This is a genomic window from Thermostichus sp. MS-CIW-23, assembly GCF_054059455.1.
Genome location: NZ_JBSSCC010000022.1, coordinates 1 through 49,137 on the forward strand (window position 1 = coordinate 1; position 49,137 = coordinate 49,137).

Here is a 49,137-nt window from a genome sequence, read left to right on the forward strand (position 1 = left end):
GTTGGGCAGCAATTCGTACTTGAAGGCTTGAAGTCGTTGCACCGCTCAATCGTATTCTTGGCCTATGCGTGATGACAACGATATTCACATGGCCGGCACTGCGTTTTTAAAGGGCGTCGGCTACGGTCGGCGCTATCCTTCCCTGCCCTGAAGGACGGGGCTTGCCGCGCCTTTTGGTCAGGGGATCGCCTCAAAGCAGCTTGCAATAGCCATAACTCACCTCTAACCAAAGCTGATCCGGAGCAGGGAGAAATCATCCTCAAAGTCCGTCCGCCCCTGAAAGGATTGGGCCTGATGGATCACCTGATCCAAACTATTGCCAGCGCCCTTGCTCAGCAGGGCTATCAAATTGTCCAGCCCCCAGAGTTCTCTCTGGGGGTTTATGACTTCGTAAACTCCATCACTGAACAGGTAGAGATGGCTGTTCTCGGGGATCCGCACCTGATCCCTTTGAAAAGTGAGGTCGGGCAAAATGCCAATGGGCAAGTTGGCAGTCTTCAGCAGGAGCGAATCCTGACCCTGGATGAGCAGGGCAGGTGGGTGGCCGGCACTGGCAAAAGAGAGCAGACGGGATCCCGGCTGATAAACCCCATACCAAAGGGTGAAGTACATCTCATGGTGGGATCCCATTTGAAAAGAGTGGTTGAGGGCGCGCAAGACCGCGTCCGGCTGGCGGGGATCGGCATCGGCCAAGCCTTGAGTGCGCAACTGGTTCATCACCGACACCGACAACAGAGCGGATCCCACCCCATGCCCCGACACATCCAGCAGATAGATGGCCAGGTGTTCCTCATCCAGCCAATGATAGTTAAACGAATCTCCCCCCAATTCCTGGGAGGGTAAAAAGCGCCACTCGAGGGTCACTTTGCAGTCGGGAAAATAGGCCGGCTCCGGCAGGAGAGAACGCACATAGCTGGCCGCCTCGGCCAATTCTGCCCGTAACCTGGCCGTTTGCTGCTGCAGGTCATAGCTGAGCTGGTGCAAGCGTAATCCGGCTCGCACACGTGCCCGCAACTCATTGGGGTCGATGGGCTTGCTTAGAAACTCATCTGCTCCGGCATCCAGGCCCTGGATGCGGTCTTCGACCTCGGTGCGGGCGGTGAGCAAAATAAAAAACGTCGTGGAAAACTTGGGATCGGCTTTGATGCGTCGGCAAACCTCCAGCCCATCCATGTCCGGCATCATCCAGTCACAGATGATCAGCCCCGGCACCAGCAGGTGGGCTTGCTCCAGCCCCTCGGAACCGTTGCTGGCCATCTCCACGGTGTAGCCCTGTCGTTCCAGGGATCGCTTCAACACCAGCCGAATCGTCGGATCGTCGTCAACAATCAAAATGGTCGTCATGACCGCTGCACCCCAATCCTGAAGTCAAAACGCATTCAAGCCCAACTCCAGCCCGATATCCCATACCGATAGGCAGATCTTTCATCCTAGCTTAGGGGTTGCAGCAGGAAAACCGGCTCGGCAAGCAGTCCACGACAAAGGGGTGAAGCCTCAGCAGCCTCATCCATCAGAGCTGAAGGTACGTATCGATTTGTGGATCCTCAAAACCGTGGTTGCACGCTACCCAAAAGCTAACCGTTTCCAGATACTGGTGGCGGGAGACAATTCGAGGCAGATTCTGGGCAGATTCTTCTTGAGAGACTTTCATTGGATACAGAGATACAGATCACACTCATCCATCCTTCGCCGACTTAGAGTGAACGTTAAGATTCAATAGCCTTTACCGCATGAGCACATCTCCCCCATCCTTATCCCCTTCCGCCGTTCAGGATTCGCGGGCGAGCTTGCCTCCGGGACCTAGCGAAGCTCACAGGGGAGAAATTCGGCTGGAGGACTTGGACGAGAAGCAATTGTTGGCCTCCCTATCGTCGGTGGTGTTAAACCCGGCAGCTTGGAGTTGCTTCAGCGTCAGTGAAACCAGCCGCCTGCTACGCCCCCTGCAAATCTGCCCTGACTTGACGGGAACTCTTGTTCTCTCCCCAGGGGCCACTGCCGAAGTGGTCTATAAGTTCCTGCTGAGCGATGGTCGGATCGGAACCATGAAGGGGCTAATCTCCATCGAAGACTTCCGCAGCGAGCGGCTGCGCTCCGTTTACGATCAGCTTCACATCGAAAAGATTATACCGGTCTTCACCGAGTCGGTTGTGGTGCAAATCATCGACCATTTGAAACCGATTTTTGCCCGTGACTTGGATGAGCTGCTTTGGCAAGAAAGTTTTTACTTTACCCCTCAAGATCTGCGCCAGCAGGAGTTCTTGTTGCGCGGCCTACGGCCCGAGGCGATCCCACGCAGCTTTCGGCCTCACCTGCAAAGGGTCTACACCCAGATTACGAAGGTGTGTCGCAGCTTGCCCAACATCGCTTTCCAACTGTGTCTGCGGGCCTACTTAGAGTACAACGAGGTCAAGAACAGGCATCTGCTGGCGCTTCTACTCAGCAAGTATTTTTACACGCTCTACCGCATTGGTGGGTTGGACGGTTGGGAAAGTGGGGATCCGGTGGAGCTGGGATCCCTGCGCTCCTCCAATCGGCAGGCTCGACTCCAGGCTCTTGCTCGCCTTCTAACCCTGGACAACGACAGCGACGCTCCCCTGGTGGGCATTGGGGGCACCGGGCCGGGGGGCAGCTATTTCAGCGGGGAACGGGAGCCTGCCGGCGTTGAGATGGTGAGCTCGGAGGAGATTGAAAAGCTGCGGCAAGATGTGGAGGTGGCCCGCGGCCAGATCGCCGAGGCCCAGCAGTTGGTAACTCAATATCAGGAGGAGAAAAAACAGGAACTGCTCACCCGCCTTCAGGATCCGGAAAAGTTTCTTCTCTTCAGCATTCATCAGTTTTTTGACACCCTCTTCGGATCCCTGCCCGGGGAGGTGAAAAGCGAGTACGGGGCAGTTTGGGTGCCGCGCACCTCCTACTTGGATGAGAAGGAGCGAGACAAGCTGACAGAGCATTTGCGCCTGATCACCAGCGAAGCTTATTTGGTCAGCGTTCCCTCTGCCGAGGCCACCCTCATCGGCTATTGGCGAGTTTTGGCGGATTCCTTCTACAACCAATGGGTTTTGAATCAGTATAAGCAATTGCAGAGCTATGGGGTGGATTTGGAGCAACAGGGCATCCAGATTCTGGAACGAGAACGGTTTCTGGATGAGGTTCAGTTGCGCTTTGCCGCCCGCCACCGAGAAATCGTCACCCAAAATGTGGAGAAGATCACCCAAATTGTGGTGGATAGCCTGGCCAAGCGGGTGGCCCTCAACACCGGCCAGCAAAGTTTTCAGGCTATGCGGGCCAAGTTGACCACCGTTTTGGATATGGACATTTCCCGCAAAGACGTGGGGGAAGTCAAGCGGCTGATCGACTACTTTACGGATGTGTTTTTGGGCAAGCGGGAGGAGCTGCGCTCCCCCTATCCGGTGGGCACGATTTTGCAAGTCAAGGCGGCCATTGAGGCTCGCCCCCCCGATAGCCGCACCCGCATCGGTCTGGAAATTTTGGGTCAGCTCTACCGCGAGTACGTTCCTCTGCTGGGATCCGCACCGAAATAGGAACGGGGGCATAGCGGGGGATCCCGTAGGCCGACAGGTTTTGGGCAGAATGGGGACTGGCGTGCTGTCTAGATGGAGATTCCCCATGCGCTACCGCCAGCTTGGCCACAGCCCTTTGCAAGTTTCCGAGATCTGCCTGGGCACCATGACCTTTGGGCAGCAGAATACTTTGTCTGAGGCTTTCGAACAGCTCGACTACGCGGTGGAGCACGGGATCAACTTCATCGATACCGCCGAGATGTATCCGGTGCCGGCGCGGGCGGAAACCCAGGGATCCACCGAGCGCTACATCGGCGAGTGGCTACAACACCAACCGCGGCATCGCCTGATCCTGGCCACCAAGATCACCGGCCCCGGTCGGCCCTGGCATTGGATTCGCGGCGGATCCCTGTCCATTACCCGCGACAACCTCAGGCAGGCGGTGGCCGGTAGCCTCAAACGCCTGAAGACCGACTACATCGACCTCTACCAGATCCACTGGCCGGATCGCTATGTGCCTCTGTTTGGGGGCGTTGCCTACGATCCCAGCCAGGAGCGGCCCACCGTTCCCATTGCCGAGCAGTTGCAGGCTCTGGCGGAATTGGTGCAAGAGGGTCTCATTCGCTACATCGGCCTGAGCAACGAAACCCCTTGGGGGGTGAGCAAGTTCTGCCAGGTGGCCGAGCAACTGGGGTTGCCCAAGGTGGTCTCGATTCAGAATGCCTACAGCCTCATCAACCGCACGTTTGAAATGGGCCTGGCGGAAGTCTGCCGCCACGAGCAGGTGGGCTTGCTGGCCTACAGCCCGCTCGGATTTGGGCTGCTGACGGGCAAATATCTGGGGGGGGTGAAGCCGCCGGGATCCCGTTTGGCCTTGTTTGAAGGCTTTGGCCAGCGGTACCGCAAGCCGAATGTGGAAGAAGCGGTGGCCGCCTATGTGCAAATTGCCCGCCGGCACGGTCTGACACCGGCCCAGTTGGCTTTGGCCTTTGTGCGCAGCCGCTGGCTTGTCACCAGCACCATCATTGGGGCCACCAGCCTGACCCAACTCAAAGAGAACCTCAGTTGCCTGGATGTGGAGCTGTCCCCGCAGATCCTGGCGGAGATCGAAGCGGTTCACCAGCGCTACCCCAATCCTGCCCCCTGAAAGGTTGGCGAAACCGGTGGCCAGACAGAACTTTTCAGAAGGTTTCCTCGTCTGGGTGTGCGGTTTGGATATCCTCTCCTACACTTCTGTCCGGCCAACTTCCAGGGCCCCTCCCAACCGAGAGTGGGGATCCAAGACTGTAAATCCCGTACCCAGAACCTGAGGTGTGAACGATGCGTGAGCTTTCCCTTTGGCAGGGCTGGAAAACCGCCGCTCTGGTGATCAGTTGCAGCAGCTTGGCCTGGCTTGGGGATCCCGCTTGGGCCCAACTTTCTGATATCAGCACCTATTGGGGTGCCCAGTACATTGCCGGGTTGAATGAACGGCAGATCATCGGCGGCTTCCCGGATGGCACCTTTCGTCCCAATGAATCCATCACCCGTGCCCAATTTGCCGTCATTGTCACCAAAGCTTTTGGCCTAGATACCAACGTTCCTGTGCGCTCCTTTGCCGATCCGATTCCCAGTTGGGCGGCTCCCTCCATCGGCGCGGCGGCAGCGGCAGGGTTTGTTTCCGGCTTTCCGGACGGCACCTTTCGCCCCAACGATGTGCTCACCCGTGCGCAGGCCATCACTGTCCTGACCCGTGCAGCCACCAACGGCAGGCTCATCGAAGATGCCGGCCAAATTGACGCGATCCTATCCGCGTTCGGCGATGCCAATTTGGTTCCCAACTTTGCCCGCGCCCCCATCGCGACAGCAGTTCAGGAAGGGCTGTTGGTGCTCTACCCCAACCCCACCCAATTGAATGCCCAGGCGGTGGCCACGCGGGGGGAAGTGGCTGCTCTTACCTACCAAGCGCTGGCCAAGGTGGGTCGAGTACCCAATTTGGATCCGCCGGTGGGGGCTGCCATTCCCGGCCCTGGGATCCGTACCGAGCTCCTTGCCCAGGTCACCCCTACGCCCGAACCCCTGGCCACGCCGGACATTCCCATTGAGCCTCTGGTGGAAACGCTGCCCGCCGCCCCAGAAGTGAGAACCTTCTTTGCCCGCGAAGAGCTGGGATCCGTAAACCCAGGGGATACCGTTACCGTGTTTTTGCTGGGATCCCCAGGGGCGCAGGGATCGTTTTCCATCCCCGGCATTGCCTACAACCTGCCACTGCAGGAAACCCGCCCAGGGCAATACGAGGGCAGCTACACCTTCCGCAGCCAAGACCGAGCCTCAGAAGCGCCTGTTTTTGCCCGCTTGGAGCGGGATGGACTGGTAACCCTGGTGCAGCTGCCGGATAAGACCATCACCATCGGGCGGGTGACCGACACCACCTTCCCCACCATCAGCGAACTGGCCCCTCCCAACGGATCCCTAACAGACAACCCTCGCCCCTCCATCTCAGCCCGTTTCCAAGATGACCAAGGAATTGACCTGAATAGCTTTACCTTGCTGGTGAACAATGTGGATGTCACCGCCCAAGCCCAGCTCACCCGCACCGGCTTCGCCTACACCCCAGCCGAGCCGCTGCCCACCGATCGACCGACCTTGATCGCCGTCCAAATTGCCGATACCAGCGGCAACACCACCATCCAGCAGTGGTCTTTCCAGGTGCAGGCCGCCCAGCCCACTGCCACACCGACCCCAACACCCGCACCAACCCCAACCCCAACACCGACAGCCACGCCCACACCGACCCCAACGCCGACTCCAGCTCTGACCCCAACGCCAACCCCAACACCGGTAGCTACGCCTACTCCCACACCCACGCCGGAAGCTACACCCACTCCCACTCCACAGCCTGGCGGGGAGCATGACTCTAGTCAATAATAAGCTCAACTATACTGAAAATAATGTATAATATGTTCAGTACGGATTACTACCAGTTGATCTTTCTGTTTACTTTCGAGTCTGCCAACATGGTAGCCAAAGCAAAGCAGAAAATTGGTAGTAAGACGACACGGAAACTGCGCTTTGGGTATTCTACTCAAAGCTTTGCGGGATACCGCCATTCTGTTTGGAAACAAACAGAATGCTATCGCTGCATAGTTGAACAGTGATGTTCAGCAGTGTTCAGCGTAAATGTATCAGCCTTCACCTTCTCCTTCTCCAGAAGGACGGTCTCCTGCAGAACCCAAGCCGGAGTCCAGCCCCGAGGCTCAGGAGAGTGAGGCTACAGAGTCTCCTAAGCCAGAATCCCCAGCCCCCCAGCCAGGGGATCCCGGCGGACCGACTCCTTCTCCTTCCCCCAGCCCCTAGGGAAAACTCGATCCAGACCCCGAACAGGCTCAATAGTGTTTTAAGAGCTTCCGATCCCTTAATACCTACTAAATCTAGTGGGCACAAGCGGGGCAGGATGTTAAGCTACTGCCAGTTGTGACCGGATGGGATCCATGAGCTCAACCTTGCAGCCGTTCCTGCATTTGTTGCAGAGGAGTTCCTTTTGGGGGGTGTTGATAGCCGGTGCCGTTACCCCGGTTGCTGCTCAGCAGTTCGAGTTCACCCCTCAGCCGGTGCCCCCCAGGGGGGATCCCGTCCCTACCTTGCCCTTGCTGAGCCCTCCGCCCTCCCCCAGCTCTGCCGCCCCACCGGCCCTACCGCCTGTACCTCAGGTGCCGCAAATGCCGCTGGATCCCACGGCTCCGGTTTTGGATCCGATCCCGGTGGTGCCCGTTCAAGCGGCCCCAGGTGGACAACTCCCCCAAGGCGAGGCCTATTCCTATCAACGTCGGCCCGACCTCAGCCCAGGTGGGGATCTCTCCGGAGCCACGCGGGGCGAGCTGCCTGCCGGCACCCGTATTCTCCTCACGGTCTACCGCCCCATCACCTTCCAGCCCTACCAGGCCATCAACGGCCACCTGGAAGTCTCCGAGCCGGTGGTGGATCGCTTTGGCCAGGTGGTGATCCCGGCAGGGAGTGTGGTGTGGGGCACTTTTGAGCCGGTTTACCGAGAACAGAAGTTTCCTGGTCGGGAGTCGGAGAGCGCCGATCCCCAAGAGCGGGTCGTCGGCAGCCGCTTTGTGGCCAACCGCCTCACCATCGGCTCTTCCACCTACTTGGTGAGAGGCCAATCTGCGCCGCTACCAGTCGGGTTGGATCGCAACGCCGATGTCGGCACAACTGTAGCCCGCGGGGCAGGCTATGGGGCAGCAGGTGGGTTGGCCTTGGGAATTCTCACGGGGGGATGGGGCTTTTTGCCGATCTTGGCCGGCAGCTTGGCCGGCGCTGCGGCAGGCAGTACCAATATTGACCGGGTGGTGACGCTGCAGCCCAATACGTTGGTGGAGCTGGAACTGACCGATAGCCTGATCATCCAATAACTGGTCAACGCTCTCTTGCGCTGGGGCAGGTCAGTAGAGTAGAAGAGAGCACCCTCAATTGCTTCCATGGCCTTCTGGATCTACGTTGTGCCCCCGCTGGCCGGGCTGGTGATCGGCTATTTCACCAACGACATTGCCATCAAAATGCTGTTCCGGCCCTACCGCCCCTATCGGGTTTTCGGCTGGCGCATCCCCTTTACCCCCGGCCTGATCCCGCAGAACCAACCCCGTCTGGCCAAGCAGATCGCCAAGACCATCATGGGATCCCTGCTCACGCCGGAGGAACTGCACAATCTGGCCCGCAAGCTGCTGCAAACCGAGCGCATGCAAGCAGGGATCCGCTGGCTGCTGGGGGTAGCCCTGGATCGGCTGCAAAACCCTGAGCAACAGCAGCAAACTGCTCAGGTGTTGGCGCGCATTTTAGCCGACCTGTTTAACGAGTCGTTGCCCCGCCTGGTGAAGGTGCTTGCCCGCCAAGAAACCTTTTTGGAAGGGCCCATTAACCAACTGTTCGACCAAGTGTTGCTGGAGCTGCGCCTCAGCAGCGAGCAGGCCAAGCAGCTCTCGGAGTGGATCCTGAAGCAGGCGCTGCCCCCAAAGGTGTTGCGGCAGAACTTGGTGGACTTTCTCACCGATCGCAACATCGAATCCCTTGACGAGGAGTTTCGTGAACGAGCGACCGGCTCCTACTGGGTGGTGGCCAACTTGTTCGGCCTGAAAAATGCCCTGCTGCGCCTGCGCACCTATTGTCTAGAAGAGCCGGAAGGGGCAGAAGCCATCTTGGAAGATCTGCTCAAAGACATCAACGCCTCCCGCCGCCTGACCGAGATCCTGCAGAACCTCTCGCTGCAAAACCTGCCGGTTTCCGCCGTGCGTCAGTTGCGCCGTGCCCTCCGCGACGGGATCCAAGATTACCTGCGCAGCCAAGGGCCAGAGGTTATCAAAGGGCTGGGGGAGACCATCGATTGGGAAAAAGTGGCCAGCCTGGTGTTGGGACGCCTGCGCAACTCCAAGGCGTTGATCACCTCCATCGATCAGATCAGCGCCGACCTGGCTTTGGTCTTGGAGCGCTACCTAGAACGGGATCTCGAATCCCTGATGATGCAGGTGATCCCGGTGTTGAACCTGGATCAGGTCATTGCCGATAAAGTCAACGCCACCTCCCCTGCCGACCTGGAGCAGGCCATCCAGCAGATCGTGCGCCAAGAACTCCAGGCCATCGTCAACTTAGGCGGCCTCCTCGGCTTTTTGGTGGGCTGTGTGCAGGTGCTGTTCTTGCTGGGCTGACGAGTTTGGGTTGGGCTTTGACTTTGGCTATGATATGAGAATGCGATTAACAATTCTCCACACTTCGGATCTCCATGCCAATCTACATCCCTGGAACTACTTCACTGGGATCCCTGCGGAGCACGGTCTAGCCAAGCTGGCCACCCTCATCAAGCGCGTGCGAGCAGCCAGTGAGGATCCCGTCCTGCTCATCGACAGCGGCGACACCATTCAGGGATCCCCTTTAGGCAGCTACTATGCGCAAGTGGAGCGCGTCTCCCCTCACCCCTTGGCTCATGCTCTCAACGCCTTGGGCTACGACGCCTTTACCCCCGGCAACCACGACTTTAACTTTGGGCTGCAAGTTCTCCAGGATTTTATCGGCGATCTCCGCTGTCCGGTGCTCTGCGCCAACATCCTCCGCCAGAATGGGGATCCCCTCTTCCAGCCCTACCTGATCCGGGAATTGGCCGGGGTTCGCGTTGGCTTGCTAGGGCTGACCACCCCCCGCATCGACACCTGGGAGCGACCCGACTACATTGCGGGGCTGCGCTTTGCCCCCTTGTTGGAGACCGCCCGACACTACCTATCGCTGCTGCGACCTCAGGTGGATGTTTTGATCTTGATCCTGCACAGCGGCCCCAACCAATTGCCCCCCCTGCGCACCCCTGAGCATTGGCACAACCCGGATCGCTCCGGCTGGTGCAGCAACAAAAGCCTGGCAGGGGAAAACGAACTGTTGGCCCTGGCCGAACTGGACGGCATTGACGTCATCCTCTCCGGCCATACCCACCAGACCATCGCCGGTCTGGGGGGATCCCAAGCTCTAGTGGTGCAGCCCGGCTATTGGGGCAGCCACCTCTCCCAGGTATCCCTGGAGCTGGAGCGCCAGGGCAGCCGCTGGCAAATCATCAGCAAAAGCGCACAGCTCCTCTCCGCCGAAGGGATCCCTCCCGATCCCGAACTCTTGGCCTTGACAGAGCCCTATCATCAAGCCACCCTGCGCTACATCCGTCAGCCCATTGGCCAAGCCCGTTCTGCCTATAGCGGCGGTCTGGCAGCCCGTCTGGGGGCCAACCCTCTGGCAGAGCTGCTCCATCAGGCCCAATTGCAAGCAGTGCGGGAGGCAGGATTCCCCGCAGAGCTCTCCCTGGTCAACATCTGCAGCAGCGCCGGCCTGTCAGCAGGCCCTATCTCCCTGCAAGATGCCTACAGCCTCACCGTCTACGACAACACCCTCTGCGTTTTGGAGATCACTGGAGATATTCTGCGGCGCGCCCTGGAACAGACTGCCGGCTATTTTCGCCAGTTGGATCCCAATCACCTTCCCGCCGATCCTGCTGCCGTCGTGGCCCCCGAAGCCCGCGGCTACACCTTCGACCTCTACCACGGCATCGACTACTGCTTCGATCTCACCCGCCCCGTAGGAAAGCGCCTGGTGACCTTACAATTCCGCGGACAGCCGGTGGAACCAGCACAGACCTTTCGCCTGGCCATTAACCACTACCGAGCCGGCGGCGGCGGCGGTTACAGCATGTTCCAAGAAGCCCAAACCCTGTGGATCTCAGCCGATAGCATCCGCGACTTTCTGGTCTACTATATTCACACCCACTCCCCCATTCAACCCATCTACAGCCCCAACTGGCGCCTAATCCCCGACTTGGCCAAGATCTACTTCCCCGATTGCCTGGGCCGGCCACGGGAACATCTGCTGGTCGGCTAGGAAAGAAAAGATATTGACTTCAACTGGCTGAAAGAGAACCCGGTAGAATACGATCAACACAGAGCCTGGTTTGGCTGAGTGCAGCGGCGGTTTTGAAACTGCCAAACTGGGGATATCCGAGTCACTGCTCATTGCTAACACTTGCCGACATCGCCCATGACTGCCGAAGAGAAGCAACCGATGGCCCCAGAAGATACCTATCCTGAACTACAGGAAGAAGAGATCGACGTAGAGGCAGAGCTGGAGAAGCTGATTTTGGAAGATAGCGAAGCAGAAGCCGGTACCTCCTCCGGAGAAACCGCAGCTGAGCCTTCTCCAGATCCCGGTGAAGCTCTCAAGCAGCTCCAGCACGAGTTGGAAGTTGTCCGCCAGCAACTCAAAGAGAAAGAAGACGCCTACCTGCGCCTCTACGCCGATTTTGAAAACTACCGGCGGCGTACCCAGCGGGAAAAAGAAGAGTTCAGCCAAAAAGAACGGCAGAAATTTGTGCTGGAGATCTTGCCTGTTGTGGACAGCTTTGAGCGGGCTCAGCAGCAGCTGAAGCTGGAAACCGACCGCGAGCGGGAGTTGCACAACAGCTACCAGAGCGTCTACCGCCTGCTAGTGGAATGCCTGAAGAAGATGGGCGTCTCCCGCATGAAATCGGTGGGCCAGCCCTTCGACCCCAACCTGCACGAAGCCATAGCCCGTCAGCCCAGCCCAGACTATCCCGAGGATGTGGTAGCCATCGAATATCAGCCAGGTTACAAGCTGGGGGACTTGGTGATCCGTCATGCCATGGTGGCCGTCTCGGCAGGCAACCCCAGCGCTGAACCTTCCCCCTCTGCCCAGGCCACCAGCGAACCCGGCCCGGAGAGCACTCCTGCCTCTCCCCAAAACCCCCAACCTTCCTAGCCGAACTTGCTCACTTGAACCTTGACAAACAGAGCCAGAGCAGTCTCAGAAACGCTACAGTAAAGCTACGGAGACGAAAGCAACGTCTGAAGGTTTCTGCGGGATTCTGGGCAGAATGCTTTTAAGATCCGTGGAATCGCGTTCTTGGGTTGAGACTTGGCGCACGGGGAGAGGGGGCTATGGGTAAAGTCATCGGGATTGACCTGGGAACCACCAACAGTTGCGTGGCGGTTTTGGAAGGTGGTCAGCCCGTTGTGATCACCAACGCCGAGGGAGGGCGCACCACCCCCAGCATTGTCGGCTTTGCCAAGAACAACACCCGCTTGGTGGGCCAACTGGCCAAGCGCCAGGCGGTTACCAATGCCGAAAACACCATCTTCAGCATCAAACGCTTCATTGGCCGCACCTTTGCCGAGACCGAAGATGAGCGGAGGCGGGTTCCCTACAAAGTCATCCCCGGTCGAGACAACATGGTGGAAGTGGCGGTGCAAGATCGCGCCTACACTCCGCAGGAGATCTCCGCCATGATCCTGCAAAAGCTGAAGGCCGATGCGGAGGCCTATCTGGGGGAGCCGGTGACCCAAGCCGTGATCACCGTTCCCGCCTATTTTACCGATGCCCAGCGGCAGGCCACCAAAGATGCGGGCACCATTGCCGGCCTGGAGGTGCTGCGCATCATCAACGAGCCGACAGCAGCCGCCCTGGCCTATGGCCTAGACAAACAAGATCAAGACCTACGCATTCTGGTTTTCGACCTGGGTGGTGGCACCTTCGACGTCTCGGTGCTGCAACTGGGCAGCGGGGTGTTCGAGGTGCAGGCGACCGCCGGCAACAACCACCTAGGGGGGGATGACTTCGACCAAAGAATTGTCGATTGGCTCACCCGTCAGTTTTTGGAGACGGAAGGGATCGACCTCTCGCGGGATCGCATGGCCCTGCAGCGGATGCGGGAGGCTGCCGAGAAGGCCAAAATTGAGCTGTCCAGCACCCAGGTTACACTCATTAACCTGCCTTTTATCACCGCCGACGATTCGGGGCCCAAGCACCTGGAAGTGGAGCTGACCCGCGGCAAGTTTGAGGAGTTGGTGCGGGATCTGGTGGAGGCCACCGTGGAGCCTACAGAACAGGCGCTGCGGGATGCTGGCCTCTCCCCTGCAGACATCGACCGCGTGCTGCTGGTGGGCGGCTCTACTCGTATTCCCGCTGTCCAGGAGAAAATTCGGCAAATCTTCAAAAAAAACCCAGATCGCTCCGTCAATCCCGACGAGGCGGTGGCCCTTGGCGCTGCCATCCAGGCAGGCGTGGTGGGTGGAGAAGTGAAAGATCTACTGCTGCTGGACGTGATCCCTCTCTCGATTGGGGTGGAAACGCTGGGGGGAGTCTTCACCCGCATCATCGAGCGCAACACCACCATTCCCACCAGTAAAACCCAGATTTTCTCCACTGCCACCGATGGCCAGAGTGTGGTGGAGATTCACGTCCTGCAGGGAGAGCGGGCCATGGCCAAAGACAACAAGACCTTGGGCCGCTTTCAACTGACCGGGATCCCGCCGGCTCCCCGTGGGGTGCCCCAGATCGAGGTTTCTTTTGACATCGATGCCAACGGGATCTTGAAAGTCTCGGCTCGGGAAAAGGGGACAGGAATCGAGCAGAGCGTCAAGATCACCAATAACGGTGGCCTGAGCAGCAGCGAGATCGAGCGAATGCGTCGGGAAGCGGAGGCCTATGCCGAAGAAGATCAGCGCCGGCGGCAGTTGGTGGAAGCCCGCAACCAGTCAGATAGCCTGCTCTACAACTACGACAAAACCCTGCAGGAGCATGGCAATCGCCTCAGCGAAGCTCGAATCCAGCGGGGGGCTCAAGTGGCGGGCACATTGAGGGCATTGCTGGCAAATGATAACGTAGACTTAGCAACTTTACGGAACGCAATGGAAGAACTGCGGGCTGTCCTGCTGGAGATGGGTAGCGAGATCTATGGAGCTCGCTGAGGATTCTAGGCAACTGCTTGCTCTCCCCCAGCTCCGGTGCCTTGTAGGTCTGCTTCGGTTGTGCTGCCTGACAAGTTGCATCTCAAGTGTGTCTGATGTTTTGATCTTTAACCTCTTCTGAAGCGCTTCTATGGCTCGCGACTACTATGAAATCTTGGGGGTTAGCCGCGATAGCTCCAAAGAGGAGATCAAGCGCGCCTATCGACGGTTGGCTCGTAAGTACCACCCGGATGTCAACAAGGAGCCAGGCGCCGAGGAGCGCTTCAAAGAGATCAACCGTGCCTATGAGGTGCTCTCTGATAATGAGCTAAAAGCTCGCTACGATCGCTTTGGAGAGGCGGGTTTGAGTGGAGCTGCCGCGGCAGCAAGTGGATTCCAGGATTTTGCGGGGATGGGTGGCTTTGCCGACATTTTCGAGAGCTTTTTCACCAACTTTGCAGGGGCAGGAGCCAGCTATGCCCGCAGTCGCCAGGGGCCGGTACGGGGCGATGATCTGCGCTTTGACCTAAAACTGGAGTTTCTGGAAGCCATCTTCGGCGGCGAAAAGCAGATTCGCATCAGCCACTTGGAAGTCTGCAACGTCTGTGGAGGCAGCGGGGCTAAGCCCGGTACGGAGGTGAAAACTTGCCCCACCTGCGGGGGCAGTGGTCAGGTGCGGCGGGCAACCCGCACGCCGTTTGGCAACTTTACCCAGGTCTCGGTTTGTCCCACCTGTGGTGGCAGCGGTCAGGTGTTGGAAGAGCCCTGCTACAACTGCAACGGCGAGGGCTTGGCCCAAACCACGAAGAAACTGCGCATCAACATCCCAGCCGGTGTAGACAGTGGCACCCGTTTGCGGGTTTCTGGGGAAGGCGATGCCGGTCGACGCGGTGGCCCGCCCGGGGATCTCTACGTCTACCTATTCGTGGAGCCGGATCCCGACTTCCAGCGAGATGGCCTGACCATTCTCTCGGAGGTGCGGGTGAGCTATTTGCAGGCCATCTTGGGGGCCAAGGTCTCTGTGCCCACCGTGGACTCGAAAGCCGGCCTGGAGGAGGAGGTGGAGCTGACCATCCCAGCCGGATCCCAGCCGGGTACAGTGCTGACCTTGGAGGGCAAGGGGGTACCTCGCATTGGCAACCCGATGTCTCGGGGCGACCACCAAATCACCTTGGTGGTGGAGATCCCCACCCGCATCAGCTCAGAAGAGCGGGAATTGCTCATGCGCCTGGCTGAGCTGCACGGAGAACGCATCAACAAGCGGGATGGTTTCTTGGGCGGGTTGTTGCGGGGGCTGGCCCAGATGCCTGGCAACCGGGAGCGTGAGGAAGAATGACTGCAGAGGCTGTTTCGTCGGAAGAGGTCAAGTTTATCCTTGACCAGCGCGGGATCCCTTGCCCACTTAACTACGTGCGGGCGAAGCTGCGCCTGGAGCGCATGGCTCCTGGAGAACTGCTGGAGCTATGGCTGGATGCGGGAGAACCCCTGGAGCAGGTGCCCAACAGTCTAGCCATGGCCGGGCATCGGATTGAGGGACAGGCAGCTTCCCCCGAAGGCCATTACATTCTCTGGGTGCGTCGCGGCACGCCTGCGTCGCCATGAGCCCGGTGAAACCAGAAGGAAAGGGGGATCCGGGATCCAGTTGTACCGGCTGGGTGCGAGCAGCGCAGGCCAACTTTTATCGCGTGCGGATCGATCCGAGTTTGGCTGCCCTCTTTCCCGAGATCCCGGCTCGGTTTCCGGTTGAAAAGCCCACGCCGGCAGAGATTCTCTGTACCAGTCGGGCCAAGCTGAAAAAAATGGGTCAGCAGGTGATGGTGGGGGACTGGGTGGAGGTGCGCTTGCCGCCTGCTGCCGCCGACCTCTGGCCGGAGCGGGGGGTGATCGAGGCGATCCTGCCGCGGCGCACTCAGCTGCCTCGACCCGCTATTGCCAACGCGACCCAAGTTCTGGTGGTGGTGGCCCTGGCCGAGCCCGACCCTGAGCCCAACGCCCTCAGTCGTCTGCTGGTGCAAGCCGAGGCCAGCCAACTGCGGGTTCAGGTGGTGTTGAACAAATGCGACTGCGTGGATCCAGAAGTGGCGACAACTTGGGTGGAGCGTCTGCAGAGGTGGGGATATGAGCCTCTGTTGGTCAGTGCTCACACCCAAGCTGGGATCCCCCAGTTGCAACAGTGCTGTCGAGATCAGATCTCGGTGGTGATGGGCCCTTCCGGGGTGGGCAAATCCAGCTTGCTCAATCGGCTGCTGCCGGACGTTCGGCTGGCTACTCAGGCCGTCTCCAGACGTTTGGGCCATGGTCGGCACACCACCCGCCATGTGGAGCTGTTTCCTTTGCCGGAAGGCGGTTGGATCGCCGATTCGCCGGGATTCAATGCTGGCGAAGGGATCCCGCCGGTGCATCCTTTGCAGTTGATACGGTGCTTCCCCGAAGTAAGGGATCGCTTGGGCGCCTGTCAGTTTCGCGATTGCCTGCACCATCGAGAGCCGGGCTGCGGGCTCCGAGATCTGGATTGGGAACGACGGACTTTTTACTTGCAGCTTTTGCAAGAAGTCCAGCAGGTGCAAAAGGCATCGGTGGGCCTTATCCAGCCTGGCCAAGATCCCAGTCTCGCCAGAATTGCGCGAAAGACCCCAATCTGAGGACTATAGTCATTCCAAACTAGATTGAGACACTCCTCAAGCATTCCGTGCAGCTTCTGCAACCACTCCCAGCCCCTCTTCCTATGGGAGAGGGGAGTTAGGAACCAATACACAATACAACAGAAATGTTTCATTCCTGTCTAAAATGACTATAAAACGACCGTAGAATGTCAGCTAGAAATCGCAGGAGCCCCGCACTGTACCCGTAGGGTCAGTGCCGGGAGGAATGCGCTTTGATGAAGTACAATGAACTTATGAGCCAAGTCCTGACCATATCCTGCAAGCTCAAGGTAGCCCAGTCGCAAGCCGCCAAATTGGACGCGACTTTGGAGGCTTTTGGCCAAGCCTTGAATTGGGTCAACCAGAACACGCCGGAGAAGATCGTCAACGCGGTCAAGCTGCAATCCCTTTGCTACTACGAGATTCGAGCCCGGTTTGGCTTGTCCAGTAACTTGGCTCAACAGGTGTGCAGACGGGTAGCGGGTTCCCGCAAAGTGGCTAAGCAGAAAAAGCGTCCCGTCAAGGAGTTTAAGAGCGGCTTTGTTACCTACGACGCTCGCATCTTTTCGTTCCGTCAAAAAGACTGGACGGTGTCGCTGACCACGGTGGAAGGGAGAGAACGCTTTGAACTGGCCATTGGCAACTACCAGCGTGGGATGCTGGCTGGTTCCAACCCAAAAGCTGCCACGCTGGTCAAGCGCAAAGATGGCTCCTACTACATCCAGATTTGCGTAGAGGAAAAAACACCCAAACAACAAGATACCGACAAGGTGATCGGGGTGGACTTGGGAAGGACGGATATTGCCCATACGTCAGACGGGGACAATTGGAATGGACAGCAGTTGAACAGAGTCCGCGACCACTACTCCAAGCTGAGGGCGGCACTCCAACGTAAAGCCAGTAAGGGCATACGCAGTTCGCGGCGCAGATGCAGAGAACTGTTGCAACGGCTGTCTGGCAAGGAGAGACGCTTTCAGGCGTGGGTCAATCATCGCATCTCCAAAGCTATTGTCTCTAGGGCAAAGACCACAAACAGCGCTATCGCCCTGGAAGACCTGACAGGGATCCGGGAAAGGGTCAATCAACAGCCGCGCAGCAAAGCCGAGCGGCGCAGGGCCAACAGTTGGGCGTTCTACCAACTACGTCAGTTTCTGGAATACAAGGCGAGGGTTGCAGGGGTTTCTCTGATTCTTGTGCCGCCCGCCTACACGTCGCAGACCTGCCACCGGTGTTTGCACATCCATCCCGATCCTGCGCAATCCTACCGCAGTGGCAAGTCGTTCAAGTGTGGGCACTGTGGATGGGAAGGGGATGCGGATTTGAATGGTGCGAATGTGATTGCGCTCTTGGGGGCTGTCGTAAACCAGCCTAGAGGTCCGGGCTTGTTTTGTTCTCTGGTAGGGCAGAGCAGGCTCAGGGCTACTGAAAGCCCGCTCCGTACCGCTTAGCGGTCGGAGCCGGGTAGTTTACGTGGACCAGATCTTGCGGATGGGCAAGGTGAAGCCCGGCAGCACGTCCTCTCCGGATAGGGTTTCCGGATCTTCGACCAATTCCGGCGCTTGCCCTTGTCGGTAGATCATCACCCGCTTGGCCTTGGGATCCAGCAGCCACCCCAGCCGGCAGCCGTTGTCCATGTATTCTTGCATCTTGGCCTGAGTTTGAATCCAAGAGTCGGTGGGCGAGAGGATCTCCACCACAAAATCGGGGCACAGGGGCAAAAATCCTTGACGGACTGAGGGATCCAAAGCTTCCCACTTTTCAATCGGGATCCAGGCCAAATCAGGGGAGCGGTCGCTGCCTGAAGGCAAGGAAAATCCGGTGGAAGAATCAAAGCTTTTCCCTCGGCCCGATTGCCGATTCCAAACATAAACTTCCCCGGCAATTTCAAAGTTAAGATTGCCCGTTTCCCCACCGGTTGGAGACATGATGACCAATTCTCCTTGGGCAGTACGCTCCAGCTTCAGCTCAGGATTGGCGGCACAAAGCCGGATAAAATCTGCTCGGCTGAGGGTTATCAGGGGAGATAGATTCAGAGTCAGAGCAGCCATGGTAGTGTGACTCCGCCTGTTTTTGGCCTATCGCTCAACATTTTTACTGCAGCTGTTTCCAAGGTTGGGAGAGTTCTGCAATTGCGTGGGATCCCTGTCATGCAAGAGATCCATCAGAGTTGGCTGGGTTAAGGGTGTGGAAAAAAGCTGTATCAGGGATCGTAAATCCGTGAAAGCTACTCATATCAAGCCGACCAGATCTTGCGGATGGGCAAGGTGAAGCCCGGCAGCACGTCCTCTCCCGATAAGGTTTCCGGATCTTCGACCAATTCCGGCGCTTGCCCTTGTCGGTAGATCATCACCCGCTTAGCCTTGGGATCCAGCAGCCACCCCAGCCGGCAGCCGTTGTCCATGTATTCTTGCATCTTGGCCTGAGTTTGGATCCAAGAATCGGTGGGCGAGAGGATCTCCACCACAAAATCGGGGCACAAGGGCAAAAATCCTTGACGGACTGAGGGATCCAAAGCTTCCCACTTTTCAATCGGGATCCAGGCCAAATCAGGGGAGCGGTCGCTGCCTGAAGGCAAGGAAAATCCGGTGGAAGAATCAAAGCTTTTCCCTCGGCCCGATTGCCGATTCCAAAGGGTTAAGTCTGTGGTGATTTCGGCATTCCAGTGGCCGGTTTCCCCGCCGGTTGGAGACATGATAACCAATTCTCCTTGAGCGGTACGCTCCAGCTTCAGGTCGGGATTGGCGGCACAAAGCCGAATAAAATCTGCTCGGCTCAGGGTTGTCAGGGGGGATAGATTCAGAGTCAGAGCAACCATGGCAGGCGTTTGGACACTCCTAAACCATTCTTAGAATGAGTCTAATGGGACCTCAGGATTTGCCCTCTGCTCTTAACCAAGCCACATCTTAACTGGGGTGAGGGGCGGGTTTGGTCAGGCCGATCACCTGAGTGTATGCACCGCGGGCCTGGGTTACACCAATGGTGTGCTCAGCTTTTTCGATCATGGGGCGGCGTAAACTGACCACCAAAAACTGCGCCTGACGAGATTGCTGCCAGATCATATTGGCCAATTTTTCCACATTGGCCCCGTCCAAAAACATATCTACTTCATCAAAGGCGTAAAAGCTGGAAGGGCGGAATCGCTGCAGAGCAAAAATAAAGCTGAGGGCTGTCAAGGATTTTTCTCCTCCCGACATGGCGCTGAGACGGCGCACCGGCTTACCTTTGGGGTGGGCCACCAAGGTTAGACCGCCTGCAAAGGGATCCTCTGGGTTTTCCAATTCCAAATGACCATCCCCATCGGAAAGTTGGGCAAAGATGGTTTGAAAATGGCCGTTGACGGCATGAAAGGCATCCAAGAAGGCTTGCCGACGCAGGGTGGAAAAGTTCTCGATGCGCAGCAACAACTCGGTGCGCTCTTGGTGCAGGGTTTCCAGTTTGGCGCTGAGATCCCGCAGGCGAGCTTGGGTCTGTTCGTATTCGGCAATGGCCAGCATGTTTACCGGCTCCAGGGATCGCAATTGCTCTTCGATTTTGCGTTTTTGCCGCTGCAGCTCGTCTAAGGTCAGGGTGGCGGGCAAGTCGGGCAGCGGATCCGGCAGCTCTTGAACCACCGCTTGCAGTTGGGTTTGCAGTTGGGCCAGCAGAGCCTCTTTTTCCTGTTGTTGGGTGAGGGCGTTGTAGCGTTCCCACTCCAGGCGTTGGATTTGCTGTTGTTGGGCCCGCAGTTGAAATTCCTGCCGATCTCGCTCTTGGCGCAGGTGGGAAAGTCGGGCCTCGATCTGGCTCATCTGTTGCCGTTGCTCGGCAAGGTGTTGCTGGATTTGGCCAAGGGTGGCTTGGGCTTGGACGATTTGCTCCTGCAGATAGGCTTGGCGCTGTTTGCTCTCCTGCAGGCGCTCCTGGTGGTGCTGGATTTGGGCCTGTTTCAGGTGTTGTTGGCCGGAGTTCTCCTGCTGTTGCCGCTCCAGTTGGGTCAGTTGCTGCTGCAGCTCTGCCAAGCGACTTTCCTGCTGCTGCACCGTCTGCTGCAGTTGCTGCCAATGTTGGTTCACCGGGGATCCCTCCAGTTGGCTGAGCTTGAGGGTGAGATCGGCCAGGCGCTGTTGCAAGGGATCCCAACGCAGTTGAATCTGCTGGAGCCGCTGCTGGATCTGGTGGCTTTCGCTTTGCCTTTGCGCCAGGGATCCCTGCAGGTGTTGCAGGCGGGCCTGTTGCTTTTGGCAGTCGGCTTGGTGCCGCTCCAGATATTGCTGGGCTTGCAGGGCGTCTTGGCGAGCCAGGAGCAGGGCTTGGGCCAGTTGTTTTTCGCGGGCTTGGGCTGCTTGTAGGCGCAGGGTGAGGGCGGCCAGCAGTTCCTCCAGCTCGGCCAAGCGGGAGCGCAAGGCGGCCTCCTCGGAAGGTTCGCCGACAGAAAAATGGATCCCAGCTCGCTGGGGGGCGCTGCCGCCGGTCATGGCGCCCGAAGTTTCCAACAGCTCCCCTTCCAGAGTAACCATGCGGTGCTTGCCGATGTGGGGCTGGGCCAGCTCTAGGCTTTGGAAAACCAGGGTGGAGCCGAACACAAAGCCGAAAACATCCCGGTAGCGCTCTTCAAAACGCACCAAACGAATGGCGTAGTCGATCAGGCCGTCCAATTTCAGGGGGCTGGGGGGGCGGGTGGGCTGGAGCTTATTCAAGGGCAAAAAGGTGGCGCGTCCGGCTTTTTCCCGTTTCAAAAAGTTGACAGCGCTCACGGCCACGGTGTCATCCTCCACCACCACAAAGTGCAGCCGGTTGCCTGCTGCAACCTCCAGGGCCAGTTGATACTGGGGATCCACCTGCCCCAACTGGGCCACCAACCCCAAAACCCCCGGCAGACGGGCACTCAGGATGGCTTGGGTCGCTCGGGATCCCTGGGATTCTTGCAACACTTGGCGGCGGGTTTCCCATTTGTCCAGTTGCCGCTGCTTGGCGTGCAGCTCGGCGGCCAGGCGTTCGTGGGTGGCGCGATCCAACTCCAGGCTGGCCTGCAGTTGGGCCAGCTCTTGGGCCAAAGTTTGAACCTGAGCTTCCGACTGTCGGCAAGTGTGTTCCAGCTCGGCGGTGAGGGCCAGGTGGGATCCCAGCCACGCCTCGATCTGGGCAATCTCCGCTTGGATCTCTTGGCTTTGTCGTTCCAGTTGCCGTTGTCGCTCTTGCAGGCGAATTTGCTCCTGTTGGAGAGGCTCCTGTTCAGCGCGGAGTTCCTCAATGTGGCGGGTGAGGTAGCGCTGCTGTTTCACCCAGGCATCAGCGGATTGGGCTAGGGCGCGCAGCTGTTCGCGGCTCTGTTCCAAGCTAATTTGGGCTTTCTGAACCTGGGCCTGCAGGGATCCCTGGGCTTGGGCCAGTTGCTCTTGTTGGCTGTGCAGGTGTTCCAGCTCCGCCTGCAGATGCTGCTGTTGGGTTTGCCGCTCCTGATGTAGGCGCTGCGCTTGCTCGATCTCCTGCTGCCAGGCTGCGATCTGTTGGCTGACCTGTTGCCGTTGTGTTTCGGCGGCGGCAATCTGGGCTTGCAGGTGCAGGTATTCCTCCTCTCCAAGGGCGTGGATGCGGCTTTGCAACTCGGTCAGGGCGGCTTCGGCTTGCTGCAAATGCTCGCTCAAGGTCTGCACCTGAGCGGTGGCCTGCTCCTGAGTTTCCAGAAACCGCTGAATGGCCGCCTGGGTTTCTTCCACTTGGACTTGCAAATGCCGCCAAAGCAACACCTGTTGCTGCTGCCCCAGCGTTTGCAGCTGCAGCCGCAGTTGCTGATAGTGTTGGGCCTTTTCGCTCTCTCTGAGCAGCCGCTCTCCTTGAGCTTGCCATTCTTGTTCGATGAGCCGAAAACGCTCAATTTGTTCCCGCACCGCCTCCAGCTTGCTGTTGGCCTGGGCGATCTTGCGGTCGAAGGTGGCCACCCCCGCCAATTCGTCGATGATCTGCCGCCGTTCCTTGGGGTGCATGGAAATGATACTGGTGACATCCCCTTGTAAAACAACGTTGTAGCCGTTGGGGTAGATGTGCATCGCCTCCAGTTGTTCGTGCAGCTCGCTCAGGGTACAGGGCACATCGTTGATGTAGAAAGTGCTGGTGTAGGGGAGAGAATCCGTCCCGCTATCGCGGGCGAGCTCCTCAGCCTTTCCGGGCCTGACCCGCAGCCGGCGACTGACTTTCCATTCCCTGGGCTGGCCATCTTCTCCCGGCCCCAGCTCAAAGGTGACGGAAACGTGGGTTTCCACCTGCCGATTGCCGTTGAGGCTGCCGGAATGCACCAGATCCAAAAGCCTCTCTGCCCGCATCCCCCGCGAGGAAGATAAACCCAGCGCGAACAGGATCCCATCCAGGATGTTGGACTTGCCGGAGCCATTGGGGCCGGAAATGACCGTAAAGCCCGGCAGCAGGGGCAACGAGGTGGTGCTGCCAAACGACTTAAATCGGGTCAGCTCAATCCGCTTGATGTACATCACACCCCACATCTAGCGTGGCCACCAGCATATGATGGCAACAGGCTAGCATGGGTAGCAAAAACCTGTGCAGCCTAGGTCTCTAGGACAGCCTGGGATCCGCATCTGTGCTGACGAGCAGGTCGGCCTTTTGGAGAAGACGATGCACCTCCGCCCTCAGCTCCGGCCAGCGGTAGGTCAGTAAGTTTGCCTTGGAGATAAACAGCAGCCGGTATCCGGGTTTCAGGTTTGGGCACAGAGGGCGCAAGATTTCTCGCAACTGGCGTCGCAGCCGATTCCGTTTTACGGCAGATTTGCTCACCTTTCTGCCGATCACCAGCCCCACTTGGCTAGGGATCCCTTCACACCCCACCGGCATCGGCTGAAACAGCAGGGTTAAGCCTGCACCGGAACGACGTTGGCCCCCCTGGTAGAGCGCCTGAAAAGCTCGTCGATCCCGCAATCGATGAGGAGCCGGCAACATTGGGCACCGAGGAGAGTCTGCCCCAGAAGTCAGCGAGTTTTGGGCTGCAACGCTCCAAAAAACCAAGACAAATCAAATCTCTGACCAAAGGGCTTAGGAAACCGCCAGGCGATAACGCCCCTTGGCCCGCCGTCGCCGCAAGACCTGCCGCCCGGTTGCCGTTCGCATTCTGGCCCGAAACCCAGAGACGCGAATGCGTCTGCGATTGGTGCCACGAAGGGTACGCTGAGTCATGGTGAGAAGCCAACCAATGAAGCCAAGATCATCTGCCAGAGCTGACCAGACTGCCATTCAGCCTGCTGGCAACTGATCACAGGTGGTTAATCTTAGCAGACTCAATGGAAAATTGCTAGATTGGCCACCCCGCGCCGAGCAGTTAAATTGGGAATCCCGAAGCTCCTGTCGAGGAAGCCGCCGCTGTTTCCTCTGGGCTTCTGCTGTGTCGCTCTGAGTGTGTGGTGTGGATATTTCCCTGGATCAGCTCTGGGATGAAGCCCTGTGTCATCTGCAGGTGCAGCTCAGCCGCCCAACCTTTGAGGCTTGGATCAAAACGGCGCGGGCTGAATCGTTGGTGGACAACCGCCTCACCATCTGTACCCCCAGCGAATGGGCACGGGGCTGGCTGCAAAAGCACTACGCTTCCACCATCACCGAGGTGGTGCAGCGGGTGGCCGGGATCCCTTTGCAGGTGGAGTTTTCCGTTTCCCCCCACGCTTCTGTCGAGGCAGAACCCCCTTCAAGGGCGATTTCCCCAACATCGGGCAGAGCCGGCAGCTTACCTGCCTCCACCACCCTAGGACTGGAAGTCGGCGGCAGCCTGCCCATGCGGGCGCCGGATCTCAACCCCAAGTATTCCTTCTCGCGGTTTGTGGTTGGCCCCAACAACCGCATGGCTCACGCTGCAGCTCTGGCTGTGGCCGACAAGCCTGGGCGCGCCTACAACCCCCTGTTTCTCTGCGGCGGGGTAGGGCTGGGCAAAACCCACCTGATGCAGGCCATTGGCCACTACCAACTGGAGGCCAATTCACGCGCCAAGGTCTTCTACGTGTCCACCGAACGGTTTACCAACGATTTAATCGATGCCATCCGGCGAGACAGCATGCAGTCTTTCCGGGAGCACTATCGGGATGTGGATATTTTATTGGTGGATGACGTTCAATTTATCGAAGGCAAAGAGTACACCCAAGAGGAGTTTTTTCACACCTTTAATACGCTGCACGAGTCCGGCAAACAGATCGTACTGGCCGCCGACCGCTCTCCTCATCTGATCCCGCGTCTGCAGGAGCGGCTTTGTTCTCGTTTCTCCATGGGTTTGATTGCGGAAATTCAATCGCCGGATATCGAAACCCGCATGGCCATTCTCAAGAAGAAAGCCGAGTACGAGGGAATGAACTTGCCCGCAGAGGTGATCGAGTACATTGCCACCACCTACACCAGCAACATCCGCGAGCTGGAAGGCGCCCTGATCCGCGCCGTCGCCTATGTTTCCATTTCTGGCTTGCCGATGAGCGTGGAGACGATTCAGCCCATCCTCAATCCCCCCAGCGAGCCGAAAGAGATCACCGCCGACATGATTACCGATGTGGTCTGTGAAGAATTCGGCATCGACCGAGAAAGTTTACTGGGATCCTCCCGCAAGCGCGACATCAGCCAAGCACGGCAAATTGCCATGTTTTTGATGCGCCACTACACCAACCTCAGCTTGCCCAAAATTGGCGACTACTTTGGGGGAAAAGATCACACCACCGTCCTCTATAGCTGTGAGAAAGTCAGTCAGCTACAGCGGCAAAGTCTGCAATTTGAACGGCAACTGCAAAAATTGGTCGAGCGCTTGCGGGTGGTTGCCAACAGCCGGAGCAGCTAGGCTTTCTGTTGTCGCTGGGCCGTCTTTGAGGTGTTGTTGCCGCCCTTTGGCTCTGCCCGTCTGCGTGGAGAATCCCTCGGAAAGCGGCTACAGTAGGGACGCAATGAATGTGGTTGCAGGTGGTGAGACAGTCTGGCAAAGGGCTTCGCCTGGGTATGCTGCTCCTCTGGGCTGGACTGGTGCCTGAGCGGCCGGTTTGGGCCAATTCCCAGCAAGCCCCTATTCCAGATCCGGTGCCGGCCACCCTCTCAGCCGCTTTGGATTTGGGCTTGGATAGCCAACTTTTGGAAGACAGCCCCGTGTTGCGCCGCTGGCTGCAAAACCCGCCCAATCTCCTGGAAGAAATCCGCAACACGCCCGTCTTGCCCACCCGCTTGCAGGCCGGTTTCGAGTCCTCTTCTCACTGGCGAATCAGCCTGCAGGATTTGCGCCTGGGAGATCGCCTCACCCTCAGTGGTGACTATCGCCAATCTTCCGAACATCCCGAAGTGCGCCAGTACGGGTCGGAAATGCGTTACTTTCTGGCCCCCCTGGGATCCCCTTTTAATCTGGCGCCACAACTGGGGTATCGGGCTTTGGAACAAAAAAACCGCAGCCTCAGCGGAGTTAGCTATGGGGCTTTTGCTGTTTTGGCCTTGGCTCCCGGAGCTGCAGATTTGACCGGTAGCTACAGTTGGGTTGCCCCCCAGGAGCCGGAAGAAGGACAGGCCACCCTGGCGGAGCTCACTGCTGCCTACGCCATTAGCCCTTCCTTTCGTCTTTCTGCTCGCTATAGCCTGCGCAACTCGACCCTGGATCGGGAGTTTAGCTTTGGCGTTGGGCTGGAGTGGATCCCCTAGCCTGCGCTCTCGCCCTCACTCCCAGGCCCTCTCCCGGTGGAAGAGGAGGGCTGGGGATCGACGCGACTTGGATTTGGGTGATGGCTCCGCTCTGGACTCAATGAATGGCCACCTCAACCCAGCCCAGATCAGAGGCGCACCGCCCGCACAAAGGCCACCCAACCCAAGCTGAGATAACGCTCCAACTGCAGCCCCACCTGTTGAAGGTGCTCGCGCAACTGGGTTTCCGAGAAAAAATGAAGGCCGGTGGCTTCCAGCCATTGCTGCACCATCTGCCCCCATCCCCGTACCTGCTGGCTGTGCATCGAGACAAAGGCCCCTCCCGGTTTCAAGACGCGGGCAATTTCCCGCAAACAGGGATCCAAAGGCAATTCGTTCAAGGTGGCCCCGCTGATCACCGCCCCAAAAGTTCCAGAGGCGAGGGGAAGCTGTTCAGCCCGAGCCCGCATCAGGCTGTAGTGCTGCCAGTGGGGCTGCGCTTGTTGAGCGGCTTCCGCCAATACCCCTGCTGCATTGTCCAGGCCGATCACCGTCCGTTGTGGATCCTTGGCCAGGAGCAAGCGGCTCCAGTACCCCCCGGCAGTGCCCAAATCCAAGATGGGATCCCCCTCCCCCACCAACTCGGCCAGCAGTTGACTCTCCCGCTCGCTCCCAAAGCTCTCTCCCGTCAGCAGCGACAGGGCCCAGGGCCGCCAGAGGCGATCGTAGCCCCAGGCAAACCCAGGCAGATGGGCAATGGCTTGGGCCGGCGTGAGATGCAGGTCCGATGAGCTGCCGATAAAATCCACAGCCCCAGAAGCGGTGATGGGGTAAATTTGGCCACAACTGGGACAATAAACCCGATCTGCCACGGATCCCTGCTCCCGCCCTGGTGATTGGGTCAACCCTTCCCGACCGCAGCTCAGGCAGCGATAAAGGTGAACCGGCAAAGCAGAGAGAGAAGAGCGCATGCGACAGCCCAACGCAACCCAAAACTCGCGAGGAAAAGGGGGCAGCTGCCGGGATCCAGCCCCAACAACCCCCCCAGTTGTCTATCTGGCAATGGAGATGGGATCCCTTAGACCAGCTTTGGACTCCGTCCCGCTTCCGGGAATGGACTGGGTAGGCCGACCTTCTCCGGGATGGGCACATACTCTGAGACAATCGCCCGGAATTCGTCGCCATCCAGGGTTTCCCGTTCCACCAAGGTATCGGCCAATCGATCCAGCAGAGGGCGGTGCTCCAGCAAAATCTGCTTGGCTTTCTGGTAACAGCTCTCCAGGATCTGCCGCACCTGGCGGTCGATCTTGGCGGCCACATCCTCCGAGTACTCGACGCGGTTCATCCAGCCGCCGCCCAAGAATACCTCGTTGTTGGGGGGATCCAGCATCAAGGGCCCCAGCTCAGACATGCCAAAGCGGGTCACCATCTGCCGCACCAGATTCGTGTTCTGCTGCAGGTCGTTGCTGGCTCCGGTGGTCACTTCCGAGTAGCCGAAGACGATCTCTTCGGCCGCCCGACCGCCAAAGCCCACCACCACCCGATCCAGCAGCCAAGCGCGGCTGTACATGCCGGAGTCGATCTGCTCCTCGTTGGGCAGTTGCTGGGCAAAGCCACCTGCGCCGCCGGAACGGGGGATGATGGTCACCTTGTTCAAGGGATCCGCGTGGGGCAAAAGTGTCATCAACAGGGCATGGCCACACTCGTGGTAGGCGATCAGGCGCTTGCTCTTGCCGTCCAGAAGCGGCGGCTTGGTCAGGCCAATGGTGATGCGGTCAATGGCGTCCTCAATGTCTTGGTTGGTGATGGCCATGCGCTGACGGCGGGCCGCCAAAATGGCCGCTTCATTGAGCAGGTTGGCCAGATCCGCACCGGCAAAGCCAGGGGTACGGCGGGCAATCGCCTCTAGGCTGACCTCTTCCGCCAGCTTCTTGTTGCGGGCATGCACCCGCAAGATCTCGTAGCGCCCCTTAAAGCTAGGCCGATCCACCGTAATCTGGCGGTCGAAGCGGCCCGGACGCAAGAGAGCCGCATCCAACACATCAGGGCGGTTGGTGGCGGCAATCACGATAATACCGGTGTTGCCCTCAAAGCCGTCCATCTCGGTGAGCAACTGGTTCAGGGTTTGCTCGCGTTCGTCGTTGCCCCCGCCGATGCCAGCCCCCCGCTGCCGGCCCACCGCGTCAATCTCGTCGATGAAGACGATGCAGGGCGCATTCTCCTTGGCCTTCTTGAAGAGATCCCGTACGCGAGAGGCACCCACCCCGACAAACATTTCCACAAACTCAGAGCCGGAAAGGCTGAAAAAGGGCACTCCTGCCTCGCCGGCAATGGCCTTGGCCAGAAGGGTTTTGCCCGTCCCCGGCGGCCCCACCAACAACACGCCTTTGGGGATCTTGGCCCCAACAGCGGTGAAGCGCTCCGGCTTCTTCAAGAAGGTAACCACCTCTTGCAATTCTTCTTTGGCTTCTTCAATCCCGGCCACATCGTCGAACTTAACGCCGGTTTTGGCTTCCATCTGAAAGCGGGCCCGCGATTTGCCGAAGTTCATTGCCTGCCCAGGGCCGCCCGCTCCAGCACCGGCACGCCGCAGGAAAAAGAACAACCCTCCCAACAGCAACAGCGGGATCACCAGGTTGCCCAGAAGCGCCCAAAAGGCGCTGCCATTGCGGGTGGGTACCACTGCCACTTCGATCCCCTGCTCGGTGAGGCGGTCCACCAGTTGCGGTACGGTGTTGGGCAGCAGGTTCACTCGGTAGCGGGTGGAATGCTGGGTCTGGGGATCCACAGCCGTAACTTCAGCTACCAGATTGTTGTCCGTGAGGCGCACATCCGTAACCCGCCCCTCCTCGACGTAGCGCAAAAAGCGATCGTAGGTGAGGGCCGAGGCCAAAGCTGCATGGGCGGGTGCAGGCTGCAGCACCAGGCCGGATCCCTGCCAGAGACAAAAGCCCAGCAGGAGGGCGATCAGCCAGCGCTGGGGAGATAGAGGCTTGTTCATAGGGAAGAGAACGCTCGGTTATTAAAAGTCCTTTAACAAACTTAACCTGTCCCTCCTGGAAGGCACAACCCTACCCCCGCAAGGATGAGCTCCTGAGGGATCCCTGCCCCATCCGATGCCCGCCACAAGCCTGCAGTTAGGCCGAGCCGGGGGATCCCAGACCATCCAGCCCATAGACGCGCCGCCACATGGAGTCAGCCAGAGCAGCGGGCATGAGCCGCATCAGCCCCAACGCCACCTTACCCCCCGTGAAAGCGGTGTAGCGGTCGGAAGGGTGAGGATCGGTCATCGCCCTCAGGATCGGCTCCACCACCTTCTCCACCGGCCAGGCCATTTTGTTAAACGAGCTGGCCAGATCGGCGGTCTTGTCCAAGATCGCCTTGTAGGGGCCGTTGGGGTTGACAACGGCAGCAAAGGTTTCTTCCGCCACGCGGCCAAACTCGGTGGCTACCGGCCCCGGCTCGATCAAGATAACCTTGATGCCGAAGGGGGCCACCTCCACCCGCAGGGCGTCGCTGAGGGCTTCGACAGCAAACTTGGTGGCGCTGTAAACGCCGCTGAAAGGCATGGACAGCTGGCCGGCCACCGAGCTGAGGTTGAGGATGCGGCCACTGCCCCGTTCCCGCATTTGGGGCAAGAGGGCACGGGTGAGGGCGTGCAAGCCAAATACATTCACCTCAAACTGGCGCCGCATGGCCGCCACATCCACCTCTTCCACCGGCCCCATCTGGCCATAGCCGGCGTTGTTCACCAGGATATCCACCCGGCCAAAGTGATCCAGAGCCTTTTGGGCCAGCGCCTCCACCTGGGCCGTATCGGCCATGTCGGTGGGCACCACCAGCGCCTCCGCTCCCCGACTCTCCACCAAGTCTTTGACGTTTCGCAGCAGCCCTTCCCGGCGGGCCGCCAGCACCAAGCGAGCCCCGCGTTTGGCCGCCTCCAGAGCGACGGCTTCCCCAATTCCAGCAGAGGCGCCGGTAATCAGCACCACCTGATTTGCAAGTGAAGGCATGGTTTCTTTTATCCAAACTCTCCACCATCCTAGAAGAACGACCGGGATCCCTGGAGAGGGGCAGCTCCGTCTTCCGAACTTCTGGATTCGGCATCCGCTATCATGGCTACATTGGGTAAACCCAGAAAACAGCCGGGACAAAGCCCGATAGACAGGTCTCTGCTTGGGCTGAAGTCCTATGGTGCTTTGATTTAAAGTAGAGAGTTGTGTATAGGGTGCAGCGACTGTGAAGTACTTCTGCAGGCGAGTTGGCCGAGGTCGATCTCTCTCCCCGGAAGAGCGTTGGGTTGTTACTGAGGTTCGATTGGCTCAATTGCTCAGGGCAGCGGAAGCCAACTTGCGGGCCAATTCTGAGTTGCGCCAACAGCAGCAGGAGCAGCAAAAGCAACTGGAAGCCGAGCGCCGCCACAGCGAAGCCCTGAGAGACTCGACCGCCGATTTGCGCACCAGCGTGATGGAGCTGCGGGAAGGACAGGCCCTTTGGCAGAGCCATGTGGAAGAGCTGCGCTCTTGTCTGCGGGAGCTGCTCAAGGAACAAAGCGAACTGGTGCAGATTGTTGCCCAGCAGCAGCACATCCTGAAGGATTGTCAGGAAGTCATCCGCGCCATGCTGGAGCAAATGCGAGATGACCACCGAGACTTCCGCTCTGCCATCAGCATTTTGCTGGAGGAGCTGCACCAAACCGTGCGCTGTTTGGTTATCAGGTCAGGTGGCACCCTACCCAAGCCCGTTCGCCATCCCGAAGTGCCGGAGACGGATCCCAGCTCCCCGCCGACCGATTCGGCCTCGCCTGGGGAAGGCTCTTCGTCCTAGGGATCTTCTGCTCCCCCAAGAGCTATCCCACATCGCCTTCCGGCAGCCACTGCGGCCAGAACAGGCGCAACTCCCTGACCCGCTCCCCTTTGACCAGGAGGGATCCGCCCCCGGAGCGGCTTTGCAGCGGGATCTCGGCAGGAGAGAAGGAGTACACCTGTTCAGACTCCGTGAGCACATCCAGTTGCAGATGGGAAGGCCTCTCCAGCTCGGGGGGGAGACCCACCAAGCCCACCAGCACATCCCCTCGGTCGGAGAAGTGAAAGGCCGGCGCGCCCACCGGACTCCGCTCCAAGATGGGGATCTCCTCCAGAGACAAGCGCTTCAGATAGCCCGACCGGCTGGCCAGAACCAGGATCCCTTGGGAGGGCACCAGCGCCATACCTGCAATCTGTTCGGCGCGCCCCAAACGCAGGGCCGGCGATCCCATAGCCGCTCGACCCATCAAAGGGATCCCTTCGGCAGCCAGCCGCAGCACCCGTCCCCCTGAAGTAGCCAGGACGACGCTGTAGCCTTGGTGGCCGGGATCCCAAAGGGCTGCCCAGCCCAGCTCATCTCCCTCTTTTAGCTTTAGGACGGTGGATCCCCGTTGGGTAAGGCCCATCAACTCTGCCAGGGCCAGCCGCTTGATCCGCCCCTGCCGGCTGAGCACCACCAAACTTGTCTTGCCCGGATCCGGAGCCAACGTGAAGGTGGCAACCATCGGCTCGGGGTTGGGGAGAAGGGTGAGCAGGGGTACCCCCCGTGAAGAGCCAGTGCTGAGGGGGATCCCTGCGATGGGCAGGGTGAAAGCTTTGCCGCCGGCGGTGAGCACCAAGATTTCCTGCTCCAGCGTGACGCATTCCAGGCCGACCAGCACATCTTCCCCCAGTTCCCGTTGCGCGGGGTTGCTGCGGGAGCGACGGCCAGGCAGAGGCAGGCGGCGCACATAGCCCTTGCGGGTGAATTGCAGCAAGAAGTGGGTCTCTTCCGTCTCTTCGCCGCTGGGGATTTGGGCCACTTCCGCTTCCAGCTCCGAGGCCGAGAGGATCTGGGTGCGCCGGGGATCCCCGAAGGTTTTCTTCAAGTGGCGCAGCTCTTTTTTCAGGTAGTTCAAGAGCTTGCGGCGGTCGCTGAGTAGCCCCTGCAGTTCTTCGATGCGGGTCTGCAACTGGGCGTGTTCCTGGTGCAGCCGTTCCCGCTCCAATCCCGTCAGGCGACGCAGAGGCATGGCCAAAATCGTCTCTGCCTGCTGGGGGGTACAGCCCAGGCGAGTTTGCAATTGGGCTTTGGCCGTGGTGCCATCGGGCGCTTGCCGCAGCAGCTCGATCACCCCCTCCAGATCCGCCAACGCCAGCAACATTCCTGCCACCTCTTCCGCCTTGCGCTGCACCTGCTGCAACTCGGCACGGAACATCCGGTTGAGGGTGGCCTCGCGAAATTGCAAGAAGTGTTGCAGGATGTCCTTGAGGCTAAGCTGCCGCGGTTCCCCGTTCACCAAAGCCAGCAGGATGGCTCCAAAGTTGCTTTGCAAAGGGGTGAGCTTATACAACTGCTGCAAAACCGCCTGTGGGTTGGCCTCTCGCTTCAGCTCCACCACCACGCGAATGCCGCTGCGATCCGACTCATCGCGCAGATCGGCGATGCCGCTGATGCGGTCTTGGTTGGCCAGCTCGGCCACTTTTTCGATCCAGGCGGCTTTGTTCACCTGATAGGGAAACTCGCTGATGACCAGAGCAGGCCGCCGGTGGCGTCCTTTGCCCGGCTGGATCTCCTCAAATCGGGCTACCCCCCGCAGGGTGATGGAACCGCGCCCGGTGAGGTAGGCTTCGCGGATCCCTTGGGTGTCTAAGATTTGGCCGCCGGTGGGAAAATCCGGCCCTGGGATCCACCGCAACAGTTCCTCAGGGCTGAGGTCGGGATGGTCGATCAAAGCCAACAGGCCATCCACCACTTCCCCCAGGTTGTGGGGTGGGATATTGGTGGCCATGCCCACAGCAATGCCGGCAGAGCCGTTGAGCAGCAAAATGGGCAAGCGGGCCGGAAGAACGGTGGGCTCCGCCTGGGATCCGTCGAAATTGGGCATGAAATCGACGATCTCTTCCGATACCTGCTCCAGAAGCGCCGTGTGGCTCAGCTCCGCCAGCCGACACTCCGTGTAGCGCATGGCCGCCGGTGGGTCATCATCCACAGAGCCGAAGTTGCCGTGTCCCGCCACCAGGGGATAGCGGCTGGAAAAGTCTTGTGCCATGCGCACCAGCGCGTCATAAACTGCCTGATCCCCGTGGGGGTGATATTTCCCCAGCACATCCCCCACCACCCGTGCGCATTTGCGGTAGGGGCGATCCGGCGTCAGGCCCAGCTCGTGCATGGCGTAGAGGATGCGGCGGTGTACCGGCTTGAGGCCATCCCGCACATCCGGCAAGGCCCGCCCCACGATCACGCTCATGGCGTATTCCAGGTAGGAGCGCTGCATCTCCCCCTGCAAATCGGTTACAATCACCCGACCCAGACGGGATCCCCCACCCGAGCCAAATCCCAGTCCGTCGAGAGTCAGTTGTTGAGTCATGGCACAAAGGAGCGGAACGCTTTCCAGGTTACCGAAAAAACGCCGTAAAGCCCTGCCCTTGAGGGCAGGGGGGTATGTCAATCTAGCCGCTTCTGCGGGCCCCGCGAGAGGGATCCCATCTCGATAGGAGTTGAGAGCAGACCGAACACCGAAACGCCTACCTCGTGCTATGACTTGAAGCGGCAGCACCCACCGCAACACTACTATGGCCGATACCCAGATCCGCTTTGGCACCGACGGCTGGCGAGCCGTGATCGCCGATGGCTTCACATTTGAGAACTTGACTCTTGCAGCCCAGGCCAGCGCCCAAGTGTTGGCCCGCACCTACCCCGGCGAAGGGATCCTGGTCGGCTACGACAACCGCTTTCTCTCGGAACGCTTTGCCGCCCACGTTGCTGAGGTGGTGGCCCGCCTGGGGATCCCAGTTTACCTCTCCACCTGTGTGGCCCCAACGCCGGCCTTTAGCTGGGGTGCCAAGGAGCGGGGCTGCCACGGCGCTTTGGTGATCACCGCCAGCCACAACCCCCCCCACTATTCCGGCCTCAAGGTCAAGGGGGGATTCGGTGGATCCGTGCCGCCGGAAGTTACCGCCGCCATCGAGCAGGAGCAGCAAAGCCTCCAGCCTCTTGGATCCCACAAGGCCCCCATTCACGCCTGGGATCCCTGGCCCGGCTACCTGGCTCAGCTCAGCCGCTTTGTGGATCTGGAAAAGCTCAAGGGATCCCCGGCCAAGATTTGGGTGGATGTCATGTTTGGCTCTGGCGCTGGCGGCCTCAAGCGCCTCTTGGGGGAGAAGGTCATTGAGTTGCAGGCGCATCGGGATCCCTTGTTTGGGGGATTTCCCCCCGAGCCCTTGCCCCAAAACCTGCAGGCTTCTGCTCAGATCATCGCGGCGGATCCCGCCCCCTTGAAAATGGGTTTGGTCTTTGATGGGGATGCCGACCGCATTGCGGCTCTCGATGGGCAAGGCCATTTCCTCAGCCCGCAGATCCTGATCCCCATCTTGATCGACCACCTGGCCGGGCGACGCGGCTTGCGGGGCGAGATTGTCAAAACCATCAGCGGCTCCGAGCTGTTTGTTAAAGTTGCACAGCACTATGGCCTACCGGTTACGGAAATGCCGGTGGGCTTTAAGTACATCGCCGAGCGCATGATGAGCACCCAGGTGCTGTTGGGCGGAGAAGAATCGGGCGGCATCGGCTACTTGGGCCACATTCCCGAGCGGGATGCCCTGCTTTCGGCCCTGTATCTCATCGAAGCGGTTACGGAAACCGGCCAAGATCTCAGCACCATCTACCGGGCTTTGCAGGAACGGGAAGGGTTCACCTCTGTTTACCTGCGCCGCGATCTCCACCTCACCGATCAAAATCAACAAACTGAGTTATTCAAACGGCTACAGATGGATCCCCCGGCTGAGATTTTGGGGCAGCAGGTGATCAAACATTTTGATCGCGACGGCCACAAATTCACCCTCGCCGACGGCAGTTGGGTGATGATTCGCGGCAGCGGCACCGAGCCTCTGCTGAGGTTGTACTCAGAAGCGAAAGACCTAGAAGCAGTGAACGCCCTCCTGGATTGGGCAGCCGGCTTGAACAGCCAGGTTGATTGAGGTTGATGCAGATCCCTTGCGTGGTGGCCGCATCCTAACCCTGTGTTTTTGGATTCTCCTCAAACCCACAGCCGCGGGCTAGAAGAAGGTCACACTCACAGGCGGCGCTATCACTGGGGCTGCCTCGTTGCTGGTGAGTGTGGTAGGAGGATTGATGTACGTACCTGCTGTGCTAGAAGTAACGTTCACTAAAATCATGCACATAGTGCCAGCAGGCAGAGTTCCATTCGAGAAAGTAATAGACGTTCCACCCACAGCCACGTTAAGTACACCACCGCAAGTATTGGTCGAAAAGGGAGGACTAGCAATAACGAGCATAGCAGGTAAGTTGTCTGTAAAGGCAAGGCCGGTCAGAGGGGTAGCCGTGTTGTTGTTGATGATAAAGGTCAAAGGTACAGAAGTACCAGTCATAAAAGGTGTACCTGGAAATGCTTTAGTGAAAACCGGAGAAGTTGCACCCACCACGAGAGTTACAGTCCCACTTTGCGCAGGGGGAGCTTGAGCGCTGGTGAGAGTTACTGGCGGATTTGTATAGGTACCCGGAGCCGAAGCAACAACCTGAACAGTCACTGCACAAGTTGCATTGGCAGCCAGTTTTCCATCGCTCAGGGCAATTGAGGCTCCGCCTGGAGGCGCATCAGGTGTGCCGTCACAGGTATTGGTGATGTTAGGCGGAGTGTCAACAACTAACCCTGCAGGCAGGCTGTCTGCAAAGTTGAGGCCGGTTAGTTGAATCCCTGAGTTATTAACAATCGTGAAGACAACCGTTACAGTTACAGGGGCACCCACTGCTGAAGCAGGATTAAAGCTCTTAGTGAACATTGGAGCAGCCAAGGGGCCTGGAGGCAGGCCAACGATGCTGGGAGAGGGGTTCGGGCTGGGCAGGGGCGGGATCGTCGGCGCCGACACAGGAGGGGGCACAAGAGGGCTGGGTTGACCTGGGGGAACAGATCCAATCGGAGGAGTGGATGGCAGCCCTACCCCCGTTCCTCCAGGTTCTGTATTCGGGTTTTGCACAGGGATGATTGGCCCTGGCAGCGAGCTGATTGGATTCCCCTCTTTAGTTTGTTGACAAGCTGTTAGCAAGCCCAAGCACAAGCAAGCCAAAACCCCAGCTACTTTTCCCGTTTTCATTCCCTCATCCTCCTGCCATTCAACTCTCTCGTGGCACAAACCCAAACAGCCTTACTCAGCTCCAGCTTAGGTGGCTTGGTTGCTCGCTTCCAGCCTCAGAGCTTGACCAAATGAATCTCGAATGACCACGATTACCAAAACCGTTTCTCCCGCAGCAACGTTGGTGTTGTAGGCGGCTAGATCCGCCGGGAAGGTGAAGTCGTTGGTAAGCGTGATCCCGTTGATTCGGTCGTCGTAGCTATTGCCTCTGCCTATCAGCGTATTTCTAAACTGCTCAATTGCCGTCGGCAAAAAGATGCTGGTAATATCTGTGCCGCGACTGATGTTAAAAAACTGAACCTCTACGCTCCTGATCACTCCTGGAGCAAGCAAGCCTTTCAGAGTGATGGTTACGAAAGCGGATTTCACTGATGAAAGATTAAACCCCCCAGTTGACAACAGACTAGGCGGATCCGGAAGGTCGGGTTGAACCGGCGGCGGGGTGATGGGGGCAAAGTCCGGCCCTGGGCGAAAGGTGATGGGCGTGAGATTGGGGGCAATCGTGGGGGCAACGGCCACAGGAGGAGGCGTGGCACCGCTAGAAGCCAGTAGAGGCGGCACCCCGCTGGTGGTCTCGCTACTGCAGCCGGTAATCAGCGCAACCGAAGCACAGGTTGCCCAAAGAGAGAGGCCGCCACGGCCAAGGGCTGAGCCAAAACGTCGTCTCATCGAAAAAATCTCCACTCACTCACACCACAGCAAATGTCTTAGGCAGCGTCCAGCGGGGATCCACCGAGCTTGCTCAAGTCTTATGCATCTGCACAATTTCAAGGGGGATGCCTGCTGTTAGTTCTACTGCATCCTAGAGCGTTGTCAAGCGAGCGGCAGAGCAAATGCAAGAAATTGTTCTGGAAATGGCCCATCCCCTAGATATGGGGTATCATAGCCTCGAGCAGGGGCGGCCAGCTTACCTGTAGCGTTAGGGGTTGGGTGCCTTCTCCCCATTTTGTGTGGATTTGCCCAGATTTAAGGTGTGTGAGGAAGTGCCGTATGAACTTCAAAGGTCGCTCCTTGGCGGTTTTGTGTGGAGTCTTGCTGCTAGGCGGCTGCGGAGAAGTTAATGAGTCTCCGACCTTGCCTGGGCCTGTCCAGGTGGATCCGGCTGCCTTTGTCTCGGCCCAAGAGTATCGCTTTACCCCCGGCTCGGTGCTGGAGACCACCAGCCTCCGCTTGGACTATGTCAATCCGAGGTTTGACAACGGGATCCCTGTGCGCACCAACCCCCTCCAAGGCAGCGGTGAAGCTCGCATCGCCAATGTTGAAGCCCGCATCTTGCCTGTGAACGAGATCCCAGCCAGTGACTTGACGATTGACTCCACCCTTCGCTCCAGCACCCTGGCCGTCCAAATTGGGCGAACCACACCGCTGGTGAATCTTATTGCCTTCGGCCCCAACGACGGCAGACTATCTACGCAATTTAGTATCGCCGGGCTGGTTGCAATTTCGACAAACCCCAATGATCAGCGCATTCGAGTGAACACAACCTTTAGAGCCGCCAGGGAAGGTACTGTCTTGACTCTCACCGTGCGCCGAATCTTGGTGAATAGGAATGGCAACCAAGTTGTCCTAGAGGGAGATTCTTCTCTCATTGTCCGCACCACGGGGGTACTCTATGAAGATCCTGGCCCAGGTGGCAACCCGCCAGCAGGAAGCTTCGTGAACCCAACAGAAGGAGTATCTGCCATTCTCCAGACAGGTAGTTTCTCCGCCAGCTTTGTGGTGCGGCAGCGGGGTGTTGCAGGCGATGGCACTCCCGAGGACGCCTTGGCTCTCTTTGCCCGCCTAAACTTCCGGCCCAACCAGGCGGAGATTGTCTATCGTCCCGCCCAGGTGGGTACGCAGTCAGTGCTGTTTGCTCCAGATCCGACTCGGCCCAACATCTTGCCCAATCAGTTGGTGCGTATCCGGCGCCTGTTGAACGGCCGCGTACAGGCGGAGTTTGATCCAGCCAACGTCAGCACAGTCCTCAACTTTGTGCAGGTCAGCCCGCCGCCACGACCTTTCCCCACACCGATACCGCAATTGCCGGAATTGCCGGTTCCTGATCGTCCGGGTGCCCCAACAGTCTTTGATTACTTTTTCTCATTACGAACTGAAAGGGAAGAAGGCGAGGATACTCCAGTTGTTTTGCAGGGCATCGTGCCTGCAACGGGGGATTTCGTCTTCCGCACCCTGGCTGGAGCACAATTAGCGGGGCCGTTTAACCGGCTTGATATTGGTGGGGGAACACAAAGAGGAAATCTGAACCTTGTCTTCGATTCAACGACCTCTGCTGAGCGCATTTCCGGCCAGTGGTTTTTGGAACAGCAATTCCCTACTAACGCTCTTACTCCAGACCCAACTGGAACTATCTTAATCATCCGTGGGTTTTTTGAGGGAACTGAGGTGCGGCTGTAACCCAGGCAACCCGTTTGATCCCAGAGCAGGGATCCGCTCTGGCTTGGCCTTTTCGTCGGTCAGAGCTTGGGTAGATCGCTGAGCACCACCTGTGCGCAGTTGTGGCCAGGGATCCCGGTCACTCCGCCTCCTGGGTGCGCCCCTGAGCCGCAGAGGTAAAGGCCGGGAATGGGGGATCGATAGTCGGCCAGGCCGGAGATGGGCCGCAGGTTGTAGCTTTGATCCGGCGTCATTTCCCCGTGAAAAATGCTGCCCCCCACAAGGCCGAAGCGGGCCTCCAGATCCACGGGCGACAACATCTGCCGTGCGATCACGGCGTTTTTAATGTTGGGGGCAAATTGGGCAATTTTGTCGATTACCCGATCGGCAAATTCTTCCCGCAGGCCATCGTTCCAATCTCGCCCTTTGGGTTGGTAAGGCACAAACTGACAGAAACAGGAGAGGATGTGCTTGCCTGGGGGAGCCATCGTCGGGTCGGTGGGGGATTGGCTGTAGATCTCGATAAACGGATCCCGGGAAGGGATCCCGTACTTGCAGTCATCCCAAGCCCGCTCCAGATAGGCCACCGAGGGAGCAATGTCTACCGTGGCGGAACTGACCACTTCTGGGGGCACTTCAGCAGGGGCCGCCGTGTAGCGGGGCAGTTCCTCCAGGGCCAAGTTGAGCTTGTACACCGGGCCTGAGGTGCGGTAGTGCCGTTCTAGCCGGTCACGCAAGTCTGGGGGCAAAGAGGAGCAGAGTCGCAAAAAGGTGATCTGGGGATGAGCATTGGAGAGAACCGCCCGCGCCCGCACGGTTTCCCCCGATTCGAGGACGACTCCAGTGGCCTGCCCACTCTCCATCAAGATCTCCGCCACTGGAGCAGACGTGCGGATCTCCACCCCCAAGTCCAGAGCTGCCTTGGCCATCGCTTGGGTAATGGATCCCATCCCACCGCGCACATAGCCCCAGACCCCACGCGAGCCAATGGCCCGACCTACCGCATGGATTAGCCAAACATAGGGCGTACCCGGAGTCATCGGCCCGGCAGAGGTGCCGATCAAAGATTGGGGAGCCATCGCCGCCTTGACTTGCTCCGACTCGAAGAACTCATCCAAAAGATCGGTGGTCGAGAGGAGCATAATGCGGCGGAAATCGTCCTCATACCCAGCAGCTGCAAAGCGATCCGCCAGTTGCCCCAGTGAAATCGGCGGCTGCATTAAGGTTGGCTCCACCACCTCGTTCACCCGATCCCAAAACTCCTCCCAGCGGTCGTAGGCTTCCGCATCTTTGCGGGAAAACTTGGCAATTTCCGCCTTGCTCTTGGCGCGGTTATCGGCATACAGGAAGAGGTGCTGCCCATCCGGGAAAGGCATGAAGTAGGAAGGTTGCTTGGCGTAGACTTCAAAGCCATAGTCCGGCAGGCGCAAATCGCGAATGATCTCCGGGCGCAGCAAACTACAGGAATAGGAAGCCACCGACACGCGAAAGCCCGGGTGAATTTCTTCCGTAATGGCAGCCCCACCAACGGTGTGATAGCGCTCCAGCACTAGCACTTTTTGCCCGGCTTTGGCCAAATAGCAAGCGCTCACCAGCCCGTTGTGGCCGGCCCCAATCACCACCGCGTCGTAGCTCATCGACAATCCTTTTGCAAATGCTTCCCCACCCACAATACTCCTGCCAGCCAAGATTCGATCTGCCGGCAAGGGATCCCTTCCTTAACCGATGGAAAAAACCTGATCCAGACTCAGTTCTCCAGCCCGGATCCCAGGGATCCCAACTTTCTCCTTGGGGGTGTAAGCCTCTCTTTTTTGGTAAACTCCCGACCGTGTTGGCAAGCTGTAAGCCTCTAGGCAGTTCTCTTGCAAGTTCAAGATCCAGTAGTTGGGGATCCCGGCTTTGGCGTAGAGTCCGAGTTTGACTTCCCGATCATAGGTAAGGGAAGAATCAGCCACTTCGATGATGAGATAGATGTCTTCGGGCTGAGGATGCCGAGAGCGGTACTCATCCTGCTGAAAGCGCACAATGGCAAAGTCGGGCTCTGGCTCGTGATTGGGGGGCAGTTGCACCGGATCCTGGGTGCGCACAATAGCTTGCTCCTGCACAAGGCCCACCAACAGTCGGTACAGGCGGCTACAGTAGGCGGCGTGCCTCTCCCCTTTCGTCATCTTTTGAACCAGGAGCCCGTCAATCAGCTCCAACTGATTGGGCTCTTCAATCTGTCCAGACTCAATCAGTCGATGAAACTCCTCAAAGGTATATCGCCTGATATAGGGATCCAATCGGGCGGCTAGAGTCATCGACCAAACTCATCAGACCCTAAACTTCATATCACCACTCTACCAACTCACAAAAAAGGGATCCCTGGACCAGCCGAGGGATCCCTATTCAGCAGGTTATGGGCTTGCTACCCCGACTGAGAGGCTGTCGAGGCGATAACAAAGGCCGCGTAGGTCAACACGTAACCCACCGTGAAGTGGGCCAGACCCACCAGACGACCTTGGACAATCGACATGGCCACCGGCTTGTCTTTCCAGCGGATCAGCTTGGCCAAGGGAGTGCGCTCATGCGCCCACACCAAGGTCTCGATCAGCTCTTGCCAGTAGCCGCGCCAGGAGATCAAGAACATGAACCCAGTTGCCCACACCAGGTGGCCGAACAGGAACATCCAGGCCCAGACCGCCAGGTTATTCATCCCGTAGGGGTTGTAGCCGTTGATCAACTGGGCGGAGTTGGCCCAGAGGTAATCCCGCAGCCAGCCCATCAGGTAGGTGGAGTTCTCGTTGAACTGGGCAGTGTTGCCGCTCCAAACCCCAAGCTGCTTCCAGTGCCAGTAGAAGGTAACCCAGCCGATGGTGTTCAGCATCCAGAACATGGCCAGGTAGAAGGCATCCCAGGCGGAGATGTCGCAGGTGCCGCCCCGACCCGGGCCGTCGCAGGGGAAGCTGTAGCCAAAGTCCTTCTTGTCCGGCATCAGCTTAGAGCCGCGGGCATCCAACGCCCCCTTGACCAAGATCAAGGTGGTGGTGTGCAGGCCCAGGGCAATGGCGTGGTGCACCAGGAAGTCACCCGGGCCAATGGGCAGGAAGAGGAACCCATTGGGGTCGTTGATGGCTTGCAGCCAGCCCGGCAGCCACACGTTGCCGTAGTTGGGCCATGCCGTAGAGGCGATGCTGTTGGGATCCGACAGCAGCACGTTCATGCCGTAGAGCATCTTGCCGTGGGAGGCCTGGATGAACTGGGCAAACAACGGCTCGATCAGAATCTGCTTCTCCGGCGTGCCGAAGGCCTGCATCACATCGTTATGGACGTACAGCCCCAAGGTGTGGAAGCCCAAGAAGAGCGACACCCAGCTCAGGTGGGAGATGATCGCCTCTTTGTGATCCAGCACCCGAGCCAGCACGTTGTCCTTGTTGGCTTCGGGATTGTAATCCCGCACCAGGAAAATGGCTCCATGGGCAAAGGCCCCCACCATCAAGAACCCAGCAATGTACTGGTGATGGGTGTAGAGAGCCGCCTCCGTGGTGTGATCCATGGACATGAACACGTAGGGGTTGAGGGAGTACATGTGCTGCGCCACCAGCGAGGTCACCACTCCCAAGCAGGCCAGGTGCCAGCCCAACTGGAAGTGTAGAGACTCGTTGTAGGTGTCGTAGATGCCCTCATGTCCACGGCCCAACAAGCCCCCGAACGGCGTGCCCTTGGGTGGGTTGTGAGCCGCCATGATCTCCCGCATAGAGTGGCCAATGCCCCAGTTGGTGCGGTACATGTGGCCGGCCACGATGAAGATCACCGCGATGGCCAGGTGGTGGTGGGCCATGTCCGTCAGCCACAGAGACTGCGTGTTGGGGTTAAAGCCACCCAAGAAGGTGAGGATGGCCGTGCCCGCCCCTTCTGCGGTGCCCCAGACGTGGTTGGCCGTGTCCGGGTTCTGGGCATACACCCCCCAGTTGAGGGTGAAGAAGGGCTTCAGGCCCGCCGGGTGGGGCAGCGTGGTGAGGAAGTTGTCCCAACCCACGTGCTGCCCGCGGGACTCGGGGATGGCGACATGCACCAAGTGACCAGTCCAAGCCAGGGAACTGACCCCAAACAAGCCGGCCAGGTGGTGGTTGAGACGGGCTTCAGCGTTCTTGAACCAGCTCAGGCTAGGCCGGAAGCGGGGCTGCAGGTGCAGCCAGCCGGCAAACAGAAACACCGCCGCCAACAACAACAGGCCAATGGCACCGGCGTAGAGATCGCCGTTGGTGCGCAGGCCAATGGTGTTGAACCAGTAGTACAGGCCAGAGTAGGCCGCATTGACGGGGCCGCCGCCACCGGGCTGGGTGAAGGCTTCCACCGCTGCCTTGCCGAACTGGGGATCCCAGATGGCGTGGGCGATGGGGGTGACACCCGTGGGGTTGGCCACCCATTGCTCGTAGTTGCCCTGCCAGGCGATGTGGAAGACGTTGCCAGAGGCCCACAGGAAGATGATGGCCAGATGGCCAAAGTGGGTGGCAAACAGCTTTTGGTAAAGCCGCTCCTCCGTCATGCCATCGTGGGTCTCGAAGTCGTGGGCAGTGGCAATGCCATACCACAGACGTCGAGTGGTGGGATCGCTGGCCAGGTCTTGGCTGAATTGGGGAAAACGAGTTGCAGTTGTCATGATTCTCTCTTCCTCCTTGCCTTAGCCGAGTGCGCCGAACCGTGCCAGGAAGAACGCCCACGTGGTGACGATTCCGCCCAGCAGGTAGTGGGCCACACCGACCGCCCGACCCTGAATGATGCTCAGGGCGCGGGGTTGAATGGCCGGAGCGACTTTCAGCTTGTTGTGGGCCCAAACGATTGACTCAATGAGCTCCTGCCAATAGCCGCGACCGCTGAACAGGAACATTAAGCTGAAGGCCCAGACGAAGTGAGCGCCCAAGAAGAGCAGCCCATAGGCCGACAGCGCCGAGCCGTAGGAGTTGATCACCTGCACCGATTGCGCCCACAGGAAGTCCCGCAACCAGCCGTTGATGTTGACGGCGCTGGCCGCAAAGTTGCCGCCGGTGATGTGCTCAATCGTGCCATCGGCGTTGACCGTGCCCCAGATGTCGCTCTGCATCTTCCAACTGAAGTGGAAGATCACGATGGAAATGCAGTTGTACATCCAGAACAGCCCCAGGAACACGTGATCCCAGCCGGAGACCTGGCAGGTGCCGCCGCGGCCCGGGCCATCGCAGGGGAAGCGGAAGCCCAATTTGCCTTTGTCCGGGATCAACCGGGAAGAGCGGGCAAACAACACCCCCTTGAGCAGGATCAGCACCGTAATGTGGATGGTCATGGCGTGGATGTGGTGCACCATGAAGTCCGCCGTGCCCAACACCATGGGCATCATGGACACCTTGCCACCCACAGCCACCACGTCGCCACCAAAGATGGGGCTAACCGAGGCGCCCACATAGGGAGCGGTGCTGGCAATGGCCGAAGTGTGCAGCGACTGGATCCACTGGGCAAAGATGGGCTGCAGTTGGATGCCGGTGTCCGAGAACATGTCCTGCGGACGGCCCAGGGCTTGCATCGTGTCGTTGTGGACGTAGAAGCCAAAGGCGTGGAAGCCCAAGAACAGACACACCCAGTTGAGGTGGCTGATGATGGCATCCCGGTGGCGCAGTACGCGATCCAAGACGTTGTTGCGGTTCACCGCCGGGTCGTAGTCCCGCACCATGTAAATGGCCCCGTGGGCAGCACCCCCCACCACGAAGAAGCCGCCTATCCACATGTGGTGGGTAAACAGGGAGATCTGGGTGGCGTAGTCGATGCCCATGTAGGGGTAGGGGTTCATGGCGTACATGTGCTGGGCCACGATGATGCTCAGGGATCCCACCATGGCCAGGTTGATGGCCAGCTGGGCATGCCAAGAGGTGGTGAGCACTTCGTACAGGCCCTTGTGGCCTTCGCCGGTGAAGGGGCCTTTGTGGGCTTCCAGGATCTCTTTAATGGAGTGGCCGATGCCCCAGTTGGTGCGGTACATGTGCCCGGCCACGATAAAGAGCACGGCAATGGCCAAGTGGTGGTGGGCTTGGTCGGTCAGCCAGAGGGCACCGTTCTGCGGATCCAGGCCACCCTTGAAGGTGAGAAACTCCGCGTACTTGCCCCAATCCAAGGTAAAGAAGGGCACCACCCCGCTGAAGATGCCCCAATCCACGCTGGGGAACATCTCCTTCATCAGGGCCGGGTTGAGGATGAACTCGTGGGGCAAAGGCACCTGATCCGCCGGCACGCCCGCATCCAACATCTTGTTGATGGGAATGGCCACGTGGATTTGGTGGCCAGCCCAGGCCAAAGAACCCAGCCCCAGCAGGCCCGCTAGGTGGTGGTTGAGCATCGATTCCACATTTTGGAACCACTCCAGCTTGGGAGCCCGCTTGTGGTAGTGGAACCAGCCGGCAAACAGGCACAGCCCGGCCATCACCAAGCCACCGATGGCGGTGCAGAGGAGTTGAAACTCATTGGTGATGCCGGCAGCTCGCCAGAGGTGAAATAGACCAGAAGTAATGCGGATCCCTTCGAAGCCGCCGCCCACATCCCCATTCAGGATCTCTTGGCCGAAGATGGGCCAGACCACTTGGGCGCTGGGCTTGACGTTGATCGGATCCGCCAGCCAAGCGGAATAGTTGGAGAACTGAGCTCCGTGGTAGTACATGCCGCTCAGCCAGACGAAAACCACCGCCAAGTGGCCGAAGTGAGCGGAAAAGATCTTACGAGAGACGTCTTCTAAGTCGCTGGTGTGACTGTCGAAGTCATGAGCAAGAGCATGGAGGTTCCAGATCCAGGTCGTGGTCTTGGGGCCACGGGATAGGCTGCGGTCGAAGTGCCCCGGCTTGGCCCATTTCTCAAATGAGGTGGGAACCGGATCCACGTCAACCGACACCTTGACCTTCGGCTCTCGCTCCTTTGGCGTAGTTGTCATCAAGAACTCCTCTCTTGCGACAAGGAACGAAGCATCCCTACCCCTTGGCAGAAGATTCCCCCAGGGCAGGACTTACCTGGCATTATAGGTCAGGGTTTGTGAGCCCTCAGTTGCTTCACAATAATTAAACGAGGGATCCCTTGTCCCATCGAGGCTGGAGTCGATTGGCAATTGTTTTTTCGATCATAGATGTAAATATATGTAACGAATTTTCAGCCAACCCAATCCGTTCTCAGGAAGGGTTGGAACTGAACAATAGACAGCAAGGGATCCCCTGGGTGGGGATGTGTGGTAAAACCCTGGCAGCCCTTTTGCAGATACCACCCTATGACCCTAGAGATTCCCCGTCGCCAATACGTCAGCAACTACGGCCCCACCGTAGGGGATCGGGTGCGCCTGGCGGATACCGAACTGATCATCGAGGTGGAGGAGGATTTCACCACCTACGGCGAGGAGATTAAGTTTGGGGGCGGCAAAACCATCCGTGATGGCATGGGGCAATCGCCGACGGCCACCCGCGCCAACGGGGCCTTGGATCTGGTGATCACCAACGCCCTGATCCTGGACTGGTGGGGCATTGTCAAGGCGGATGTGGGCATTCGCGATGGCTACATTGTCGGCATTGGCAAAGCCGGCAACCCCAACATCCAAGCGGGGGTGACGCCGGGCATGGTGGTTGGCCCCAGCACCGAGGTGATTGCCGGGGAAAACCTGATCCTGACAGCGGGCGGGATCGATGCCCATGTGCATTTCATCTGTCCGCAGCTGTGCGAGTTTGCCATCGCCTCGGGAGTGACCACCCTTTTGGGGGGCGGAACTGGGCCGGCCACAGGCAGCAACGCCACCACCTGCACCCCTGGAGCTTGGAACTTGGGCAAGATGTTGCAGGCGGCGGAGGGGTTCCCCGTCAATTTGGGCTTCTTTGGCAAGGGAAACGCGGCTTTTCCCGCAGCTTTGCGGGAACAGGTGGAAGCGGGGGCCTGCGGACTCAAGATCCATGAAGATTGGGGATCCACGCCGGCGGTGATCGACAGCTGTTTGCAAGTCTCGGATGAGTACGACGTCCAAACCCTCATCCACACCGATACTTTAAATGAATCGGCTTTTGTGGAAGATACCATCGCCGCCATCAATGGCCGCACCATTCACACCTTCCACACCGAAGGGGCCGGGGGTGGGCATGCCCCCGACATCATCCGCATTGCCTCGGAGCCCAACGTGCTGCCCAGCTCCACCAATCCCACCCGCCCCTTTACCCGCAACACCATCGAAGAGCATCTGGACATGCTGATGGTGTGTCACCACCTGAGCAAGAATGTGCCGGAGGATATTGCTTTTGCCGAAAGCCGCATTCGCCCCCAAACCATTGCCGCCGAAGACATCTTGCATGACATGGGGGTGTTCAGCATCATCTCTTCCGACTCGCAGGCCATGGGCCGGGTGGGGGAGGTGATCATCCGCACTTGGCAGACAGCTCACAAGATGAAGGTGCAGCGGGGGCCTTTGCCGCAAGACAGCAGCCGCAACGACAACTTCCGGGCCAAGCGTTACGTGGCTAAGTACACCATCTGCCCCGCCATCGCCCAAGGACTCAGCCACGTCATCGGGTCGGTGGAGGTGGGAAAACTGGCGGATCTGTGTCTGTGGAAGCCGGCCTTTTTTGGGGTTAAGCCGGAAATCGTCCTGAAGGGGGGCCTGATCGCCTACGCCCAAATGGGGGATCCCAATGCTTCCATTCCGACCCCGCAGCCGGTGTACCCTCGCCCCATGTTCGGCAGCTTTGGCCGCGCCTTGACCGAGACCAGCCTGCTCTTTGTCTCCCAGGCTGCCCTAGACCTGGGGATCCCGGAGAAATTGGGGATCCAGCGCCGGGCCGTAGCGGTGAAAAATTGCCGCGAGATCGGCAAAGCGGATTTGAAACTCAATACCGCCACTCCCCACATTGAGGTGAACCCGGAGACCTATGAAGTGCGGGCCGATGGAGAATTGCTCACCTGCGAGCCGGCAGAGGTGCTGCCCATGGCGCAGCGGTATTTTCTGTTCTAATTTGGGTGTTCTAATTTGGGAGAGCTTGAGAGCTCCTTGGGAGGTTGACCGGTAACTCAAGCATGGGCCACCTTGTTCTCCGCCACCTCAGCAAGCGCTTCCACAAGGGAGGGATCCCTGTCCTCAGGGATTTGTCTTTGAGCGTGGAGGCAGGGGAGATCTTCGCCCTGCTGGGGCCGTCGGGCTGCGGCAAGTCCACCACCCTCAATCTCATCGCCGGCCTGCTGGAACCGGATCCCTTGCCCTATCCGGGGGAAATCTGGCTGGATGGGATCCCCCTCAACCCTCTGCCGCCGGAACAGCGCGGCGTGACTTTGCTGTCCCAACACAGCCGCCTGTTTCCCCACCTGAGCGTGGGGGAGAATGTCGCTTTTGGCCTGAAAATGCGGGGCATTCCCCGGACAGAGCGGGAGGCTGCCGCCTTGCGCATGCTGGAGCGGGTACAATTGGCCGGGTTTGCTCAGCGTCGGCCCAGCCAGCTCTCTGGCGGACAAGCGCAGCGGGTGGCCCTGGCGCGGGCTTTGGTGATTCGGCCCAAGGTGCTGCTGTTGGATGAACCTTTATCGGCCCTGGATGCCAACCTGCGCCAAGAGATGCAGGCTCTCATCCTGGAGCTGCAGGCGGAAACAGGGGTGACGACGGTGCTGGTTACCCACGATCAAGCAGAAGCCACAGCCATGGCCCAACGCATCGGCCTGATGTTTGAGGGGCAGCTACACCAGGTGGGATCCCCTGTGGAGTTCTATCAGCAGCCGCGCTCCGAGCGCATTGCCCGCTTTTTTGGCGGGGTCAATTTTTTCGATGCGCAGGCGGAGGGTCACCAGCTTCGCCTCAACAACGGGATCCTCTTGAAAAGCGCCGCGCCACTCCAAGGTCAGGTGCGGCTGACGGTGCGCCCGGAACAGGTGCAGGTGTTTCCCCATCCGCCCGGCTTGGCCGACAATGTTTTCTCCGCTCAAGTGATGGCGGAACGCTTTGCGGGCACCCAGCGACGGCTGACCTTGCAAGCCCCTTGGGGCAGTCTGCAGGCTTGGGTGGCTCCCCACCAAGTGTTTGCGCCGGGGCAGGCAGTGTGGATCCATTTGCCGCCAGAGGCTCTGTGGCCTGTGGGGGTTGGCGGGGATCCCTCACCCCCGGCCCTTTTCCCAAAGGAAGAGGGGAGAGTATGACTCTAGTCAATGATATGCTGGACTATACTGGAAATAACGTATAGTATGTTCAGCATGGCTGCTTAGTATGGCTAGGTATGTGAAACCGAGAGAAGCGGCGGACTATTTCGGGGTATGTCTCCACACTTTGAGGCGATGGGAACAGAAAGGTTGGATCAAGGCAATACGCACACCATCCGGTAGGGCGAGAAGGTATGACCTCGACAGCTACATCAAAACGCCAAGAAAAGTCAAACGAGTCGTTTTGTACGCCCGAGTCAGCAGCCGAGGGCAGAAGCCAGACTTGGAGAGACAGATTGCAAGGCTGGTTAGCCTCTATCCTGGAGCCGAAGTGGTCGGAGAGATTGGCGGCGGTCTCGACTTCAAAAGACCGAAGTTCCTTGCCTTATTGGAACGAGTCCGTGCAGGAGATATCGGAACAATTGTGGTCGCTCACCGG

The 49,137-nt window shown here is 58.9% G+C and carries 36 protein-coding genes; 20 read left to right on the forward strand and 16 right to left on the reverse strand.

Going from position 1 to position 49,137, the window contains the following annotated elements; all coding sequences use genetic code 11:
* Window positions 1-222: 222 nt before the first annotated feature.
* The gene (locus ACVW0B_RS09045; RefSeq protein WP_414343642.1) at window positions 223-1,344 is read right to left on the reverse strand and encodes a PP2C family protein-serine/threonine phosphatase; all 1,122 of its coding nucleotides are present in this window, start codon (window positions 1,342-1,344) and stop codon (window positions 223-225) included.
* A 443-nt stretch (window positions 1,345-1,787) separates the two neighbouring features.
* Here ACVW0B_RS09045 and ACVW0B_RS09050 point away from each other — a divergent pair, with 443 nt between their 5' ends.
* From ACVW0B_RS09050 to ACVW0B_RS09105, 12 genes are all read left to right on the forward strand, one after another.
* Window positions 1,788-3,542 (forward strand): hypothetical protein, encoded by a 1,755-nt coding sequence (locus tag ACVW0B_RS09050; RefSeq protein WP_457491494.1) that lies wholly within the window; start codon window positions 1,788-1,790, stop codon window positions 3,540-3,542.
* 85 nt (window positions 3,543-3,627) lie between these two features.
* Window positions 3,628-4,668, forward strand: coding sequence for an NADP(H)-dependent aldo-keto reductase (locus tag ACVW0B_RS09055; protein WP_457395715.1), 1,041 nt, complete (start codon window positions 3,628-3,630; stop codon window positions 4,666-4,668).
* Between the two features lie 173 nt (window positions 4,669-4,841).
* A complete protein-coding gene (locus ACVW0B_RS09060; RefSeq protein ID WP_457491495.1) occupies window positions 4,842-6,428 on the forward strand; it encodes an S-layer homology domain-containing protein in 1,587 nt (528 codons plus the stop codon).
* 563 nt (window positions 6,429-6,991) lie between these two features.
* Window positions 6,992-7,918: a hypothetical protein gene (locus ACVW0B_RS09065; RefSeq protein WP_457491496.1), complete on the forward strand. Its 927-nt coding sequence runs from the start codon at window positions 6,992-6,994 to the stop codon at window positions 7,916-7,918.
* 66 nt (window positions 7,919-7,984) lie between these two features.
* Window positions 7,985-9,205, forward strand: a complete 1,221-nt coding sequence (locus tag ACVW0B_RS09070; RefSeq protein ID WP_011434466.1) for a DUF445 domain-containing protein — start codon at window positions 7,985-7,987, stop codon at window positions 9,203-9,205.
* A gap of 40 nt (window positions 9,206-9,245) precedes the next feature.
* Window positions 9,246-10,907, forward strand: a complete 1,662-nt coding sequence (locus ACVW0B_RS09075; RefSeq protein WP_414374086.1) for a bifunctional metallophosphatase/5'-nucleotidase — start codon at window positions 9,246-9,248, stop codon at window positions 10,905-10,907.
* A gap of 156 nt (window positions 10,908-11,063) precedes the next feature.
* Window positions 11,064-11,801 (forward strand): nucleotide exchange factor GrpE, encoded by a 738-nt coding sequence (grpE, locus tag ACVW0B_RS09080; RefSeq protein ID WP_457491497.1) that lies wholly within the window; start codon window positions 11,064-11,066, stop codon window positions 11,799-11,801.
* Window positions 11,802-11,980: 179 nt separating this feature from the next.
* Window positions 11,981-13,789, forward strand: coding sequence for a molecular chaperone DnaK (gene dnaK / locus ACVW0B_RS09085; protein WP_457491498.1), 1,809 nt, complete (start codon window positions 11,981-11,983; stop codon window positions 13,787-13,789).
* A gap of 130 nt (window positions 13,790-13,919) precedes the next feature.
* Complete coding sequence (gene dnaJ / locus ACVW0B_RS09090; protein ID WP_011434470.1) at window positions 13,920-15,104, forward strand: molecular chaperone DnaJ; 1,185 nt, start codon at window positions 13,920-13,922, stop codon at window positions 15,102-15,104.
* Window positions 15,101-15,370 carry a sulfurtransferase TusA family protein gene (locus ACVW0B_RS09095; protein WP_414329168.1) on the forward strand — a complete coding sequence of 90 codons (270 nt, stop codon included), beginning with the start codon at window positions 15,101-15,103 and terminating at the stop codon, window positions 15,368-15,370. Before dnaJ ends, ACVW0B_RS09095 begins: the two co-directional genes overlap by 4 nt.
* A complete protein-coding gene (gene rsgA, locus ACVW0B_RS09100) occupies window positions 15,367-16,410 on the forward strand; it encodes a ribosome small subunit-dependent GTPase A (RefSeq protein ID WP_414398405.1) in 1,044 nt (347 codons plus the stop codon). The genes ACVW0B_RS09095 and rsgA overlap by 4 nt, the downstream gene beginning before the upstream one ends.
* Window positions 16,411-16,664: 254 nt before the next feature.
* The gene (locus ACVW0B_RS09105; protein WP_457491499.1) at window positions 16,665-17,858 is read left to right on the forward strand and encodes an RNA-guided endonuclease InsQ/TnpB family protein; all 1,194 of its coding nucleotides are present in this window, start codon (window positions 16,665-16,667) and stop codon (window positions 17,856-17,858) included.
* A gap of 18 nt (window positions 17,859-17,876) precedes the next feature.
* Here the strand turns inward: ACVW0B_RS09105 and ACVW0B_RS09110 are convergent, their stop codons facing one another.
* The 5 genes from ACVW0B_RS09110 to rpmH all read right to left on the reverse strand — a co-directional run bounded on the left by ACVW0B_RS09110 (window position 17,877) and on the right by rpmH (window position 23,571).
* Window positions 17,877-18,458, reverse strand: coding sequence for a Uma2 family endonuclease (locus ACVW0B_RS09110; RefSeq protein ID WP_414382545.1), 582 nt, complete (start codon window positions 18,456-18,458; stop codon window positions 17,877-17,879).
* A 185-nt stretch (window positions 18,459-18,643) separates the two neighbouring features.
* The gene (locus ACVW0B_RS09115) at window positions 18,644-19,225 is read right to left on the reverse strand and encodes a Uma2 family endonuclease (RefSeq protein ID WP_011434474.1); all 582 of its coding nucleotides are present in this window, start codon (window positions 19,223-19,225) and stop codon (window positions 18,644-18,646) included.
* 88 nt (window positions 19,226-19,313) lie between these two features.
* Window positions 19,314-22,874 carry a chromosome segregation protein SMC gene (gene smc, locus ACVW0B_RS09120; protein WP_457491500.1) on the reverse strand — a complete coding sequence of 1,187 codons (3,561 nt, stop codon included), beginning with the start codon at window positions 22,872-22,874 and terminating at the stop codon, window positions 19,314-19,316.
* A gap of 82 nt (window positions 22,875-22,956) precedes the next feature.
* Window positions 22,957-23,337, reverse strand: coding sequence for a ribonuclease P protein component (rnpA, locus tag ACVW0B_RS09125; protein ID WP_457387864.1), 381 nt, complete (start codon window positions 23,335-23,337; stop codon window positions 22,957-22,959).
* 93 nt (window positions 23,338-23,430) lie between these two features.
* Window positions 23,431-23,571, reverse strand: a complete 141-nt coding sequence (gene rpmH, locus ACVW0B_RS09130) for a 50S ribosomal protein L34 (protein WP_011434477.1) — start codon at window positions 23,569-23,571, stop codon at window positions 23,431-23,433.
* Between the two features lie 226 nt (window positions 23,572-23,797).
* On the opposite strand from rpmH, the gene dnaA reads away from it, so the two are divergent.
* Together dnaA and ACVW0B_RS09140 are read left to right on the forward strand one after the other, a co-directional pair.
* Window positions 23,798-25,201 carry a chromosomal replication initiator protein DnaA gene (dnaA, locus tag ACVW0B_RS09135; RefSeq protein ID WP_457491501.1) on the forward strand — a complete coding sequence of 468 codons (1,404 nt, stop codon included), beginning with the start codon at window positions 23,798-23,800 and terminating at the stop codon, window positions 25,199-25,201.
* A 155-nt stretch (window positions 25,202-25,356) separates the two neighbouring features.
* Window positions 25,357-26,040 (forward strand): hypothetical protein, encoded by a 684-nt coding sequence (locus tag ACVW0B_RS09140; RefSeq protein WP_457491502.1) that lies wholly within the window; start codon window positions 25,357-25,359, stop codon window positions 26,038-26,040.
* Between the two features lie 128 nt (window positions 26,041-26,168).
* Here ACVW0B_RS09140 and ACVW0B_RS09145 read toward each other — a convergent pair whose 3' ends face one another.
* From ACVW0B_RS09145 to ACVW0B_RS09155, 3 genes are all read right to left on the reverse strand, one after another.
* The gene (locus ACVW0B_RS09145; RefSeq protein ID WP_457491503.1) at window positions 26,169-26,990 is read right to left on the reverse strand and encodes a class I SAM-dependent methyltransferase; all 822 of its coding nucleotides are present in this window, start codon (window positions 26,988-26,990) and stop codon (window positions 26,169-26,171) included.
* Window positions 26,991-27,097: 107 nt separating this feature from the next.
* Window positions 27,098-29,020, reverse strand: a complete 1,923-nt coding sequence (gene ftsH / locus ACVW0B_RS09150; protein WP_457395727.1) for an ATP-dependent zinc metalloprotease FtsH — start codon at window positions 29,018-29,020, stop codon at window positions 27,098-27,100.
* 136 nt (window positions 29,021-29,156) lie between these two features.
* Window positions 29,157-30,032 (reverse strand): SDR family NAD(P)-dependent oxidoreductase, encoded by an 876-nt coding sequence (locus tag ACVW0B_RS09155; protein ID WP_457491504.1) that lies wholly within the window; start codon window positions 30,030-30,032, stop codon window positions 29,157-29,159.
* Window positions 30,033-30,336: 304 nt separating this feature from the next.
* Between ACVW0B_RS09155 and ACVW0B_RS09160 the strand changes: the two genes are divergently transcribed.
* Window positions 30,337-30,846: a hypothetical protein gene (locus tag ACVW0B_RS09160; RefSeq protein WP_457491505.1), complete on the forward strand. Its 510-nt coding sequence runs from the start codon at window positions 30,337-30,339 to the stop codon at window positions 30,844-30,846.
* Between the two features lie 22 nt (window positions 30,847-30,868).
* Here the strand turns inward: ACVW0B_RS09160 and ACVW0B_RS09165 are convergent, their stop codons facing one another.
* Complete coding sequence (locus tag ACVW0B_RS09165) at window positions 30,869-33,394, reverse strand: DNA gyrase/topoisomerase IV subunit A (protein ID WP_457491506.1); 2,526 nt, start codon at window positions 33,392-33,394, stop codon at window positions 30,869-30,871.
* Window positions 33,395-33,599: 205 nt separating this feature from the next.
* Here ACVW0B_RS09165 and ACVW0B_RS09170 point away from each other — a divergent pair, with 205 nt between their 5' ends.
* Window positions 33,600-35,003: a phosphoglucomutase/phosphomannomutase family protein gene (locus ACVW0B_RS09170; RefSeq protein ID WP_457491507.1), complete on the forward strand. Its 1,404-nt coding sequence runs from the start codon at window positions 33,600-33,602 to the stop codon at window positions 35,001-35,003.
* A 78-nt stretch (window positions 35,004-35,081) separates the two neighbouring features.
* Here ACVW0B_RS09170 and ACVW0B_RS09175 read toward each other — a convergent pair whose 3' ends face one another.
* Window positions 35,082-35,825, reverse strand: coding sequence for a DUF7933 domain-containing protein (locus ACVW0B_RS09175; protein ID WP_457491508.1), 744 nt, complete (start codon window positions 35,823-35,825; stop codon window positions 35,082-35,084).
* Window positions 35,826-36,203: 378 nt separating this feature from the next.
* Window positions 36,204-36,845, reverse strand: a complete 642-nt coding sequence (locus ACVW0B_RS09180) for a hypothetical protein (protein WP_457491509.1) — start codon at window positions 36,843-36,845, stop codon at window positions 36,204-36,206.
* A gap of 321 nt (window positions 36,846-37,166) precedes the next feature.
* Here ACVW0B_RS09180 and ACVW0B_RS09185 point away from each other — a divergent pair, with 321 nt between their 5' ends.
* Window positions 37,167-38,573, forward strand: coding sequence for a hypothetical protein (locus ACVW0B_RS09185; RefSeq protein ID WP_457491510.1), 1,407 nt, complete (start codon window positions 37,167-37,169; stop codon window positions 38,571-38,573).
* Window positions 38,574-38,632: 59 nt separating this feature from the next.
* Here ACVW0B_RS09185 and ACVW0B_RS09190 read toward each other — a convergent pair whose 3' ends face one another.
* From ACVW0B_RS09190 to psaA, 4 genes are all read right to left on the reverse strand, one after another.
* Window positions 38,633-40,189 (reverse strand): phytoene desaturase family protein, encoded by a 1,557-nt coding sequence (locus ACVW0B_RS09190; RefSeq protein ID WP_457491511.1) that lies wholly within the window; start codon window positions 40,187-40,189, stop codon window positions 38,633-38,635.
* Window positions 40,190-40,270: 81 nt separating this feature from the next.
* Window positions 40,271-40,852: a Uma2 family endonuclease gene (locus tag ACVW0B_RS09195; RefSeq protein WP_457491512.1), complete on the reverse strand. Its 582-nt coding sequence runs from the start codon at window positions 40,850-40,852 to the stop codon at window positions 40,271-40,273.
* A 107-nt stretch (window positions 40,853-40,959) separates the two neighbouring features.
* Window positions 40,960-43,194, reverse strand: coding sequence for a photosystem I core protein PsaB (gene psaB, locus ACVW0B_RS09200; RefSeq protein WP_414522280.1), 2,235 nt, complete (start codon window positions 43,192-43,194; stop codon window positions 40,960-40,962).
* Window positions 43,195-43,215: 21 nt separating this feature from the next.
* Window positions 43,216-45,483, reverse strand: a complete 2,268-nt coding sequence (psaA, locus tag ACVW0B_RS09205; RefSeq protein ID WP_457489910.1) for a photosystem I core protein PsaA — start codon at window positions 45,481-45,483, stop codon at window positions 43,216-43,218.
* Window positions 45,484-45,810: 327 nt separating this feature from the next.
* Between psaA and ureC the strand changes: the two genes are divergently transcribed.
* The 3 genes from ureC to ACVW0B_RS09220 all read left to right on the forward strand — a co-directional run.
* Window positions 45,811-47,529 (forward strand): urease subunit alpha, encoded by a 1,719-nt coding sequence (ureC, locus tag ACVW0B_RS09210; protein ID WP_414357699.1) that lies wholly within the window; start codon window positions 45,811-45,813, stop codon window positions 47,527-47,529.
* A 62-nt stretch (window positions 47,530-47,591) separates the two neighbouring features.
* Window positions 47,592-48,698 carry an ABC transporter ATP-binding protein gene (locus ACVW0B_RS09215; RefSeq protein ID WP_457491513.1) on the forward strand — a complete coding sequence of 369 codons (1,107 nt, stop codon included), beginning with the start codon at window positions 47,592-47,594 and terminating at the stop codon, window positions 48,696-48,698.
* A 67-nt stretch (window positions 48,699-48,765) separates the two neighbouring features.
* Window positions 48,766-49,137, forward strand: a 372-nt coding sequence (locus tag ACVW0B_RS09220; RefSeq protein WP_457491514.1) for an IS607 family transposase, incomplete at its 3' end; no start/stop codon positions are given.

Coding starts and splice junctions, on each gene's coding strand:
- ACVW0B_RS09045 (WP_414343642.1), bottom strand. CDS start 1,344: ATGACGACCATTTTGATTGTTGACGACGATCCGACGATTCGGCTGGTG.
- ACVW0B_RS09055 (WP_457395715.1), top strand. CDS start 3,628: ATGCGCTACCGCCAGCTTGGCCACAGCCCTTTGCAAGTTTCCGAGATC.
- ACVW0B_RS09060 (WP_457491495.1), top strand. CDS start 4,842: ATGCGTGAGCTTTCCCTTTGGCAGGGCTGGAAAACCGCCGCTCTGGTG.
- ACVW0B_RS09065 (WP_457491496.1), top strand. CDS start 6,992: ATGAGCTCAACCTTGCAGCCGTTCCTGCATTTGTTGCAGAGGAGTTCC.
- ACVW0B_RS09070 (WP_011434466.1), top strand. CDS start 7,985: ATGGCCTTCTGGATCTACGTTGTGCCCCCGCTGGCCGGGCTGGTGATC.
- ACVW0B_RS09075 (WP_414374086.1), top strand. CDS start 9,246: ATGCGATTAACAATTCTCCACACTTCGGATCTCCATGCCAATCTACAT.
- grpE (WP_457491497.1), top strand. CDS start 11,064: ATGACTGCCGAAGAGAAGCAACCGATGGCCCCAGAAGATACCTATCCT.
- dnaK (WP_457491498.1), top strand. CDS start 11,981: ATGGGTAAAGTCATCGGGATTGACCTGGGAACCACCAACAGTTGCGTG.
- dnaJ (WP_011434470.1), top strand. CDS start 13,920: ATGGCTCGCGACTACTATGAAATCTTGGGGGTTAGCCGCGATAGCTCC.
- ACVW0B_RS09095 (WP_414329168.1), top strand. CDS start 15,101: ATGACTGCAGAGGCTGTTTCGTCGGAAGAGGTCAAGTTTATCCTTGAC.
- rsgA (WP_414398405.1), top strand. CDS start 15,367: ATGAGCCCGGTGAAACCAGAAGGAAAGGGGGATCCGGGATCCAGTTGT.
- ACVW0B_RS09105 (WP_457491499.1), top strand. CDS start 16,665: ATGAGCCAAGTCCTGACCATATCCTGCAAGCTCAAGGTAGCCCAGTCG.
- ACVW0B_RS09110 (WP_414382545.1), bottom strand. CDS start 18,458: ATGGCTGCTCTGACTCTGAATCTATCTCCCCTGATAACCCTCAGCCGA.
- ACVW0B_RS09115 (WP_011434474.1), bottom strand. CDS start 19,225: ATGGTTGCTCTGACTCTGAATCTATCCCCCCTGACAACCCTGAGCCGA.
- smc (WP_457491500.1), bottom strand. CDS start 22,874: ATGTACATCAAGCGGATTGAGCTGACCCGATTTAAGTCGTTTGGCAGC.
- rnpA (WP_457387864.1), bottom strand. CDS start 23,337: ATGTTGCCGGCTCCTCATCGATTGCGGGATCGACGAGCTTTTCAGGCG.
- rpmH (WP_011434477.1), bottom strand. CDS start 23,571: ATGACTCAGCGTACCCTTCGTGGCACCAATCGCAGACGCATTCGCGTC.
- ACVW0B_RS09140 (WP_457491502.1), top strand. CDS start 25,357: ATGCTGCTCCTCTGGGCTGGACTGGTGCCTGAGCGGCCGGTTTGGGCC.
- ACVW0B_RS09145 (WP_457491503.1), bottom strand. CDS start 26,990: ATGCGCTCTTCTCTCTCTGCTTTGCCGGTTCACCTTTATCGCTGCCTG.
- ftsH (WP_457395727.1), bottom strand. CDS start 29,020: ATGAACAAGCCTCTATCTCCCCAGCGCTGGCTGATCGCCCTCCTGCTG.
- ACVW0B_RS09155 (WP_457491504.1), bottom strand. CDS start 30,032: ATGCCTTCACTTGCAAATCAGGTGGTGCTGATTACCGGCGCCTCTGCT.
- ACVW0B_RS09165 (WP_457491506.1), bottom strand. CDS start 33,394: ATGACTCAACAACTGACTCTCGACGGACTGGGATTTGGCTCGGGTGGG.
- ACVW0B_RS09170 (WP_457491507.1), top strand. CDS start 33,600: ATGGCCGATACCCAGATCCGCTTTGGCACCGACGGCTGGCGAGCCGTG.
- ACVW0B_RS09175 (WP_457491508.1), bottom strand. CDS start 35,825: ATGTTCACTAAGAGCTTTAATCCTGCTTCAGCAGTGGGTGCCCCTGTA.
- ACVW0B_RS09180 (WP_457491509.1), bottom strand. CDS start 36,845: ATGAGACGACGTTTTGGCTCAGCCCTTGGCCGTGGCGGCCTCTCTCTT.
- ACVW0B_RS09185 (WP_457491510.1), top strand. CDS start 37,167: ATGAACTTCAAAGGTCGCTCCTTGGCGGTTTTGTGTGGAGTCTTGCTG.
- ACVW0B_RS09190 (WP_457491511.1), bottom strand. CDS start 40,189: ATGAGCTACGACGCGGTGGTGATTGGGGCCGGCCACAACGGGCTGGTG.
- ACVW0B_RS09195 (WP_457491512.1), bottom strand. CDS start 40,852: ATGACTCTAGCCGCCCGATTGGATCCCTATATCAGGCGATATACCTTT.
- psaB (WP_414522280.1), bottom strand. CDS start 43,194: ATGACAACTGCAACTCGTTTTCCCCAATTCAGCCAAGACCTGGCCAGC.
- psaA (WP_457489910.1), bottom strand. CDS start 45,483: ATGACAACTACGCCAAAGGAGCGAGAGCCGAAGGTCAAGGTGTCGGTT.
- ureC (WP_414357699.1), top strand. CDS start 45,811: ATGACCCTAGAGATTCCCCGTCGCCAATACGTCAGCAACTACGGCCCC.
- ACVW0B_RS09215 (WP_457491513.1), top strand. CDS start 47,592: ATGGGCCACCTTGTTCTCCGCCACCTCAGCAAGCGCTTCCACAAGGGA.